This window comes from Micromonospora sp. CB01531, from assembly GCF_001905095.1.
In the GTDB taxonomy this organism is placed as follows: Bacteria; Actinomycetota; Actinomycetes; order Mycobacteriales; family Micromonosporaceae; genus Micromonospora.
Genome location: NZ_LWLS01000116.1, coordinates 1 through 57,671, shown reverse-complemented (window position 1 = coordinate 57,671; position 57,671 = coordinate 1). Strand labels below are relative to the sequence as shown.

The 57,671-nt window shown below is 72.4% G+C and carries 45 protein-coding genes, 1 tRNA gene and 3 pseudogenes (1 of these 49 running past the window's edge); 21 read left to right on the top strand and 28 right to left on the bottom strand.

Annotation, left to right across the window (positions count from 1 at the left end; all coding sequences use genetic code 11):
* The 7 genes from A6A27_RS35065 to A6A27_RS45365 form a co-directional block, all read right to left on the bottom strand.
* On the bottom strand, positions 1-1,326 hold the 5' portion of the coding sequence (locus A6A27_RS35065) for a UvrD-helicase domain-containing protein (RefSeq protein ID WP_073838950.1). It extends 393 nt beyond the left edge of the window; the window shows 1,326 of its 1,719 coding nt (coding positions 1-1,326); the start codon lies at positions 1,324-1,326; the stop codon falls past the left edge of the window.
* The gene (locus A6A27_RS35060) at positions 1,323-2,630 is read right to left on the bottom strand and encodes a hypothetical protein (RefSeq protein WP_073838949.1); all 1,308 of its coding nucleotides are present in this window, start codon (positions 2,628-2,630) and stop codon (positions 1,323-1,325) included. The genes A6A27_RS35065 and A6A27_RS35060 overlap by 4 nt, the downstream gene beginning before the upstream one ends.
* Positions 2,627-2,785, bottom strand: coding sequence for a hypothetical protein (locus tag A6A27_RS44605; RefSeq protein ID WP_158074119.1), 159 nt, complete (start codon positions 2,783-2,785; stop codon positions 2,627-2,629). Before A6A27_RS44605 ends, A6A27_RS35060 begins: the two co-directional genes overlap by 4 nt.
* A complete protein-coding gene (locus A6A27_RS35055; protein ID WP_073838948.1) occupies positions 2,782-3,057 on the bottom strand; it encodes a hypothetical protein in 276 nt (91 codons plus the stop codon). Before A6A27_RS35055 ends, A6A27_RS44605 begins: the two co-directional genes overlap by 4 nt.
* Entirely contained in the window at positions 3,054-3,371 is a 318-nt protein-coding gene (locus tag A6A27_RS35050; protein WP_073838947.1) for a hypothetical protein, read from the bottom strand. Before A6A27_RS35050 ends, A6A27_RS35055 begins: the two co-directional genes overlap by 4 nt.
* Positions 3,368-3,550, bottom strand: a complete 183-nt coding sequence (locus tag A6A27_RS35045) for a hypothetical protein (RefSeq protein ID WP_073838946.1) — start codon at positions 3,548-3,550, stop codon at positions 3,368-3,370. Before A6A27_RS35045 ends, A6A27_RS35050 begins: the two co-directional genes overlap by 4 nt.
* A gap of 131 nt (positions 3,551-3,681) precedes the next feature.
* Positions 3,682-3,966: a helix-turn-helix domain-containing protein gene (locus tag A6A27_RS45365; RefSeq protein WP_198940587.1), complete on the bottom strand. Its 285-nt coding sequence runs from the start codon at positions 3,964-3,966 to the stop codon at positions 3,682-3,684.
* A 219-nt stretch (positions 3,967-4,185) separates the two neighbouring features.
* Here A6A27_RS45365 and A6A27_RS35035 point away from each other — a divergent pair, with 219 nt between their 5' ends.
* Together A6A27_RS35035 and A6A27_RS46970 are read left to right on the top strand one after the other, a co-directional pair.
* Positions 4,186-4,599, top strand: coding sequence for a helix-turn-helix domain-containing protein (locus tag A6A27_RS35035; protein WP_073838944.1), 414 nt, complete (start codon positions 4,186-4,188; stop codon positions 4,597-4,599).
* A gap of 7 nt (positions 4,600-4,606) precedes the next feature.
* Positions 4,607-6,091 carry a tyrosine-type recombinase/integrase gene (locus A6A27_RS46970; protein ID WP_073838943.1) on the top strand — a complete coding sequence of 495 codons (1,485 nt, stop codon included), beginning with the start codon at positions 4,607-4,609 and terminating at the stop codon, positions 6,089-6,091.
* A 69-nt stretch (positions 6,092-6,160) separates the two neighbouring features.
* On the opposite strand, the gene A6A27_RS35025 is transcribed toward A6A27_RS46970, so the two are convergent.
* Positions 6,161-6,237: transfer RNA gene (locus tag A6A27_RS35025), tRNA-Thr, on the bottom strand.
* Positions 6,238-6,371: 134 nt separating this feature from the next.
* Between A6A27_RS35025 and A6A27_RS35020 the strand changes: the two genes are divergently transcribed.
* Complete coding sequence (locus A6A27_RS35020) at positions 6,372-8,108, top strand: metallophosphoesterase family protein (RefSeq protein WP_073838942.1); 1,737 nt, start codon at positions 6,372-6,374, stop codon at positions 8,106-8,108.
* Between the two features lie 98 nt (positions 8,109-8,206).
* Here A6A27_RS35020 and A6A27_RS35015 read toward each other — a convergent pair whose 3' ends face one another.
* From A6A27_RS35015 to tmk, 6 genes and pseudogenes are all read right to left on the bottom strand, one after another.
* Positions 8,207-9,046 (bottom strand): PSP1 domain-containing protein, encoded by an 840-nt coding sequence (locus A6A27_RS35015; RefSeq protein WP_073838941.1) that lies wholly within the window; start codon positions 9,044-9,046, stop codon positions 8,207-8,209.
* 454 nt (positions 9,047-9,500) lie between these two features.
* Positions 9,501-10,142: pseudogene (locus tag A6A27_RS35010) on the bottom strand (hypothetical protein); the annotation flags it as partial.
* Complete coding sequence (locus A6A27_RS35005; RefSeq protein ID WP_073838940.1) at positions 10,142-10,447, bottom strand: type VII secretion target; 306 nt, start codon at positions 10,445-10,447, stop codon at positions 10,142-10,144. The gene A6A27_RS35005 and the pseudogene A6A27_RS35010, both read right to left, overlap by 1 nt.
* Position 10,448: 1 nt before the next feature.
* Positions 10,449-10,778, bottom strand: a complete 330-nt coding sequence (locus A6A27_RS35000; protein WP_073838939.1) for a YbaB/EbfC family nucleoid-associated protein — start codon at positions 10,776-10,778, stop codon at positions 10,449-10,451.
* Between the two features lie 121 nt (positions 10,779-10,899).
* Positions 10,900-12,231 carry a DNA polymerase III subunit delta' gene (locus tag A6A27_RS34995; protein ID WP_073838938.1) on the bottom strand — a complete coding sequence of 444 codons (1,332 nt, stop codon included), beginning with the start codon at positions 12,229-12,231 and terminating at the stop codon, positions 10,900-10,902.
* Complete coding sequence (tmk, locus tag A6A27_RS34990; RefSeq protein WP_274534617.1) at positions 12,231-14,381, bottom strand: dTMP kinase; 2,151 nt, start codon at positions 14,379-14,381, stop codon at positions 12,231-12,233. The genes A6A27_RS34995 and tmk overlap by 1 nt, the downstream gene beginning before the upstream one ends.
* 218 nt (positions 14,382-14,599) lie before the next feature.
* Between tmk and A6A27_RS34985 the strand changes: the two genes are divergently transcribed.
* On the top strand, positions 14,600-15,808 hold the full coding sequence (locus A6A27_RS34985; RefSeq protein ID WP_073838937.1) for an amino acid deaminase/aldolase: 1,209 nt from the start codon (positions 14,600-14,602) through the stop codon (positions 15,806-15,808).
* Between the two features lie 226 nt (positions 15,809-16,034).
* On the opposite strand, the gene A6A27_RS34980 is transcribed toward A6A27_RS34985, so the two are convergent.
* Positions 16,035-16,610 carry a TetR family transcriptional regulator gene (locus A6A27_RS34980; RefSeq protein WP_073838936.1) on the bottom strand — a complete coding sequence of 192 codons (576 nt, stop codon included), beginning with the start codon at positions 16,608-16,610 and terminating at the stop codon, positions 16,035-16,037.
* Positions 16,611-16,835: 225 nt separating this feature from the next.
* Here A6A27_RS34980 and A6A27_RS34975 point away from each other — a divergent pair, with 225 nt between their 5' ends.
* Positions 16,836-18,146 (top strand): D-arabinono-1,4-lactone oxidase, encoded by a 1,311-nt coding sequence (locus A6A27_RS34975; protein WP_073838935.1) that lies wholly within the window; start codon positions 16,836-16,838, stop codon positions 18,144-18,146.
* A gap of 84 nt (positions 18,147-18,230) precedes the next feature.
* On the opposite strand, the gene topA is transcribed toward A6A27_RS34975, so the two are convergent.
* The 6 genes from topA to A6A27_RS34945 all read right to left on the bottom strand — a co-directional run bounded on the left by topA (position 18,231) and on the right by A6A27_RS34945 (position 26,143).
* The gene (gene topA, locus A6A27_RS34970) at positions 18,231-21,053 is read right to left on the bottom strand and encodes a type I DNA topoisomerase (protein WP_073838934.1); all 2,823 of its coding nucleotides are present in this window, start codon (positions 21,051-21,053) and stop codon (positions 18,231-18,233) included.
* Positions 21,054-21,379: 326 nt separating this feature from the next.
* Positions 21,380-21,991, bottom strand: coding sequence for a hypothetical protein (locus A6A27_RS34965; RefSeq protein WP_073838933.1), 612 nt, complete (start codon positions 21,989-21,991; stop codon positions 21,380-21,382).
* Positions 21,982-22,521: a hypothetical protein gene (locus tag A6A27_RS34960; protein WP_073838932.1), complete on the bottom strand. Its 540-nt coding sequence runs from the start codon at positions 22,519-22,521 to the stop codon at positions 21,982-21,984. The genes A6A27_RS34965 and A6A27_RS34960 overlap by 10 nt, the downstream gene beginning before the upstream one ends.
* A 124-nt stretch (positions 22,522-22,645) precedes the next feature.
* A complete protein-coding gene (locus A6A27_RS34955) occupies positions 22,646-25,030 on the bottom strand; it encodes a sodium-translocating pyrophosphatase (protein ID WP_073838931.1) in 2,385 nt (794 codons plus the stop codon).
* Positions 25,031-25,349: 319 nt separating this feature from the next.
* Positions 25,350-25,790 (bottom strand): ATP-binding protein, encoded by a 441-nt coding sequence (locus A6A27_RS34950; protein ID WP_198940586.1) that lies wholly within the window; start codon positions 25,788-25,790, stop codon positions 25,350-25,352.
* Complete coding sequence (locus A6A27_RS34945) at positions 25,787-26,143, bottom strand: STAS domain-containing protein (RefSeq protein WP_046565834.1); 357 nt, start codon at positions 26,141-26,143, stop codon at positions 25,787-25,789. The genes A6A27_RS34950 and A6A27_RS34945 overlap by 4 nt, the downstream gene beginning before the upstream one ends.
* 130 nt (positions 26,144-26,273) lie before the next feature.
* Here A6A27_RS34945 and A6A27_RS34940 point away from each other — a divergent pair, with 130 nt between their 5' ends.
* The 3 genes from A6A27_RS34940 to A6A27_RS34930 all read left to right on the top strand — a co-directional run bounded on the left by A6A27_RS34940 (position 26,274) and on the right by A6A27_RS34930 (position 31,130).
* Positions 26,274-28,829, top strand: coding sequence for a DEAD/DEAH box helicase (locus A6A27_RS34940; protein WP_443190027.1), 2,556 nt, complete (start codon positions 26,274-26,276; stop codon positions 28,827-28,829).
* Between the two features lie 127 nt (positions 28,830-28,956).
* Positions 28,957-29,535, top strand: coding sequence for a hypothetical protein (locus A6A27_RS34935; protein ID WP_143194324.1), 579 nt, complete (start codon positions 28,957-28,959; stop codon positions 29,533-29,535).
* Positions 29,536-30,323: 788 nt separating this feature from the next.
* Positions 30,324-31,130: an HAD family hydrolase gene (locus tag A6A27_RS34930; protein WP_073838929.1), complete on the top strand. Its 807-nt coding sequence runs from the start codon at positions 30,324-30,326 to the stop codon at positions 31,128-31,130.
* Between the two features lie 152 nt (positions 31,131-31,282).
* On the opposite strand, the gene A6A27_RS34925 is transcribed toward A6A27_RS34930, so the two are convergent.
* Positions 31,283-32,029: an oxidoreductase gene (locus A6A27_RS34925; protein ID WP_073838928.1), complete on the bottom strand. Its 747-nt coding sequence runs from the start codon at positions 32,027-32,029 to the stop codon at positions 31,283-31,285.
* 336 nt (positions 32,030-32,365) lie between these two features.
* Here A6A27_RS34925 and acs point away from each other — a divergent pair, with 336 nt between their 5' ends.
* The 7 genes from acs (at position 32,366) to A6A27_RS34890 (ending at position 46,527) form a co-directional block, all read left to right on the top strand.
* Positions 32,366-34,354, top strand: a complete 1,989-nt coding sequence (gene acs / locus A6A27_RS34920) for an acetate--CoA ligase (protein WP_073838927.1) — start codon at positions 32,366-32,368, stop codon at positions 34,352-34,354.
* A gap of 239 nt (positions 34,355-34,593) precedes the next feature.
* The gene (locus A6A27_RS34915; protein WP_073838926.1) at positions 34,594-37,383 is read left to right on the top strand and encodes an immune inhibitor A domain-containing protein; all 2,790 of its coding nucleotides are present in this window, start codon (positions 34,594-34,596) and stop codon (positions 37,381-37,383) included.
* 257 nt (positions 37,384-37,640) lie between these two features.
* Positions 37,641-38,558: a helix-turn-helix transcriptional regulator gene (locus A6A27_RS34910; RefSeq protein ID WP_073838925.1), complete on the top strand. Its 918-nt coding sequence runs from the start codon at positions 37,641-37,643 to the stop codon at positions 38,556-38,558.
* Between the two features lie 177 nt (positions 38,559-38,735).
* The gene (locus A6A27_RS34905) at positions 38,736-40,052 is read left to right on the top strand and encodes a vanadium-dependent haloperoxidase (protein ID WP_198940584.1); all 1,317 of its coding nucleotides are present in this window, start codon (positions 38,736-38,738) and stop codon (positions 40,050-40,052) included.
* Positions 40,053-40,403: 351 nt separating this feature from the next.
* The gene (locus tag A6A27_RS34900; protein ID WP_073838924.1) at positions 40,404-42,710 is read left to right on the top strand and encodes an immune inhibitor A domain-containing protein; all 2,307 of its coding nucleotides are present in this window, start codon (positions 40,404-40,406) and stop codon (positions 42,708-42,710) included.
* Between the two features lie 276 nt (positions 42,711-42,986).
* On the top strand, positions 42,987-45,428 hold the full coding sequence (locus tag A6A27_RS34895; RefSeq protein ID WP_073838923.1) for an immune inhibitor A domain-containing protein: 2,442 nt from the start codon (positions 42,987-42,989) through the stop codon (positions 45,426-45,428).
* A gap of 166 nt (positions 45,429-45,594) precedes the next feature.
* Positions 45,595-46,527 carry an alpha/beta fold hydrolase gene (locus A6A27_RS34890; protein ID WP_073839178.1) on the top strand — a complete coding sequence of 311 codons (933 nt, stop codon included), beginning with the start codon at positions 45,595-45,597 and terminating at the stop codon, positions 46,525-46,527.
* 1 nt (position 46,528) lies between these two features.
* Here A6A27_RS34890 and A6A27_RS34885 read toward each other — a convergent pair whose 3' ends face one another.
* Both A6A27_RS34885 and A6A27_RS34880 read right to left on the bottom strand, forming a co-directional pair.
* Positions 46,529-46,894, bottom strand: a complete 366-nt coding sequence (locus tag A6A27_RS34885) for a hypothetical protein (RefSeq protein WP_073838922.1) — start codon at positions 46,892-46,894, stop codon at positions 46,529-46,531.
* Complete coding sequence (locus A6A27_RS34880; protein ID WP_073839177.1) at positions 46,891-49,710, bottom strand: SseB family protein; 2,820 nt, start codon at positions 49,708-49,710, stop codon at positions 46,891-46,893. Before A6A27_RS34880 ends, A6A27_RS34885 begins: the two co-directional genes overlap by 4 nt.
* Positions 49,711-49,862: 152 nt before the next feature.
* Between A6A27_RS34880 and mycP the strand changes: the two genes are divergently transcribed.
* Entirely contained in the window at positions 49,863-51,197 is a 1,335-nt protein-coding gene (gene mycP, locus A6A27_RS34875) for a type VII secretion-associated serine protease mycosin (RefSeq protein WP_083673115.1), read from the top strand.
* Between the two features lie 122 nt (positions 51,198-51,319).
* Here the strand turns inward: mycP and A6A27_RS34870 are convergent, their stop codons facing one another.
* Both A6A27_RS34870 and A6A27_RS34865 read right to left on the bottom strand, forming a co-directional pair.
* A complete protein-coding gene (locus A6A27_RS34870) occupies positions 51,320-51,613 on the bottom strand; it encodes a WXG100 family type VII secretion target (RefSeq protein WP_073838921.1) in 294 nt (97 codons plus the stop codon).
* Positions 51,614-51,631: 18 nt separating this feature from the next.
* On the bottom strand, positions 51,632-51,949 hold the full coding sequence (locus A6A27_RS34865; protein ID WP_073839175.1) for a WXG100 family type VII secretion target: 318 nt from the start codon (positions 51,947-51,949) through the stop codon (positions 51,632-51,634).
* Positions 51,950-52,209: 260 nt separating this feature from the next.
* On the opposite strand from A6A27_RS34865, the pseudogene eccE reads away from it, so the two are divergent.
* The 4 genes and pseudogenes from eccE (at position 52,210) to rarD (ending at position 55,969) form a co-directional block, all read left to right on the top strand.
* A pseudogene (gene eccE / locus A6A27_RS47840) lies at positions 52,210-54,012 on the top strand (type VII secretion protein EccE).
* A 65-nt stretch (positions 54,013-54,077) separates the two neighbouring features.
* Positions 54,078-54,464 (top strand): phage holin family protein, encoded by a 387-nt coding sequence (locus A6A27_RS34855; protein ID WP_073838920.1) that lies wholly within the window; start codon positions 54,078-54,080, stop codon positions 54,462-54,464.
* Positions 54,465-54,557: 93 nt separating this feature from the next.
* Positions 54,558-55,046 (top strand): GNAT family N-acetyltransferase, encoded by a 489-nt coding sequence (locus A6A27_RS34850; protein ID WP_073838919.1) that lies wholly within the window; start codon positions 54,558-54,560, stop codon positions 55,044-55,046.
* Complete coding sequence (rarD, locus tag A6A27_RS34845) at positions 55,043-55,969, top strand: EamA family transporter RarD (protein ID WP_073838918.1); 927 nt, start codon at positions 55,043-55,045, stop codon at positions 55,967-55,969. The genes A6A27_RS34850 and rarD overlap by 4 nt, the downstream gene beginning before the upstream one ends.
* 7 nt (positions 55,970-55,976) lie before the next feature.
* Here rarD and A6A27_RS34840 read toward each other — a convergent pair whose 3' ends face one another.
* Positions 55,977-56,663, bottom strand: coding sequence for an anti-sigma factor family protein (locus tag A6A27_RS34840; protein ID WP_073838917.1), 687 nt, complete (start codon positions 56,661-56,663; stop codon positions 55,977-55,979).
* Positions 56,660-57,154, bottom strand: coding sequence for a sigma-70 family RNA polymerase sigma factor (locus A6A27_RS34835; RefSeq protein ID WP_241825615.1), 495 nt, complete (start codon positions 57,152-57,154; stop codon positions 56,660-56,662). Before A6A27_RS34835 ends, A6A27_RS34840 begins: the two co-directional genes overlap by 4 nt.
* 239 nt (positions 57,155-57,393) lie before the next feature.
* Here A6A27_RS34835 and A6A27_RS34830 point away from each other — a divergent pair.
* Positions 57,394-57,671, top strand: a pseudogene (locus A6A27_RS34830) (phosphatase); the annotation flags it as partial.

Genomic DNA, 57,671 nt, shown 5'->3' with positions numbered 1-57,671 from the left:
CGATCCGTCCTCCTTGACCTTCGGCTCCGGGAAGTCGTCCGCGATCAGCACCCGGCCCCACTCGCGGCCCTTTGCCTTGTGCGCTGTCGACACGATGGTGTCGGCGTACCGCTCGTCGACCAGGGCGTCGCACACCCGCATGACCTCGCGGGCGCCGTGCTTGTCGATGAGGCGGACGAACACGCGCAGGTCGGAGCCGCCCGCGTCCATCTCGACGTACTCCTGGACCTCCCGCCAGCTGGTGAAGGCGAACAGGTCGGGGTGGTCGGTGGGGATGCCGGCCTGGAGCCGCTCGGCGGCCTCGGCCATCCGCCGGATGTCGTTGCCGCCGCCGACCAGCGCGGCGCGGCGGCCCTGCCCGAGGGCGTCGATGACGCGGATGATGGCGCCGGCGTTGGACCGGCACAGCACGGCGTCCGGGGCGTCGAGGGGCTCCACGCGGGACTGGATCCGCTCGTAGCCGGTCAGCCGTAGGTCGGTGTTGTCGAGCAGCGACAGCCACTTGTTGGCCTCAGCCGCCACTGCCGGCCCGAAGCGGAAGGACTGGCTCAGCTGGAAGCGGCGGCCGTCGAAGCTGGCCATCGCGTCGGTGGCGCCGCGCCAGCCGTAGATGGCCTGGGCGCGGTCGCCGACGAGGATCCGCTGGGCGGGCTGACGGGAGACGAGCCCGGCGACCGCGGGGTTGGAGTCCTGCGCCTCGTCGAGGAGGACGTAGTCGGCGTGGATTACCGGGTCGGTGAGGATCCACTGCTTGAGGTAGCAGTCGTGCGTGTACCGGAGCTGCCCGTTGAGCTGGGTGAGGTCGTCGTCCCACGCCTTCTGGGCGATCGGGACGAGGTACTTGGCGAGCTCCGCCTGGCCGGCCTTGTCGAGGCCGTTGACCAGCGGCACGTTCATTCGCTGGATCTGCCGGTCGTCGCTGTAGCAGAACCGCTGGATGGTCTCGGCGACCAAGCGGGCGAGCTGCTGCGGCGCGAGCATCGTCTCGCCGACCTTCACCGGCTCGTTGAGGCCGAGGATGATGGCGGCCTGCCGTGCGGGCACCCGGGGCCCGTTGAGGCGATGCGCGTATTGGCGGCCGACCGCGCCGTAGGCAAAGGAGTGCGCGGTCTTGCAGACGACGGTGGAGGGGAACTCCTTGGCCGCGTCGGTGGCGATCGACTTGTTGTAGGCGAGGTACGCACCGCGCTTGCGGCCAGCGGCCCGGGCGAACAGCTTGAGGGTGCTGGTCTTGCCGGTACCGGCGCCGGCCTCGATGGTGATGTCGTCGCCGGTCAGGCCGCCCTCAACGATCGCGTCCTGCTCCGGGGTCGGGGTGTGGCTCATCCGGCCATCTCCATCTCGGTCTGGGCGGGCGGGGTGTTCTGCGCGATGCACGACTCGGTCCGCTCGATCACGCGGCTGACCTCGTCATCGGTCAGGTCGTTGGTGCTAGCGACCTCCCGGCCGGCGATGTCGCTGACGTAGGCGAGGCGCTCGTCCCGGTCCGTGATGTCGGCCTGGCCGAGCAGCGCGAACATCCGGCGGCGAGCCGGGTCGTTGGCCGGGTTCTTCGGCTGCGGCGGGAAGAGCTCGTCCTTGCGGGCCTTCCACTGGGTGCGGAAGTGCTCGAGTTCGGCCGGGCTGATCCGGCTGTCCTTGGCGGCGTCGCCGGCGGCCTTCCAGATCCGCCGGAGGCCGGTCTCGTCGGTGGCTTGCTTGAGGTCGTCGAGCAGGCCGGTGGCGGCGGCGGACAGCGCCGCGGGCGGGCCGGACACGGGACGGCTGGCCGGTGGGCCCGACACGGGCCGCTCGTCGGTATCGCGGCCGAACGAGTCGTCCGAGGTCGCCAGCGGCGTCAGGTCCCGCACGTGGGCCGTACCCGGGTCGCAGCGCAGCGCCTCGAAGATCAGCCACTCCAGCGACCAGTCCGCCGGCAGCTCCTGCGGCTCGTCGACGCCGGGTCGGATACCGGTGTGCACCGACCGGGCACCCACGACGATCGGCTTGGCATCGCGGGACAGCCGAACCCAGCAGCTCGCATCGAAGGCGAGAGTCTTCTGACCCTCGACCTTGTATTCCTTGGTCCGCTCGATCGGCCGCCCGTTGGCGTCGAGCGCCGCGGTCTCCTTGCCACGGGCGGTCATGACGACAATGCCCGGCATGGTCATCAGCAGCGTCATGAGCTTGCGGTGCCGGCCGTTGGCCTCGTTCCACAGGTCCATGGAGATCGTGGGCTCCACGTCGGCCGGGAGGCGCCGCTTCTTCTTCTCGAAGTAGCGTTCCCTGGCGGCGTGGTCGGCCAGGCTCTTGAGCAGCTCCCACTCAGCGGTCATCGAGTCGATGACCAGGACGACGGGGGGCTGTCCGGCGTCGGCGGCCTGCCGGGCGAGGTCGCGTACGGCCTCGACGGCACCAAAGATCTGCCCCCACGAGCCGTCGTGCTCGATGACCTCGTAGCGGCTGCCGGGGATGGCGCCGTACTCGTCAGCGGCTCCCTCGCCGAGATCCAGCCAGTAGGTCTGGCCGACCTTGGCAGAGGCGGACAGGACGGCGGCAGCCCAGCTCTTGCCGGCCTTCTCGCCGCCCTCGACGAGGATGAGCGGCCACGGCACGCGGCCGGTGGGGCGTCGGGTACGCAGGGCGGTCACTGCTCGGCTCCCTGGGTCGTGTCGGTGGTGTCGGTCTCCAGCCCGGCCGCGGGCTCACGGCCGAGGTCGGCGATCCACTGCTCGATCTCGTCGGGCTGCTCCGGCTGCTGGTCGCGGTGGAGCAGGTGGGTGAGTCGGTCTCGGACGGTGGTCATCGGGGGTCTCCCGGGTAGGTCAGCGGTAGGTCGGCGATGGTGGCGGTGACCGCCTCGGTGAGGGACGGCTCGCCGGCGGCCTGGGCGTCGAGCGCGTCGCGAAGCTCCGCGTTGCGCTCCCGGTAGTGGCGGACCTGCCGGTGGAGGGCGGCCTTGTCCTCGGTGAGCCGGGTGATGGCGCGGGCGTCGATCCGGCCGAGCGCGATCACGATCACGAGGGCGGCGAAGAGCACGAACGCGATGGCGAGGAGGTACGTCTCGGCGCGGCTCACGCGGCTGCCCCCCGGGTTGCGGCGTACCTGGCGCGGACCTGCTCCACGACCGCCTCCATGCCCTCCGGGGCGTCGTACTCGCCCAGGACGACGCCCCGCCAGTAGGCGCACTCGTCGTCGCACCAATGGCCGGGCAGGTGCCCGCAGAGGGGGTCGATGCCGAGGGTGATCAGCTGGGACTCCTGGAGGAGCTGCTCCGTGGTCGCCTCGGGGCCGAGGGCCGGGTCGCGGCGCACCGGGAAGGCGTCGCCGGTGGGCGGGAGCTGCGGGGTCAGCTCGGGGATGTCAGCGACGGCCGGCCAGGTCGGGGTCACTTCGGGCCGCCTTCGGCGAGCTGCGCCTCCAGCTCGGCGAGCCGGGCGCGCATCGCCGCCTTCTCCGGGTCCTCCGGCGCCGGGGCGTGGGTAAACGCCTCCACCTCCAGCGCCCCGATCCGGCAGCACGCCTCGTACTTGAAGCTGCCGCTCGTGACCTCCCGGGTCGCGGCGGCCACCGAAGGTGAAATGCCAGTCGCGCGGCTGCTCCGCGTCGGCCTGGACGGTAGGCTGCGTGTGCATCTGGACTCCTTGGTTAGGGCTGGGGTGTCCGGGTGGGAGCCCCCGTGTCAGCGGGGGCTTCGTTCGTTCAGGCAGCGGCCAGCACGCCGGCGTCGCTGTCCTGCCGAGCGGCCTCGGCCTTTGCCTTCTTCTTCTGCCGCTCGACGTACGCCTCGCAGGACAGGCGGCAGACCATGCGGGTGCCACCGATGTAGACCGCCTCCAGCTCGCCCTCACGGATCAGCCGAGCGACGGTCTGCCGATTGATGCCGCCGAGGAACTGGCCGGCGGCCGGGAGGCGCAGCACACGGGGTGGGGTCTGGATGACGAGTTGCGGTCTGGTGCCGCCCTCGGCTCCCTGATTGCCGTTCATGGCACTGAAGTTAGCAGGCATGTTGCGCTATTGCCAACTATGGCAACGCTAGTACTTTCGGACACTCTCTGGCGGCGCTCATAGCCCTACGCTGTGGCCATGACGGTCATAGACGAGCGTGTCTTCACCCCACAGACACGTGTCGCCCGCCGGAGCCGGGAATGGCAATCGAGCCACGCTCGGCAAACGGGTACCGAATCCGGCACCTATGGTGGGGGCGTGCCGCCGCCGCAGCCCAGCAACGACCCACGGGTCCGCCTATTCGCGCAGTTCATCCGGCGTGAGCTGGCAAGCGCCCGCGAGCGGGGGATGTCCATTGAGGACGTCGAGGCGGCCATCAAGGAAGCCGACCCGGACGCCAAGGTAGGCCGCTCCACCATCTACCGTTGGCGCCGCGCCGAGGTCGAGTCACCCCAGCGCCGGCAGGTCCAGGCGTTCTGCAGAGGCCTCGGCATCCCCGTGACCACCGCCGGGCAGATCCTCGGCTGGGACGACTCCCGGCAGCCGACCGCCCCGGACCCGACCGTCGACCCGGACATCCGCGCGATCATGCGGAAGCTCACTGACCCCAACGTGCCTACCGAGCAGAAGACGATCATCCGCGCGACGTTGAGGCACCTCGCCAAGGAGTGATGCGCCCATGCCCCGACAGCCCAACCGCCGGCCCGCGATCTACCTGGGCAGCGACGGGCTGTACCACTGCTGGGTGACCATCGGCACCAAGCCGAACGGCAAGCCGGACCGCAAGCACCGCAAGGGCCGGACCGCCACCGAGGTGGCCGCGAAGGTCGACGAACTCCTCGACCGGACGAAGCGCGGGCACGGCGTGCCGCAGAAGATCGAGACCGTCGAGCAGTGGATGACGCACTGGCTGGAGCATGTGATCAAGCCGCGTCGCGCCTACGGCACCTACACCGCCTACCGAGGGCTGATCAACAACTACGTCATCCCGCACATCGGCGGGTGGAAGCTCGACGGAACCCGCCGCCGCCTGGAGCCGGAACACCTCGAAGCGATGTACACGGCGATGGCCGCCACAAAGATCGTGCGCGGCAGCCGCGGCGCGGACCGGGCGCCGACGGTGTCGCAGGGCACGATCCACAAGACCCACCGGATGCTCAGCGTGGCCTTCAAAGCGGCCGTTCGGCGGGGCAAGGCGTCGAGGAACGTGGCTAGCCTGATCGAGCCGCCCAGCTACCGCCGGCGGAAGGTCGCCGCGCTGACCATCGCCGAGACGGAGGCCGTCATCAAGATGGCGCTGAACGACGACATGGCTGCGCGGTGGCTTCTCGGCCTGCTCGCCGGGCCGCGGCAGGGCGAGACGCTCGGGCTGCGGTGGCCCCGAGTACACCTCGACCCGCCAGCGGGCGAGGAACCGTACTTCGAGCTGGAGACCCAGCTCCAGCGGCGGGCGTGGCAGCACGGCTGCGACGACCCGGTGAAGTGCACCGAGGGGAAGCATCGGGTCGAGCCGTGCCGGCCGCCGTGGGTACACGGCTGCAAGGACCCGGCAGCGTGCCGCGCGCGGCCGCACCTCTGCCCCCACCGGCGCCCAGGGGACGGCTGCAACCGCCACACCCGGGCCTGCCCGCCGCTGTGCCCGCCCGGCTGCATCGAGCACGCCCGCCGGTGCCCTCAGCGCGTCGGTGGCGGGCTCCAGGAGGTGGACCTGAAGACCGAGGAATCCGTCCGCCCGGTCGCCCTGCCAGCCGTGCTCGTCGAGCTGCTCCGCAGGCGGCGGGAGAAGCAGCAGCAGGAGTTCGAGCTCCTCGGGCTGAAGTGGACGCCGAAGGAGCTCGTGTTCACCACGCCATGGGGGAGGCCGATCGACGCGGGGCAGGATCACAAGGCGTGGGAGGAGCTGCTCCGCCGCGCGGGCGTCGACGACGCGAAGCTCCACGCGGCCCGGCACACGGCCGGCACCATGCTCGTGGCGAGCGGCGCCGACATCAGCGTGGTCCAGGAGGTCCTCGGCCACACCGACATCAAGACCACTCGGATCTACGTCGACGTGGCGAAGAAGACGCAGCGGGAGGCCATGGACCGGGCCGTCTCCGCGCTGATGGACGGCAACCTGGCGGCGCTACTGCAACCCAAGAGCGCAACCCAACCGCCTCAGAGCTGATCTCCAACGGGCATGAAGAAGGCCCCGCGACCTTGGCGTTTCGCCTGGTCACGGGGCCTTCCCCGTTGGTGGAGCCGCCTGACGGAATCGAACCGTCGACCTACGCATTACGAGTGCGTCGCTCTAGCCGACTGAGCTAAGGCGGCAACGATCGTCAAGTGTACGGCACACCCCGACCCGGAGCCGAACGGGATCCCCTCTCTCGCCGAACCGGTCATCGAGGAGAAGTTCGGTCGTTCGCCGGACAGCGCTCGCACCCGGGCGGGACTACCCTGCGGCGGTGAGCGATGATCAGGTACCGCCGCAGCCGCCGCTCCCCGAAGCTCATCCCGGCGAGCGGGCGACCCGCCGCCCGCGCAGCCTCGACCCGCTGGAGCTGGGGTTCACCCCGCGCAAGCCCGTCCCGTGGCTGGCGCCGCTGCTGCTGATCAGCACCGGCCTGCGTACCCTGCTGGCGATGCTGTTCGGGGCGTACCTGGACAAGCGGGAGTTGCAGAACGCGTTCGACGACGGCACGTTCCGGCAGGTCGGGCCGGACGGCGGGCTCTGGCTGGATTACGTGGCCGACCTGGGTGACGGCTTCGACGCGACGTATTCGGTGGCGTACCTGCTCGCCCAGCCGGAGCTGGAGGTCGACGGGCACCGGCTGTCGCGGGCACAGACCCTGGTGATGGGGGGCGACCAAGTCTACCCGTCGGCGGCCTACGAGGCGTACGAGGACCGGTGCAAGGGGCCGTATCAGGCCGCCCTGCCGCTGGCGCCGCCCGAGCGGCCGACGCTCTTCGCGGTCCCCGGAAACCACGACTGGTACGACGGCCTGACCGCCTTCCTGCGGCTGTTCGTCCGGACCCGGGACCGGCACTTCGCCGGCTGGGGCACCGGTCAGTCCCGCTCGTACTTCGCCGTGGAGCTACCCGCCGACTGGTGGCTGCTCGGCATCGACGACCAGTCCGGGTCGTACCTGGACGACCCGCAGCTCACCTACTTCGACGAGGTCGCTCGGAAGCTCACCCCGCGGTCGAAGGTGATCCTGGCGGTCCCGGCGCCCACCTGGGTCAAGGCCGCGGACCATCCCACGGCGTACGACTCGATCGACTACTTCATCCGTACGATCATCGCCCCCACGGGGGCGCAGGTGCGGCTGCTGATCTCCGGCGACCTGCACCACTACGCCCGCTACACCGGCCCGGATCGGCAGCTCATCACCTGCGGGTCCGGCGGCGCCTACCTCTACCCCACGCACATGCTTCCCGAGCGGCTTGAGGTGCCGCCGCGGGACACGCTGTCCCGCCGCGCCAGCCGCACCCGCGAGTACGACCTGGCGGCCCGCTACCCGGAGAAGGCCCGCTCCCGGCGCTACGGCTGGGGCATCTTCGCCCGCCTGCCGTTCCGCAACCCGGGCTTTGCGACCCTGCTCGGTACGCTGCACACCCTGCTCATGCTGGCGATGGCCGGGGTGACGGCGAACCAGGTGGGCACGACCGAGCAGCGGCTGCTCAGCGTCCCGCTGGTGATCATGCTGGTGGTGACCATGCTCAGCGCGGCGTTCTTCGCGAAGCCACCGAGCGCCGGTGGGAAACGGCACGCCCGGCACTGGATCCTCGGCGTGAGCCACGGGCTCGCCCACGTCGCGCTGGCCGCCGGCGGCACCTGGCTCTGGCTGAAGCTGCCCTTCTACGACTGGCCGTGGCCGCTGCCGGTGGTCGCGGCGGCCGTCCTGTACGGGCCGGTGATCGGGCTGGTCGCCAGCCAGTTGGTGGCGCTCTACCTGCTGGTGGCCGGGTCGTTCGGGGTGAACGTCAACGAACTCTTCGCCGGCCAGGGCATCGAGGACTCGAAAGCGTTCCTCCGGTTCCGGATCGACCCGGACGGCACGCTGACCATCTACCCGATCGCCGTGGACAAGGTCTGCCACGCCTGGCAGCTGAACCCGGACCAGTCCGCCACCGCCTCCTGGCTGACCCCCCAGGCCCCGCTGCCCCCCCGCCTGGCCGAACCCCCCATCGTCCTCCGCTGACTACCCATCGCCCAGCGGCGTTGATCATGAGGTTGGCGGCGCTGAAAGAGATCGACTTCGCCGCTAACCTCATGATCAACAGGGGCCAGGCAGCAGGGTCAGGGGGTGTAGTGCTGGTCGTGGGCCTGGCGGGGGGCACAGACGGAGGCGCGGCTGCACGAGCAGCGGGAGCCGTCCGCGTCCAGGCGGACGGTGACCGAGTCCCGCGGGACGCTGTGGCCGACCACCTTGCCGTCCCCCTCCGGCGTGGAGACCCGGGTGCCGATCGACGGGGCGGACTCCTGGAACCGCTGGTAGAGCGGATGCTCGTACTTGAGGCAGCACATCAGCCGGCCGCACGCGCCGGAGATCCGCAGCGGGTTGAGCGGGAGATCCTGGTCCTTCGCCATCCGGATGGTCACCGGCTCGAAGTCGGTGAGGAAGGTGGCGCAGCACAGATCCCGACCGCAGGAGCCGATCCCGCCCTGGACGCGCGCCGAGTCGCGGGCGGAGAGCTGCCGCAGCTCGACCCGGCAGTGCAGCGTCGCCCCCAGGTCGCGCACCAGCGAACGGAAGTCGACCCGGTGCGGCGCGGTGAAGTAGACGGTGGTCCGGTCACTGCCGGTGTCCGGCGTACCGAACACGTGGTCGACGGCCACCACCTTCATCGGCAGCCCGTGCTCCCGGATGAGCCGCTTGGCGGCCACCTTGGCGTCCGCCTTGCGCCGGCGCAGCAGCTCGTCGCGGCGCAGGTCCTCGTCCTGGGCCAGCCCGGCCAGCTTGGGCGCACCGGCGGTGTCCTCGTCGACCCACTGCGCGGCCCAGACGCACTCGGCCACCTCGGGCCCCTCGTCGGTGGGCACCAGCACCTTGTCGCCCACCTGCGGGCGCAGCTCGCCCGGGTCAAGGTAATAGAGGCGCCCGTACCGGTTGAAACTGACCGCGCAGAGCATGCCCATGGCCACCACCCTACGACGCCGTGCGGTCTGCCGGCCGCCCAGCCGTCGCCGTCCGGTCACCCGGCGCAGCGATCCATTGTCGGCTCGACCGAGCCGGGGCCAACCCGCTGTGTGGTTGATCCTCGCCCGGACGGCTGAAAGATGAGGCCACCGGAGGACAAACGGCGACCGACCGCGTTGAGTGAAGACAGACCTGCGGGGGGTGCAGGGGAAGCCACGGCGTCGCCGCCGGAGCCCGGCCACGGCCGGTACGGCGCGCGGCGCCGTGGGCTTGCGCCGGGGGCTCATGCCAGCACTCCGCTCCGCCGAACGGCCCGAGCCCCGGCCGCGTCGGTCAGTGCGCACCATCGTACTGAGCCTGCTGATTCGCTCGCTTCGCTCGCTCAGTGGCCGATCCGGGCGGTGCGTCCGGGTGCAGCCGCTTGAGCCGGGTGGACAGCCCACCGATGCCGCCGTAGCGGGGCCCCCCGAACACCCGCTCCCGCCAGGTCGTCTCGGCCAGGCTCGGCGCCCACTGGCGCAGCAGCGTCTCCGCGCCGTCGTACGCCACCCCGAGCACACCCAGCACCCGAACCGCGATCTCCGCCGCCGCCAGTGCCCCGGTCGGCCCGCCGTCCGCACCCGGCCGCCCGGCGGCGTGCACGGTGACCGCCTCGGTGGAGCGCAGCACGTCGGCCAGGGCCCGGGCCAGGGCGAGTCGGCTCCCCTCCACCCAGTCGGCCAGCGCGTCGGCGTATCCGGCAGTCGACTCCAGCCGCCCGACCAGGCTCTCCGGCCCCTCGTCGAGGTGGCGGAGCAGGGCGCCGCGGGCCTCGTCGTACGCCGCGGCGGCCGGCCCGGACCAGGCGACCGGGTCGGCGAGCAGCGCGGAGGCGTCGTCGTATCCCCGGACGAGCCGGCGTACAGCGTGACCGGCGTCGGCCAACGGCGCCGGATGCAGCTCAAGGAACTCGCGCACGGCCGCGCCGGGGAGCACCTGCATGCGGCGCAGCAGCGGCCAGAGCGGGTGCCCCTCGGGTGCGCCGCCGGCGAGCAGCGCGTCGACCCGGGCCAGCAGATCGAGGCCCGGCTCGGCGAGACGGTCCAGGGCATCCATCACGCCTCCCGGCGGAGCCGGCACCCGGCGGACTCGTCGGTGGCCGCGTACCGGCCGGCGGCGCTGCGCAGCGCGGCCGCGGCGGCGGACAGCCGCGTCGCGGCGGCGCCCGCCTCGCGGGCCCGGTCGCCGGTGGCGCCGGTCCACTGCCGGTGCAGGGCCCGACCGATCTCGCCGGGCCGGCCCTCGGCGTGCGCGCCGAAGGCGGGGTGCGGCGGGTCGGTCGCGGTCACGGTGCGGGCCAGGGTGGCGAGGGTGGCGCTGGCCTCCTCCAGGCGGGCGGCCAGGGCGTGCAGGGTGTCCATGTCAGGCTCCCGCCAGCGGCCGGTACGCCGCGAAGGTCTCGTTGTGCAGCTTCTCCCGGGCCCACTGCGCGGCGTCGGCGGCGGTGGTGACCGCGGCCTGCACCGAGCCGGCGACGTCCCGGGGGTTGCGCTGGTGCAGCGGGCCGAGGAAGCGCACGCCGGTGATCCGTCCACCGGCGGTCACCACCACCTCGACCAGCCCGTCGGGCGAGCGGACGGTGACCTCGACCGTCGCCACCGCCTGGTCGAACTCGGCCTGGAGGGTCTCGATGCGCCGGTAGCGCCGGACCGCTTCCTCGATCCAGGCCTCGTCGACCTCGCCCCGTGGCATCGGTGGACTCCTCCCGGCTGGCCCTCACTGAGCGTGCCGCCACCGTCACCACGGCACACCGGACCGTACCGCACGTCAATCGCGCCTGTCGATGCCCTGTGGACAGCGCCGGAAAGCTCGCCTAGCCCTTCCAGAGGGCGAGCATCATCGCCTCCACCGCGATCCGCGGCTTGACGTTCGCCTCGATCGCCGCCCGGCACTCCAGCACGGCCTCCAGCCGGCGCAGCGCCCCCTCGGCGTCCCACTTCTGCGCGCCGGCCTCGGCCAGCGCGGCGGTGTCGGTGTGCACCGGGGCGACCGGTGCCCGCAGCGCCACGGCGAGTGCGTCGCGATAGAAGCCGGCCAGGTCCACCAGCGCCCGGTCGAGCGCGTCGCGCTGGGCCCGGGTGGCCCGCGACTTCTGCCGCTTCTCCAGGTCCTTGAGCTGGCCGGCGGCACCCCGCATGGCCCCCGCCGCGCCCCGGCCGGTGCCGCCCGCCCCGAGCGCGGTCTGCAGTGCGGCCCGTTCCGCCTCGTCGATCTCGGCGACCGCCGCCGCGGCCTCCGCCTCGGCCGCCTCGATCAGCGCGGACGCGGCGTCGAACGCCGCACCCACCCCGGTCAGCCGGCGCGGCACGGCGAGCACCGCGTCGCGGCGCTGCCGGGCCTCCGGGTCACGGGCCAGCCGCCGGGCCCGGCCCACGTGCCCCTGCGCGGCCGCCGCCGCCCACTCGGCCACGTCGGGCGCGATGCCGTCCCGGCGTACGAGGACCTCGGCCACCGCGCCGGCCGCCGGCTGGCGCAGCGGTACGACCCGGCACCGGGACCGGATGGTCACGGAGATGTCGTCCGGGTGGGTGGACGGGGCGCAGAGCAGGAACACGGTCCGTGGCGGCGGCTCCTCGACCGCCTTGAGCAGCGCGTTGCCGGCCGCCTCGGTGAGCCGGTCGGCATCCTCGATGATGACGATCTGCCACCGCCCGCCGGACGGCGTGCTGGCCGCCCGGAGCACCAGGGCGCGCATCTCGCCGACGCCGATGGACAGCCCCTCGGGCACCACCAGCCGGACGTCGGCATGGGTGCCGGCCAGCGTCGTGTGGCAGCCGGGACACTCGCCGCAGCCGGTGCCGTGCACGCACTGCAACGCGGCCGCGAAGGCGCGCGCGGCCACCGACCGGCCCGAGCCGGGCGGGCCGGTGAAGATCCAGGCGTGGGTCATCCCCGCACCGGGGTCGCCACCGGCCGCCTCGCCCGGTCCGCCCGCCGGACCGGCGATCGATTCGGCGTCGAACTCCTCGGCGAGCGCGTCGAGTTCGTCGTATGAGCCGCCCGGCCCGGCACCGGTCGCCGGCCCGGCCGGGCGGGCCGCCGGCACGGCGGCGGCCCGCAGCAGGGCGGCGGCCGAGGCGGCAGCGTGGCGCAGCGTCGCCACGGCCTCGTCCTGCCCGACCAGGTCGGCGAAGGCGTCCGCCATCAGGTGGGGCGCTCCATGGTCACCAGCTCCGCGTCGGATAACTCGGGCTGGACCGTGGTGTCCGGGCCCTGTGCCGGGCGGGGATGCACGATGCCGGCCGGATCGCCCAGGACCTCCTCCATCCGCCGGGCGACCGCCTCGGCGATCTCCTCGACCGGCCGCGCGGCGTCGAGCACCAGATAACGCTTGGGGTCGGCGGCGGCCAGGTCGAGGAACGCGTACCGGACCCGCTCGTGGAACGCGATCGACTCGGCCTCCAGCCGGTCGGCGCCCTGGTTACGGGAACCGACCCGGGACAGGCCGGTGTGCGGTTCGACGTCGAGCAGCACCACCAGGTCGGGCTTGAGCCCGCCGGTGGCCCACGAGGAGAGCCAGGAGACCTCCTGCGCCGGCAGCGTACGACCGGCGCCCTGGTAGGCGAGGGACGAGTCGACGTACCGGTCGCTGATCACCACGGCGCCCCTGGCCAGCGCCGGCCGGACCACGGTGGCGACGTGGTGCGCGCGGTCGGCGGCGTAGAGCAGCGCCTCGGCGCGCGGCGACGGGGCCTCGGCGCCGGCGGTCTCCAGCACCAGCGAGCGGATCCGCTCGCCGACGGCGGTCGCCCCCGGCTCCCGGGTGACCACGACGTCCCGCCCCTGGCCGCGCAGCCGTTCGGCGAGCGCGGCGAGCTGGGTGGACTTGCCGGCGCCCTCGCCACCCTCGAAGACCACGAAGAGACCGCTGGAGACGAAGGGCTCGGTGGGCATCAGCGGGCGGCCCCGGATCGAGCCCCACAGGTCGGCCAGGACCGGTACGCCCTTCTTGTCGTCCATCTGGCCGAATGCGCTGATCCCGGCGAAGATGCCGGCGGCACCCGCGACGAGCAGCAGCAGGCGGGTCGAGGAGACCGAGATGCCCAGGTCGGCGATGGCCAGCTGGCGCGAGCCGCCGACGCCGACCAGGAGGCTGCTCAGTGCGATGGCCAGGATCAGCACCAGCCGGGTGCCGATCTGCACCACCGCGAAGACCCGGCCGCGCAGCTCGTCGGCGACCTCGCCGCCGAGCAGGGTGGTGCCGGCCAGGAAGGCCATGCCGGCGCCCGCACCGACCAGGATCGCGCCGAGGATCGCCATGGACAGGTGAATGGCGAAGGCGAGCACCAGCACGGACGCGCTGGCCAGCACGATGCTCATGCCGAACCAGCGGCGCCGGGACATGTCCCGGACGATCATCGGGCCGGCCCCGATGCCGATCGCCAGACCGATGAAGATCGCGCCGAAGAGCAGGTAGAACGCGGCGTCACCGGCGCCCAGCGAGGCGGCGAAGAACTTGGCCGTGCCGACCACGATGCCGCCGCCGGCGAACGCGCCGAAGATGCCGAGCACCAGGCCGCGGACCAGCGGGGTCTGCCGGATGAACGTCCAGCCCTCGGCGAACTGCCGCACCATGCTCTGCTCGGTGGGCTCGCGCTCGCCGGTGCGGGTCCGGCTGATCTCTCTGATCCCGAAGGCGACGACCAGCGCGGTGGCGAGCCGGGAGAACGAGTTGACCCAGAGCGCGAGCTGCGCCGGCTCGGCCCAGTTCGGCAGCCCGCCCCCGACCAGCCCGCGCACGCTGCGGTCGAGCACCGCGGCGACGATGGCGGCTCCGATCGGGGTGATGCCGTACGTGGTGATCAGGGTGAGCTGGTTGGCGGTCTCCAGCCGGGCGCGCGGGATCAGGTTGGGGACCGCGGCCTCCTTGGCCGGGATCCACATCAGGGTGATCGTCTCGATCAGGAAGGTGGCGATCGCCGCCCAGGTGACCACCAGGGCGCCGCTGGCGCCGGTCAGCGCGTAGAGCGGGATCGAGGCGAAGAGCACGAAACGCAGGACGTCGCAGATGACCATGGTCCAGCGCCGGTCGAACCGGTCGGCGAAGACGCCGGCCACCGGGCCGAGCAGCAGGGCGGGCAGCAGCCGGATCGCGATCAGCGTGCCGAACGCCGCGCCCTTGGCGGTGTCGCCGGAGACCTGAGCGGCGGCGAAGACCGAGGTGGCGAGCAGGCCGAGCCAGTCGCCGAAGGAGGCGACGCCGAGCACGATCCAGAGCCGGCGGAACGGCCGGATACGCAGCACCGAGCGGGTGGCGGCCGCCGCGGACAGGTCAGCCTGCGCGGGCGACGACACGCCGGGCGACTCGCCGTTCTTCTGGCTTTTGATGGCCGTACCTCCACGTGCCGGCCCAGAGTTGGGCATCCCCGGTGCAACACTCTAGTCGCGGCGAGAAGCGCCCCCCTCCGCGACATTCGCCTGCTCGCCGAGCCTAGGCCGCCGGGGCCACCGCCCGCAGCCCGGACATACGCGAGGGTATTTCGCATTGACCTCCAGACAGTTAGCGTGCAGCCGTGGCCACCGACAGTGACAGACTTCGCGATCGCCTCGACCGGGCGACCGCCCACCTCGACCCGCCGTACGCGGTCGTCGACCTCGCCGCCTTCGACGCGAACGCAGACGCGCTCGCCCGCCGGGCCGCCGGCAAGCCGGTCCGGGTGGCCAGCAAGTCGGTCCGCGCCCGGGAACTGCTCAGCCGGGTGCTGGGGCGCCCCGGCTGGCGCGGCGTGATGGCGTTCACCCTGCCCGAGGCGCTCTGGCTGGCCCGCGCCGGGGTCAGCGACGACGTGCTGGTGGCGTACCCGACCGCCGACCGGGGCGCGCTCGCCGAGTTGGCCGCCGACCCGGCGCTCGCCGACGCGGTGACGCTGATGGTCGACGACGCCGGTCAGCTCGACCTGGTCGACGAGGTGTGCCCGCCCGGCCGCCGGCCACCGGTGCGGGTCTGCCTCGACCTGGACGCCTCCTGGCGACCGCTCGGCGGGCGGGTGCACGTCGGCGTCCGGCGGTCCCCGGTGCACAGCGCCCGGGCAGCCGGCGCGCTCGCCCGCGCCGTCGCCGGCCGGCCCGGCTTCCGGCTGGTCGGCCTGATGTCGTACGAGGCGCAGATCGCCGGCCTCGGCGACGCCCCGCCCGGGCAGGCGGTGCTGGGTACCGCGATCCGGGTCGCCCAGCGCGGCTCGTACCGGGAACTGCTGGCCCGCCGGGCGGCGGCGGTCGCCGCGGTACGCGAGCACGCCGACCTCGAGTTCGTCAACGGCGGCGGCACCGGCAGCGTGGCCGCCACCAGCGCCGACCCCGCGGTCACCGAGGTCACCGCGGGATCCGGCCTGTACGGGCCGACACTCTTCGACGCCTACCGGGCCTGGCGCCCCACCCCGGCGGCCTTCTTCGCCTGCGCGGTGGTCCGCCGGCCGGCGCCCGGGCTGGCCACCGTGCTCGGTGGCGGCTGGATCGCCTCCGGCCAAGCCGGCGAGAGCCGGCTCCCACGGCCGTGGTTGCCGGCCGGGCTGCGGCTGCTCGGCGCCGAAGGCGCGGGTGAGGTGCAGACTCCGGTGGCGGGCGCGGCCGCGACGGCCCTGCGGGTCGGGGACCGGGTCTGGTTCCGCCATGCCAAGGCCGGCGAGCTGTGCGAGCACGTCAACGAACTGCATCTCGTCGACGGCGACAGCGTGGTCACCACCGTGCCCACCTACCGGGGCGAAGGCCGGGCGTTCCTCTAGTCACGGGACGTGGCCTCGTGAAGCAGGACCTGGGCTCCTCGGCCGGGTGACGGCGGGCCCCGGCGCACCTCGGGCGCCCGCCGTACGTCGTGCCGCCCGGACGCACCCCGGGCGTCTTTCCCGTCCTGCCGCCCGGTCGCACCCCGGGCGGGTTCTCGTTGTGCCGCCCGGTCGCACCCCGGGCATCTTTCCCGTTGTGCCGCCAGCCAGGGCCGGCGGCGTCCGCTCAGCTCTGCTGGGCGGCCTCGGTCCGGGCGTCGACCTGCCGGTGCAGGTACTCCCGGATCAGCGCCTTCGCCTCGGAAAGCACCCGCTCGTCGCCCTCGGGCTTGCGCCGGAACGCCAGCTTGATCAAGGAGTCCGCGCCCTCGACCGCGATCTCCAGATGGAACCCAAGGTCGGGCACGTCGGCAAGACCGAAACGCTCGGCGAGCACGCGGGCGAGCTGATCGGCGATCACCCCGTTGTTGTCCCGCTGCTCATCGAGCAGGTGCAGGTCGACCACGTCGCCGAAGTGCAGGGTACGGAACCCCGGGATGGTGCGGTGCATCGTGATGTACTCGTCGATCGCCGCGTCGACGCCGTCCCACCAGTGGGTCAGGTCGTCGGAGGCGAACCGCTCGTCGAGCCGCTGGAGATAGGACTCCATCGTGCGCAGGGTCAACGCCTGCACGATCGCCCGCTTGTCCGGAAAGAACTGGTAGACCGACCCGATCGCCACCTCGGCGCGCTCGGCGAGGAGAGTCGTGGTCAACCCCTCGTACCCCACCTCGTCGACAAGCTCGGCACAGGCGTCCAGCATCCGCTGGACCCGCGCGACACTTCGACCCTGCACCGGCACCCGGCGCAGCGGCCCGGTCGTGGCGGCTGGTGTGGACACTCGGCGCCACCCCCCTTCGACGGAAGAACATATCTACAAGTCACGAGACTGTGACTACCGGTACAACGAGCGTGTCGCGTTTGCGGTATTTACCCGGCACAACGTTCCTGATATGAAGTCAGTTCATATTCATCTCGAGGAGCGTCCATGGTCGGTACGCCACCAGCAGCCTGGTCCAACTGGGCCGGCAACCAGCGCAGCACCGCCACCCTGGTGGCGCGTCCCCGGACCGTCGACGAGGTCGCCGCGGCGATCCACGCCGCCGCCGACGCCGGCCGGACGATCCGGACGGTGGGCAGCGGGCACTCGTTCACCGGGACGGCCCTCACCGACGGGCACCGGCTCGAACTGACCGAACTGGACACCGGCGTCACCGTCGACACCACCCGCCGACTGGTCACCGTACCGGCCGGGATGGCTCTGCACACGCTCAACGACCTACTCGGCACCCACGGACTGGCGCTGCCCAATCTCGGCGACATCGACGCGCAGACCGTGGCCGGGGCGCTCGCCACCGGCACCCACGGCACCGGCGCGAAACTCGGCTGCCTGTCCACCTTCGTCACCGGTCTGGCCCTGGTCACCGGCACCGGGGAGGTGCTGCGCTGCTCCGCCGACGAGCACCGCGACGTCTTCGCCGCCGCCCGGGTCGGGCTCGGCGCGGTCGGCGTGCTGGTCGAGGTCACCCTGCGCTGCGTCGACGCCTTCACGCTCCGCGCGCACGAGCGGCCGGCGGCACTGTCCGCGGTGCTGGCCGACCTGCCCGGGCTCGTCGAACAGCACGACCACGTCGAGTTCTACTGGTTCCCGTACACCGCGCGGGTGCAGGTCAAGACCAACGACCGGGTGCCCGCCGACGACCAGCCGCTGCCCCGCTGGCGGGGCTGGCTGGACGACGAGTTCCTGGCCAACACCGTCTTCGCCGGGGCCTGCCGGCTGGGCCGCGCCGTGCCGGCGCTGGCCCCCGGGATCAGCGCCGTCTCCGCCCGGGCGCTCACCGAACGCACCTACACCGGTCGCTCCGACCGGGTCTTCTGCACGCCGCGCCGGGTCCGCTTCGTGGAGATGGAGTACGGCCTGCCCCGCGCCGTCCTGCCGGCCGCGCTGGACGCCCTTCGGCGCATCGTGGACAACCTGCCGTTCAAGGTGCTCTTCCCGGTCGAGGTGCGGTTCACCGCCGCCGACGACATCTGGCTCTCCCACGGGTACGGGCGGGACTCGGCGTACCTCGCCATCCACCAGTACGTGGGCATGCCCTTCGAGCCCTACTTCCGGGCGTTCGAGGAGGTGGCCGCGGAACTGGGCGGACGGCCGCACTGGGGCAAGCTGCACTACCGGGACGCGGCGTCGCTCGCGCCCGCGTACCCGCGGTTCGCCGACTTCCTGGCCGTCCGCGACCGCCTCGACCCCGACCGCCGCTTCGCCAACCCCTACCTGAACCAGGTCCTCGGCGACTGAATCCGCTACCGACCTGATGACATCGGCGGATCACCAGCCGGGTGAGTCGTTCCCGACATCAGGTCCGTAGCCGGCGGAGACAGGTCACTCCGTGGAGGTGGACGCCTTCCGGGGGGCGGCCTTCTTTGCCGGGGCCTTCTTGGCCGTGGTGGCCTTGGCGGTCGTCGTCTTCTTCGCGGCGGTGGACTTGGCGGCGGCGGTCTTCTTCGCCGCCGTCTTCTTGGCCGGGGCCGCCTTCTTCGCCGCCGCCTTCTTCGGCGCCGGACCCTTCGCCCGCTTCTCGGCGAGCATCTCGGAGGCTTCCTCCAGGGTCAGCGCCTCCGGGGTCTGCCCGCGCCGCAGCGACGCGTTGGTCTCCCCGTCGGTGACGTACGGCCCGAACCGCCCATCCTTGATCACCAGCGGCTTCTCGGTGAGCGGGTCGGCGCCCATCTCCCGCAGCGGCGGCGCGGCGGCCCGGCGCTGGCGGGTCTTCGGGGCGGCCAGCAGCGCGAGCGCCTCGTCCAGCGTGACGGTGAACATCTTGTCTTCCGAGTCCAACGAGCGGAACTCGTCACCACGCTTGACGTACGGGCCGTAGCGGCCGTTGTTGGCGAACACCTCGACCCCGTCCGGGGCCACCCCCACGAGCCGGGGCAGGCTGAGCAGCTTCAGCGCCTCGTCGAAGGTGAGCGTCTCCGGCGACTGCGACCGCAGCAGCGAGGACTTCCGCTCGCCGCTGGCCACGTACGGGCCGAACCGGCCGGACTTCAGCACGATCGGCTCGCCGGTGGCCGGGTCGTCGCCGAGCTTTCGCTCGCCCGCGCCGCCGAGGAACAGCTCGTGCACCTTCTCCGGGGTCAGCTCGTCCGGCGCCAGCCCCTCAGGGATCGGCGCTCGGTCGCCCTGGGCGCCGCCCTCCTCGCCCTCACCGGTGGGTGCGGGCTGCTCGCCCGGCAGGGCCCGCTGGAGGTACGGCCCGTACCGGCCGACCCGGACGACGACCTCGCGCCCCTCCTCGTCGGTGAAGAGCGGGATCGAGTTGACGCTACGTGCGTCGATCTCGCTGAGGTTCTCCGTCACCAGCTTCTTGAGGCCACCGGCGTGGGCGATGTCCCGGTCGCCGGCGCCGTTGGCGCTGCCGAAGTAGAACGCGGTGAGAAAGTCGACCGCGGCGTGGTCGCCGCCGGCGATCTCGTCCAGCTCGTTCTCCATGCTGGCGGTGAAGTCGTAGTCGATCAGGCGCGGGTAGTGCCGCTCCATCAGCCCGATCACCGCGAACGCCAGGAACGACGGGATCATCGCTTGGCCGCGCTTGACGACGTACCCGCGGTCCTGGATGGTCTGCATGATCGACGCGTACGTCGACGGGCGGCCGATGCCCAGCTCCTCCAGCGCCTTGACCAGCGACGCCTCGGTGTAGCGGGCGGGCGGCTGGGTGTGGTGACCCTGCGCGGCCAACGCCTCGGCGGTCAGCGGCTGGTCCTTGACCAGGGTGGGCAGCCGCCGCTCGGCGTCCTCGGCCTCGGCGTTCTCGTCGTCGCTCGACTCCACGTAGGCGCGCAGGAAACCGGGGTCGGTGATGGTCTTGCCGGTCGCCCCGAAGTCGGCCTCCTCCTGCGCGGCGGAGACCGCGCGGATCCGCACCGAGACGCTGGAGCCGACCGCGTCGGTCATCTGCGAGGCGATGGTGCGCCGCCAGATCAGCTCGTAGAGCTTGAACTCCTCGGCGGACAGCTCCTTGGCCACCTCGCCCGGGGTGCGGAAGTTGTCCCCCGCCGGACGGATCGCCTCGTGCGCCTCCTGCGCGTTCTTCACCTTGCCGGTGTAGCGGCGCGGCTCCGGCGGCACGCTGCGCTCGCCGTACAGCTCGACGATCTGCCGGCGGGCCGCCGCGACGGCGGTCTCCGACAGGTTCACCGAGTCGGTACGCATATAGGTGATGTAGCCGTTCTCGTACAGCCGCTGCGCGGTGCGCATCGTCTGCTGGGACGAGAATCGCAGCTTGCGGGCCGCCTCCTGCTGCAGCGTGGAGGTGATGAACGGCGCGTACGGGCGGCGCCGGTAGGGCTTCTCCTCGACCCGGGTGACGGTGAACGGCCGCCCCTCCAGGCGGGCCGCCAGCCCCCTGGCCCCACCCTCGTCGAGGTGCACCACGCCCGCGCCGGCCCGGACCTGGCCGGTGGTCGGCTCGAAGTCCTTGCCGGTGGCGATCCGGTCGCCGTTCAGCGCGATCAGGGTGGCGTTGAACGCGCGTGGCCCCTCGCCGGCGTTCGCCACCGCGAGGGTGGCCAGGATGTCCCAGTATTCCGCGGTGCGGAAGGCCATCCGCTGCCGCTCCCGCTCGACCACGATCCGGGTCGCCACGGACTGCACCCGGCCCGCCGAGAGCTTCGGCATGACCTTCTTCCACAGCACCGGGGAGACCTCGTAGCCGTACAGCCGGTCCAGGATGCGCCGGGCCTCCTGCGCGTCGACCAGGTCGCGGTCGATCTCCCGCGGGTTGGCCACCGCGGCCTGGATGGCCGGCTTGGTGATCTCGTGGAAGACCATCCGCTTGACCGGCACCTTGGGCTTGAGCGTCTCCACCAGGTGCCAGGCGATCGCCTCGCCCTCGCGGTCCTCGTCCGTCGCCAGGAAGATCTCGTCGACCTCCTTGGCCAGCTTGGTCAGCTTGCTGATCTGCTGCTTGCGGTCCGGCGAGACCACGTAGAGCGCGTGGAAGCCGTTGTCGACGTCCACGCCGAGCCGCGCCCACGGCTCGCCCTTGTACTTGGCCGGCACGTCGGCGGCGTTGCGGGGCAGGTCCCGGACGTGGCCGAAGCTGGCCTCCACGACGTACCCCGGGCCGAGGTAGCCCGAGATCGTCTTGGCCTTCGCCGGTGACTCGACGATGACCAGACGGGTGGTTCCAGCGTTGCTCGGCACGTCTCTCTCCGACCTCACTCCTGCTCTATGCCCGTTTCGGGCCGCATTGCACCGCCCGGACGACCGGTGGTCCGGATGTCCAACGTAACGCGCCGTCCGCGGTCCGGGTTTCGTGGGCCGCAAACACTCAGTTCGGGCGACCCACCGGCCGGTTCGCGCGGCGGCACCCGCCGAACGGCGCCACCGTACACCGTGGGTAGGGCGCCGAGTGGGTCACTGTGACGATCACGCACCCACGGCGGAGGAGGCACCCTCCGTTTTCCTGTGCGAACGACCGCGCGGAGGTGTCCGGGATCGGACAGCCGGCGGGGTTGCGCGCCACCGGTTCAGCCGCCGGCGCCCGGCCATCCGGCCGCCGGCGCCGCCGGTGGACGATCACCCACCAGCTCGGCCAGCCGGGCCATCCGCCGCCGGCCGGCGATCCGGTACGCGGGTCCGCCGTCGGCCGGCTCCACGAACGCCGCCGGCAGCCCCACCGCGGCCAGCCCGGCGCGCACCGTGGGCCAGCACTCCTCGTCGGCCGGGCCGAGGCCGAGCTGGCAGCCGGCCGGGTCGACCGCCCCGGCGGCGGCGAGCCAGAGCCGCAGCCGGCGCCCGTTGAGGTGGAAGCCGGCCGGGACCTGCTTCGCGGTGCCGCGCAGCCAGGCCGTCGCGAGCGGGGCCAGCGTGGTCGCGTACGCGGTGCGCACCAGGTGCCGCCCGTCCTCGGTCGGCTCCCAGCTCGCCGGCACGCCCCGCGCCGCCAGCTCGGCCACCAGCGCGTGCACCCGCCAGGCGGCGTCCACCACCACCGAGACCCGGGCGGTGCCGCCCATCCGCACCACCTCTCCCGGTCCGGCGAGCAGACCGGCCAGGTCCGCCAGGGCCGGGTCCGCCGCCTCGGTGGAGAACAGCGAGGGCTGGCGGACCGGGTCGGGGGAAGGGTGCGTCAGCGACACTCCGGGACCTCGTCGAAGGCCTCTTTGAGCTCGGACGAGTTGAGCTTGCTGGTGTCCAGCGCGCTCGCGTCGTACTCCTTGTTGAGCGTGTCCACCGCGGCCCGCACGCCGTCGTAGAACGGCCCGGCCTGCGCGGTGTCCAGCCCGTCGATGGTGCCCCGGGCCCGGCCGTACGCGTCCCGCATCTTGCTCAGCGAGGCGCGGAACCCGGCGGAGATCTCCTCGCCATGGTCGGTCTCCGGCACGCCGGCCTGCTCGACCTTGTGTCGCGCGGTCTCGCTGGCCTGCTCGGCCCCGGCGAAGAGGCGGACCAGGTTCTCCTTGGCCTGCGCCGGGGTGGTCTGCGCGGTCATCTGCTGCTGGGTGCTGCTGGTCAGCTTGTTGATCTCTGCGCGCCACGGGGTGAGCGCCTGGCAGACCGACGCGGCCCAGGCCCGGGGGCTGGGACCGCCGCACCCGGCGACGACGAGGCTGAGCGTGGCCAGGACCACCGTGAGCTTTCCGGCGGTTGCCGCCCCGCGGGTACGCATGCGAAGCAGCGTACGGCCTCCCGGTGGAAGTGCCACCGGTCAGGTTTCCGGCCCGGGACCTCGGAACGGGCCGGTTCCCGGCCGGCGCGAGGCCGACCGGGAACCGGCACCAGTTCGTACCCGCTCAGGCGCGGACCGGCTCCGCCCGCTCCTCCGGGCTGCCCGCGGCGTCGCCGTCGCGGTCGGAGTCGTCCATGGCGACGCCCTTGCGCTTGCTGAACACCACGGCCGCCACGATGACCAGCGCGGCCACCACGGCGATCGTGATCCGCAGGCCGGTGTTCTTGTCCTCGCCCACGCTCCAGGCCACCACGGCCGGCGCGATCAGCAGCGAGACCAGGTTCATCACCTTGATCAGCGGGTTGATCGCCGGACCGGCGGTGTCCTTGAACGGGTCGCCGACGGTGTCGCCGATGACGGTGGCGGCGTGCGACTCGGAGCCCTTGCCGCCGTAGGCGCCGTCCTCCACCAGCTTCTTGCCGTTGTCCCAGGCGCCGCCGGAGTTGGCCAGGAAGACCGCCATGAGGGTGCCCGCCCCGATGGCACCGGCCAGATACGACGCCAGCGCGCCGGGACCGAGGCCGAAGCCGACCGCGATCGGCGCCATGATCGCCAGCAGGCCGGGGGTCATCAGCTCGCGCTGCGCGTCCCGGGTGCAGATGTCAACGACCTTGCCGTACTCGGGGCGCTGGGTGCGGTCCATGATCCCGGGCAGCTCGCGGAACTGCCGGCGTACCTCCATCACCACGGCGCCGGCCGAGCGGGAGACCGCGTTGATGGCCAGGCCGGAGAAGAGGAAGACCACCGCCGCGCCGACGATCAGGCCGACCAGGTTGCGCGGGTTGGCCACGTTCAGCAGGTTGGTGATGGCGTTCTCGACATTCTCCACCTTCGCGTCGCCGAACGCGGTCTTCAGCGTGTCGGTGTATGAGCCGAACAGCGCGGTCGCGGCCAGGACCGCGGTGGCGATGGCGATGCCCTTGGTGATCGCCTTGGTGGTGTTGCCGACCGCGTCCAGCTCGGTCAGCGTCCGCGCGCCGTGCTCGTCGATGTCGCCGGACATCTCGGCCACGCCCTGGGCGTTGTCGGAGATCGGGCCGAAGGTGTCCATGGCGACGATCACGCCGACGGTGGTGAGCAGGCCGGTGCCGGCCAGCGCGACGGCGAACAGGGACAGCGTGATGGAGCTGCCGCCGAGGAGGAACGCGCCGAACACGCCGGCACCGATCAGCAGCGCCGAGTAGACCGCCGACTCCAGGCCGATGCTGATGCCGGCGAGGATGACGGTGGCCGCGCCGGTCTGCGAGCTCTTGCCGATGTCCTGCACCGGGCGCCGGTTGGTCTCGGTGAAGTAGCCGGTGAGCGCCTGGATCGCGGCGGCCAGCACGATGCCGATCACCACCGCGCCGATGGCCAGCCCGCGGGGGCCGAACGGCGGCTCGCCGTCGGTGACGTTGAGCGTCGCGCGCCAGTTGTCGCCGAGCAGTTCCGCCCAGGTCGGCTTCAGGTAGCCGACCGTGGCAATCGCCACCAGCACCGCGGAGACCAGGGCGGACAGGTAGAAGGCCCGGTTGATCGCAGTCAGGCCGTTGCGGTCGGAGGCGCGCAGCCGGGTGATGAAGACGCCGACGATCGCGACCAGCACGCCGATCGTCGAGATGATCAGCGGCAGGACCAGACCCTCGTTGCCGAACGCGGCCCGGCCCAGGATCAGCGCGGCGACCAGGGTGACCGCGTACGACTCGAACAGGTCGGCGGCCATGCCGGCGCAGTCGCCCACGTTGTCGCCCACGTTGTCGGCGATGGTCGCGGCGTTGCGCGGGTCGTCCTCGGGGATGCCCTGCTCGACCTTGCCGACCAGGTCGGCGCCGACGTCGGCGGCCTTGGTGAAGATGCCGCCGCCGACCCGCATGAACATGGCGAGCAGCGCGGCACCGAAGCCGAAGCCCTCCAGCACGGTCGGGGCGTCGCCCTTGTAGAGCAGGACGACCAGCGCCGCACCGAACAGGCCGAGGCCGACGGTGAGGAAGCCGACCACGCCGCCGGTGCGGAAGGCGATCTTCATGGCGCTCTCGCGCCCGCCTTCGCGCTCCCGCGCGGCCGCGGCGACCCGCAGGTTGGCCCGGGTGGCCAGCCACATGCCGGCGCCGCCGATGAACGCGCTGAACAGGGCGCCCACCACGAAGAACGCCGACCGGCCGATCTTCACCAGGGTCTGGTTGCCGTCGGTGTCGTGCACCGGCAGCAGGAACAGCAGCACGACGGCGATCACCACGAAGATCGCCAAGGTGCGGAACTGCCGCAGCAGGTACGCGGACGCGCCCTCCTGGACCGCCCCGGAGATCTCCTGCATGTTGGTGGTTCCCGTACCGGCTGCCAGCACCGCCCTGGTCAGGGCGGCCGCGAAGACGAGCGCCACCAGCGCGATGACCGCGGCGATGACGACGTACGTCACGTTGGCTCCGGTAAGGGACAGTGCGCCGCCGTCGGCGGCCAAGGTCCCGGACATCTATGTCCTCCTGTACCGAACAACTCGCGCCGATCCGTGGAGACGCGCGGACCGACGCCTGGATGCGGACTCGCAAGCGCGCGCCAACCCACCCCGGGCGGACCAGCGATGAACACCCATTCCCGCTGGCTGCGGGACGGATCACTTGCTGACAACCCGGGTACTGTAGCCCTCCGACGTGTTGCGGCTCACACCGAGGGGGCACCCTTTCGCGATGATCTTCGTCGCTGTGCTATGCGAAGAAATCTGATATATGGGGCGGCCAGCACGACGAGGCCGCGTTCCCTGGGCGGGAACGCGGCCTGCGGGGGTGGGAGCGTCAGGAGCGGCCGACCGGCCAGACCATCCGGACCTCGGTGCCGACGCCCTCCTCGACCGGGCGTACCTGCAGGTCCTCCACGAAGCCGGCGAGCAGGGCGAAACCGACACCAGTGGTCAGCGCGTCCTCGCTGAGCGACTCCTTGGCCAGCTCGTCCGGGGGCAGCGCGGCGAGACCGATGCCCGCCTCGATCGGAGCCCGATCCACCACCCGGACCGAGTACGCCCCGTTGTCGGACATCTCCACCAGCACCGGATCGGCCAGCCCGTACTGCCGGTGCAGGGCCACCGCCCGGGTGCACGCCTCGCCGATCGCCAGGCGCACCTCGTCGAGCAGGTCCTCCCGTACGCCGGCCCGGCGGGCCACCGCGACGCCGACCAGGCGGGCGGTGCGCACGTGCACCGGGGCGGGCGAGAAGGAGAGCTTGACGGTCGCCATCATGCGCCGGCGCCGGTCGGATCGGCGCTGATCGCCGCGTCGACCGTGGGATGCAGCGGGAAGACCTGGTCCAGCGCGGTGATCCGGAAAATCTTGAGCAGCGGCTCCTTGTCGCAGACCAGGGCGAAGGAGCCGCCCGCCGAGCGGAGCCGCTTCAGGGCGCCGACCAGCACGCCGAGCCCGGTCGAGTCGAGGAAGTCCACCCGGCCCAGGTCCACCACGACCCGGCGGGCCCCGCCGTCGATCAGTTCGAGGAGCCGTTCCCGCAGGCGAGGCGCCGTGTAGACGTCCACCTCACCGCCGACCTCGAGCACCGTGTGCTCCCCCACGGCGCGGGTCGCCAGCGACAGCTCCATCGGTCCCTCCTCGGTAAGCTCTCCACGGCATCTAACCATCCCCGCCCGAACGCCCCGGTGGGTCACCGGCCGAGGCTCAACCCCCCTTACCCAGGCCACCCGCGTTTCATTTCCCGATCGTGTTCGGAAGGTGCAGGCCGTGACCTACGACAGCTTCGGCTCGGCGCGTCTACCGCCGCGCCACGACCAGAAGCCGTCGGCAGCCACCGTGCCCGCGAGCAGCGGCCCCGGGCGACCGCCCGCCGAGCTGCTGCACCGGCTGCGCACCCGGCACTCCGCCGACCCGGTCACCCACGTCGAGCGGGTGCCGGCCCGGGCCGGGGAGCCGGCGCCGTGGCCGACGTGGGCCCCCCAGGAGTTGCGGGCGGCGTTCGCCCGGCGCGGCGTCACCGCCCCGTGGCGGCATCAGGCCGAGGCCGCCGAGCTGGCGTACGCCGGGACGCACGTGGTGGTGGCCACCGGCACGGCGTCCGGCAAGTCGCTGGCGTACCAGCTTCCGGCGCTGGGCACGCTGCTCGCCGACCCCCGTGCCACCGTGCTCTACCTGGCTCCGACCAAGGCACTCGCCGCCGACCAGTTGCGTGCCGTCGCCGGCCTCGAGCTGGAGGGGGTACGCCCCGCCTGCTACGACGGGGACACCCCGCGCGCCGAACGGGAGTGGATCCGGCGGCACTCCCGGTTCGTGCTGACCAATCCGGACATGCTGCACCACGGCATCCTGCCCGGGCACGCGAACTGGTCCGGGTTCCTGCGCCGGCTCGCGTACGTGGTGGTCGACGAGTGCCACACCTACCGGGGCGTGTTCGGCTCGCACGTGGCGCACGTGCTGCGCCGGCTACGCCGACAGTGCGCCCGCTTCGGTAACACTCCCGTGTTCGTTCTGGCCTCGGCGACGTCGGGCGACCCGGCGACGACGGCCGGGCGGCTCACCGGGCTGCCGGTCGCGGCCGTCACCGAGGACACCTCGCCACGCGGCGGGGTGACCTTCGCGCTGTGGGAGCCGCCGCTGCTCCCCTCGGATTCGTCCTCCGATGTCGCCGACCTCGCCCCGGTCCGCCGCTCCGCGCTGCGGGAGACCGCCGACCTGCTCGCCGACAGCATCGTCGAGGGGGTCCGCACCCTCGCCTTCGTCCGGTCCCGGCGCGGTGCCGAGGTGGTCGCCGCCAACGCCCGACGTGCACTGGACGAGGCGGTGCCCGGGCTCGGCGACCGGGTGGCCGCCTACCGGGCCGGTTACCTGCGCGAGGAACGGCGCGAGCTGGAACGCGCCCTGCTGCACGGCGACCTGCTCGGGCTCGCCTCCACCAACGCCCTCGAACTCGGCGTCGACCTGGTCGGCCTGGACGCGGTGCTGATCTGCGGCTGGCCGGGCACCCGGGCGTCACTCTGGCAGCAGGCCGGCCGGGCCGGACGCTCCGGCGGCGAGGCACTCGCGGTGCTGGTGGCCCGGGACGACCCGCTCGACACCTATCTGGTGCACCACCCCGAGGCGCTGTTCGGGCGGCCCGTCGAGGCGACCGTGCTCGACCCGGCCAACCCGTACGTGCTCGCCCCGCAGCTCGCCTGCGCCGCCTTCGAAGCCCCGCTCACCCCGGCCGACCTGGAACTCTTCGGGGAGGGCGCGAAGGCGGCGGTCGAGGACCTGGTGGCCGCTGGGGCGCTGCGACAGCGGCCGACCGGCTGGTACTGGCGGCACCGGGAGCGGCCCGAGGTGGACCTGCGCGGCGAGGACGGGGCACCGGTCTGCGTGGTGGAGGAGTCCACCGGGCGGCTGCTCGGCACGGTCGACGGCGGCTCCGCACACTTCCTCCTCCATTCCGGGGCGGTCTACCTGCACCAGGGCGTCTCGTACGTGGTCGACGCGCTCGACCTGGCGGACGGGTGCGCGCTCGTGCACGCCGAGGAGCCGGACTGGTCCACCCACGCCCGGGACGTCACCTCGCTGTCCGTGGTGTCGGTCCGGTCGTACGTGGACGCCGGGCCGGTCGGGCTCTTCCTCGGCGAGGTCGACGTGACCAGCCAGGTGGTGTCGTACCAGCGACGGCGGATCGCCACCGGCGAGGTGATCGACACCCGACCGCTGGACCTGCCGGCCCGGGAACTACGCACCGTCGCCGTCTGGTTCACCCTGTCCCCCGAGTCGCTGGCGGCGGCGGGGATCGAGGCCGCCGACGTCCCGGGCGCGCTGCACGCCGCCGAGCACGCCGCGATCGGCCTGCTGCCGCTCATGGCTACCTGCGACCGCTGGGACATCGGCGGCCTGTCCACCGCCGTCCACCCGGACACCGAGGCCCCCACCGTCTTCGTCTACGACGGCCACCCGGGCGGCGCGGGCTTCGCCGAGCGGGCGTACGGGACGGCGACGGCCTGGCTGCGCGCCACCCGGGACGCGATCGCCGAATGTGGCTGCGAGGCGGGGTGCCCGTCCTGCGTCCAGTCCCCGAAGTGCGGCAACGGCAACAACCCGCTCTCCAAGCCGGACGCCGTCAAGGTTCTCGACGTGGTGCTCGTCAACCTGGCGGCGGCCGCTGGATCCTCTGATGAGGTGGCGGCCGGTGCCTCACCTGCCGTAGCGGCCGAGTCGTGTGCCGAGGCGGTGCCGGAGGCGGCGGCCGGCGGGAGCCGGGGCGGCGTCGGGGTCGGCCTTCCTCGGCAGGACGAGCGGTCGGCGGCTGGTCAGCGGTAACCGCCGGCCCGGGCCTCCTCGTGGGGGCCGACCGCAGCCGGTCGGGCGCCAGGGGTGGAGACGCCGAGGGCGGACGCCGAGGGCCGAGCTGTGCGAGACTCCGGCGTTGCTTATTGAAGGAGATCACGTGCAGCTCGACCGCTTGCAGACCCAGCACCAGTTCATCGTCCGGCAGCGGATCCGGATGATGGTCAACCAGTACGAGGTCCACGCCGTGGCGCCGGACGGCTCGGAGGGCGAGCTGCTCGCTTTCGCGCAGCAGAAGCGGCTCGCGTTCAAGGAGCAGGTGACCATCTACACCGACGACTCCAAGCAGCACCCCCTGCTCGGCTTCAAGGCCCGCCAGCGGCTCGACCTCGGCGCCACGTACGACGTGACGGACCACGCCGGCACCCCGATCGGCCTGTTCCGCAAGGACTTCGCCCAGTCGCTGCTGCGGTCCACCTGGCACGTCGAGCAGCCCGGCCTGCCGCCGATCACCGGGCAGGAGCGCAGCATGCCGGTGGCGCTGCTGCGCCGGTTCGTCGACTCGCTCTCCTGGCTGCCGTACCACTTCGACTTCGTCGCCGGCGGCCAGCCGGTGTTCTCGGTCGACAAGAAGTGGGGCCTGCGCGACCGGTACGTCGTCGACATCCAGCACCCGCAGATCGACCGGCGGCTCGTCATCGCCATGGCGGTCGGCCTGGACGCCCTGCAGTCCCGCTGACGCCGCCTCGCCGGCTGTCGGGCGACGTCGGGCTGGGCGGCCCGGGTGCTCCCGTACCGCCCAGCCCAGCCGCGACTCTGGGGCAGCAGGCCCGCTCGGGACGTCGCGGTGGCGGCGCGGGTGAGCCACGGTCCGGACGGGCCGGTCGGAAGCCTGCCGGGGCGGGACGGGCCATGATGCGCACCAGCGTCCCCAGTGGACGGCGAGGGCAGCTGTGGTTGGCCCACGCCGGGCGAGTCGATCTGCTATGGGCGCCGCGAGCAGCGCAACCCGGCCGCCGAACGCGCGGCGGTAAGCGAGGGTCTGACAGATGGTCCCGGTGGTCACCCAGTTCGCCCGGCCGGCACCTGGCTGCACCCGCGGCAGGACGGGTTCCGCCCGACTCCGCCGGCCCGACGGTCAAGCCGGCAGTCGGTCACCCGGACGACGGCGAGGGGGGCCTGTGACCTGTGGTGGAGCAGCGCTCCCAGAATGGGACGACCCCCGTCGGGGGGAGACGGGGGTCGTCGTGAGGTTCGGCTCCGGGGGGGTCGAGCCGAACCCGCTCAGCGGTCACGGGGGGTGCAACCGCCGAGGGCTTTCCAGACGATGAGACGTGAACTCTCGTCGCGAGCACAAGCATGCCGCAGCGGACCGGTATACGTCGAGTGGTGTCGGCTCCACACACCGCTAATTCGCATTCGCAGAGTGTGACGGCCGTCACTCATGGCAGCGCTCCGCGGGCCGGGCTCTCGCCGGCGACCCCGGGGCCGCGCTGGCCGTCACCCCTCGGGCTAGACTTTCGCGCCGTGGGCCGAAGCGCCGCTTTCTTCGATCTCGACAAGACCGTCATCGCCAAGTCGAGCGCACTGGCGTTCGGTCGGCCGTTCTACCGGGACGGGCTGATCACCCGCCGTGACGTGGTCAAGTCGGCGTACGCGCAGCTGATGTTCCGGCTGGGCGGCACCGACGAGCAGACCATGGCCCGGACCCGGGACTATCTCGCCACGCTCTGCAAGGGCTGGCAGGTGGAACAGGTCCGCCAGATCGTCGCAGAGACGCTGCACGAGCTGATCAACCCCTACGTGTACGCCGAGGCCGCCGCCCTCATCGAGGAGCACCAGGCCGCCGGGCGGGACGTGGTGCTGGTCTCCGCCTCCGGCGAGGAGATGGTCCGGCCGATCGGCGAGCTGCTCGGCGTCACCGACGTGATCGCCACCCGGATGGCGGTCGAGAACGGCCGCTACAGCGGTGAGGTCGAGTTCTACGCGGCCGGCCCCAGCAAGGTCGACGCGGTCGGCGAGTTGGCCGTCGAGCGCGACTACGACCTGGCGGACTCGTACGCCTACTCCGACTCGTACAGCGACCGGCCGCTGTTGGAGTGCGTGGGGCACCCGACCGCGGTGAATCCGGACCGGGCCCTCCGCAAGCTGGCGGTGGAGAACTCGTGGCCGGTGCTGGAGTTCCGGCACCCGGTCCCGCTGGGGCGGCGGCTGCGCGAGCGCCCCGCCGTGCCGGTCGCCGCGGCGGCCCTCGGCGTCGGCGTCGGGGTGGCCATCGGCATTGCCTGGTACGGCCGGCACCGCCGCACCCGCGCCACCACCCCCACCACCTGACCTCCCCTCCCCACCCCGCGCCCACCGGTTCGACCGCGCACTTTCGGGGAAAGTGCGGCCTCCCGGCGTCAGATAGCACCACTTTCGGTGAAGATGCGCGGATTCTGGCCTGCGCGGAGTGCACACGCGGAGCACAGCGCGCGCGGGGCCGGTCAGGAGGCGGCGAGGATTTCGTCGCCGATGAGGGCGATCTGGTCCGCGCCGACCTCGACGGCGGCCATGTAGTGCCGGAGCCAGGAGCGCAGCCCGTCCGCGGTGCCGGTGGCGAAGGCGCCGGCCGCGCCGACGTACTCGGGTTCCCGCTCCCGGTGGCCGACATCGACGGCGACCAGCCCACGCGGGTCGAAACCGGTGGAGATGAGCACCAGCCGGGCGGCGGCCCGGGCCACCACCCCGGACGGGCCGGCGAACGGGCGCAGGTTCAGCAGTTCGCCGTGGACCACGGCGGCCAGCACCAGCGGCGGTACCCGGGTGCCGCCGGCGACCAGCCCGGCCAGCCCGTCGAGGCGTGCCGCGACCACCGGGTCGGACACCGGCCGACCCAGCTCGGACTCGGCCACGACGTCCCGGGCGGCGAGGACGTGCAACCTCGCGAGGGCCTGCCGGGGAGCCTTCGGCCAGAGTTCGCTCAGCCCGGGCAGGGCCCCGGCCACCCGCAGCGCCCCCTGCAGCACCGGGTCGGTGACCGTGCCGGCGCGTACCTCCTCACGGTCCTGCACCCGGCCCTCCAGCGCGGCGCTGGCCACGGCGGAGCGGAGGCTGACCTCGGCGGCGACCTGACCACCGTGGCGGCGCAGCGCGCGGTGCCGGTGCGCCTGGTCGACCCGGTCGCGGGCCTGCTCGACGGCGGGCGCGATGTCAGCGAGCGCGAGCAGCGGGGCGAGCGGATCGGTGGTCATCCCGCCACGCTATCCACCCCGCCACCCTGGTCGGGCATCGCCCGCCCGGATGGCGATCCGGCCAATCGACACCCGTTGCGGTGACCCGCGCCCTCAGCTACCCCTGACACGCCGACATGCCGCATCTGGCGCCGGCCATGCCGAGCCCCGCCGGCCCAGGCCCGCCCCGCCACACCGGGCCCGCGCCGCACGAGACGGGCAGGACCGAGCGCGCCACCGGGCGCGCGTCGAGGGCCGCTGGGCGCGCGGGGCCGGGCCAGGCTGTCGCGGGGCGGCCAGCGCGCGACTAACCTCAGCGGCGTACGAGACGCAGGTCACGCGACGAAGGAGCACCGCATGAGCGAGGCACTGGCCAACTTGCTGAACGAGACGCGGCAGTTCCCGCCGCCGGCCGAACTCGCCGCGAACGCCAACGTCAAGGCCGACGCGTACGCCGAGGCCGAGGGCGACCGGCTCGGGTTCTGGGAGCGCCAGGCCGGCCGGTTGACCTGGGCGAAGCAGTGGGACCAGGTGCTCGACTGGTCGAACGCGCCGTTCGCGAAGTGGTTCGTGGGCGGCCAGCTCAACGTGGCGTACAACTGCCTGGACCGGCACCTGGCGGCCGGCCGGGGCGACAAGGTGGCGATCCACTGGAAGGGCGAGCCGGGTGACACCCGCACCCTCACCTACGCCGACCTGCACCAGCTGACCTGCCAGGCGGCCAACACGCTGACCGACCTGGGCGTCACCGCCGGCGACCGGGTGGCGATCTACCTGCCGATGATCCCGGAGGCAGCGGCCGCCATGCTGGCCTGCGCCCGGATCGGCGCCACGCACAGCGTGGTCTTCGGTGGCTTCTCCGCGGACGCGCTGACCAACCGGATCCAGGACGCCAGCGCCAAGGTCGTGATCACCGCCGACGGCGGCTACCGGCGGGGCAAGCCGTCGGCGCTGAAGCCGACCGTCGACGAGGCGGTGGCGAAGTGCCCGTCGGTGCAGCACGTGCTGGTGGTCCGCCGCACCGGCGAGGACGTCGCCTGGTCGGAGAAGGACCACTGGTGGCACGAGACGGTGGAGACCGCCTCGCCGGAGCACGTCGCGCAGCCGTTCGACGCCGAGCACCCGCTCTTCATCCTCTACACCAGCGGCACCACCGCCCGGCCGAAGGGCATCCTGCACACCACCGGCGGCTACCTGACCCAGACGTCGTACACCACGCACGCGGTGTTCGACCTCAAGCCGGAGACCGACGTCTACTGGTGCACCGCCGACATCGGCTGGGTGACCGGCCACTCCTACATCGTCTACGGCCCGCTCTCCAACGGCGCCACCCAGGTGATGTACGAGGGCACCCCGGACACCCCGCACAAGGGCCGGTTCTGGGAGATCGTCGACAAGTACAAGGTCACCATCCTCTACACCGCACCGACCCTGATCCGCACCATGATGAAGTGGGGCGAGGACATCCCGGCCGGCTACGACCTGTCCTCGCTGCGGCTGCTCGGCAGCGTCGGCGAGCCGATCAACCCGGAGGCGTGGATCTGGTACCGCCAGCACGTCGGCCGGGGTCAACTGCCGGTCGTCGACACCTGGTGGCAGACCGAGACCGGCTCGATCATGATCTCGCCGCTGCCGGGCGTCACCGAGGCCAAGCCGGGCTCGGCGATGACCGCGCTGCCCGGCATCGTCGCCGACGTGGTGGACGACCAGGGCCAGTCGGTGCCGAACGGCGGCGGTGGCTACCTGGTGCTCACCGAGCCGTGGCCGTCGATGCTGCGCACCATCTGGGGCGACGACAACCGGTTCATCGAGACCTACTGGTCGCGGTTCGGGGCCGGCGCCAACGCCGGCGACGAGTGGGTCTACTTCGCCGGTGACGGGGCGAAGAAGGACGACGACGGGCACATCTGGCTGCTCGGCCGGGTCGACGACGTGATGCTGGTGTCCGGACACAACATCTCCACCACCGAGGTGGAGTCGGCGCTGGTCAGCCACCCGTCGGTGGCCGAGGCGGCGGTGGTCGGCGCGACCGACCCGACCACCGGCCAGGCGATCGTCGCGTTCGCCATCCCGCGGGGCACCGCGGAGACCTCCGGCGCGGCCGGCGAGCAGCTCATCGCCGAGCTGCGCAACCACGTCGCGAAGACGCTCGGCCCGATCGCCAAGCCGCGGCAGATCATGCTGGTGCCCGAGCTGCCGAAGACCCGCTCCGGCAAGATCATGCGCCGGCTGCTGCGCGACGTCGCGGAGCACCGCTCGCTCGGCGACGTGACCACGCTGCAGGACTCCTCGGTGATGGAGCTGATCGCCTCCGGCATGGGTGGCGGCAAGTCCGACGAGGACTGACGACTGGCGTACCCCGAGATGGGTGACGGTCCGCACGGACCGTCACCCATCATCATTTTCCGTGCGTACGGGTCGGCGGTTCGGTGGAGGCACGGCGGGCTGAACGGGTAGAGCGGCAACTTGACCTCTGTCGGTGGGGGTGCTTTCTCCTTTAGGTTCAGCCACATCGGACCGGTTCGACGGGCATCACTGCCGGGCACCGGCCGATTTCTTGTCCCATGCCCCACGAATGGAGCGGAATGAGTACCTCTCCGCAATCCGGGTCACGCCGGCGCATACTCGTCGCGCTGCCCGCCATCGCCCTCGCCGCCGCGTCACTGACCGTGACGGGCAGCGCGGCCGCCCAGACGGCCGGTCCGGCTCCGGCCACGATCGGGGCGGACGAGTTCTACATCAACTACGCCGAGCCCGAGGTGCAGCCGGACACCGGCGGCAAGGAGGTCAAGGGCAAGGACGGCATCTACACCTCGCCCGCGAACGAGGCCAAGGCCTACGACCGGAAGTTCGCCGGGGGCAACCCGGTGACCGCGCGGGAGCTGGCCAAGCTTGAGGCCAAGGCGATCAAGACGGGCAAGAGCCCGCGCCAGATCAAGCAGGCCAAGAGCACCCAGACGGCCAAGCTGCTGACCCTGCTGGTGGAGTTCAACGACCAGGCCAACGACGACTTCACCAACGTCATGGTCCCCAAGACGGTCTTCGACGACCGGACCTGCGTCCCCGGCACCGTCCAGAACGGCCCGACGCACAACAACATCGCCGACCCGGCCACCCTGCCCCACAAGGACAACAACTCGATGTGGGTGCCGGACTTCTCGCCGGCGCACTACGACAAGATGCTCTACACCAAGGAGGGCATCACCGAGCGGGTCCGCAAGGATCTGACCGGCCCGGACGGCAAGCCGGGCATCAGCCTGGCCGGCCGGACCATGCACAACATGTACCTAGAGATGTCCAAGGGCGCGTACACGGTCGACGGGCAGGCCAGCCCGTGGATCAAGGTGCCGCACTCGGAGGCCTGGTACGCCGCCTCCCGCTGCACGCGGGACGCGAACGGCAACTGGGTCGCCGGACGGCAGCAGTCGATGAACGGCCACCCGGACAACCCGCTGGGCGCCGGCCGGCTCGCCACGGACGCGATCGACGCCCTGGCCAAGATGGACCCGAACTTCCCCTGGGCCGACTACGACATCGAGGACCAGGGCGACCGGGACGGGGACGGCAACTACAACGAGCCGGACGGCGTCATCGACCACCTGGTGCTGGTGCACGCCGGCAAGGGCAAGTCCAGCGGCGGCGGCGACCAGGGCGTCTACGCGGTCTGGGCGCACTCCTCGGCGGTGGCCGGTGGCTACACCGTTCCCGGCACCAACCTGAGGGTGTCGAACTACATCGTGCAGCCGGAGGATGCCGGCCTCGGCGTGTTCGCCCACGAGTTCGGGCACGACCTCGGCCTGCCGGACCTCTACGACACCTCGGGCAACAACAGCGACTCGGACGTCGACTTCTGGGACCTGATGGCCTCGGGATCGCACTCCGGGGAGATCTTCCAGGCGCTGCCCACCCACATGGGCATCTGGGACAAGTGGGTGCTCGGCTGGGCCGACCCGCTGAACGTCAACCCGGGTGACGACCCACGCGCGGTGCAGCTCGGGCAGACCTCGCGCACCCCGGTGGGCACCAAGGACGGCATCAAGATCAACCTGCCGAACAAGGTGATCACCCTGGCCGAGCCGCACGGCGGCGCCAACATGTGGTACAGCGGCGCCGACCAGGACTGGGCCGACGTCAAGCTGAGCCGTACGGTGACCGTCCCGAACGCCGCCGACGCGAAGTTCTGGATGTGGAACAACTACGTCATCGAGGCCGACTGGGACATGGGCTTCGTCGAGGTCTCCACCGACGGTGGCGCCACCTGGACCGAGCAGAAGGTCTACGACGCCGCCGGCAAGCTGGTCACGACCAACGACGGCTACGGCGACCCCAACGGGCGGATGGCCGACTACGGCAACAAGAAGTACGGCCTGACCGGTGACACCCACGGCTGGCGGCACGACTACGTCGACCTGTCGGCGTACGCCGGAAAGACGGTGCAGGTGCGGCTGCGCTACTGCACGGACGCGGCGTTCGTGGAGCGCGGCTGGTTCGCCGACGACTTCTCGGTCACCGGCGGCGGGGCCACCACCTGGAGCGACGACGCCGAGAACGGCGCCAACGGCTGGACCCTCACCGGTGGCACCTTCACCGACACCACTGGGGCGGGCTGGCACTTCGATGCCGGCACCCAGGTCAAGGCGCAGTACTACCTGGCCGAGTGGCGCAACTTCGACGGCTACGACGCCGGCCTGCAGTACGCCTACGACACGGTCTACTCGCGCGAGGCGTGGAAGGTCGACAAGGTCTCGTACAACGCCCCGGGCATGCTGGTCTGGTACCGGGACACCGTGCTCGGCGACGTCAACCACGTCACCGCACAGCTGACCTCCCTGCCGAGCTACGGCGCCAAGGGCGGCCTGCTGATCGTCGACTCGCACAACGAGCCGCTGCGCCGGCAGGGTGAGGCGGCCGTCAAGGACCCGTCGGTGCTGGACAACCTGCCCAGCCGCCCGCAGTCCTCGAACGCGGCCTTCTCCCTGAACCCGACGTACCCGTTCAAGGAGTGCCTGGAGGCGGCGGACGAGCCATACAGCGAGTACTGCACCCAGTTCCCCGCGCAGGCGGCGGTGTCCGGCTTCAGCGACGCCAAGGGCTGGTACCCGGGCATCGAGGTCCGCGGCGGGGCACTCTACGCTCGGGACAGCGACGCCTCCGTCGTCGTCCCGTCGCGCGACAACGCGCCGTACACCACCCGGGTGACCAACCCGGATGGCAGCCCGGCGACGGCGCTGTACGGCACCGACCTCGGATTCACCGTCCTCGGCACCGGCAACCCCGGTGACGCGGGCGTCGCGTACGGCGTCTCGATCATCATCAAGCGGGCCGCCCAGGACAACTCGTACGCCACGGTGTACGTGACCCCGGCGACGAACTGAACCGACCCGACGAACGCAACGAGGGCCCGTCGGGAGCTTTTGCTCCCGGCGGGCCCTCGCCCTGTCCCGACGACACGGCTGGGGCCAGTCAGCGGACCAGGTGCGTCTCATATTGACATCCGCCGAACTCCGCTGTGACCATCTGAGTGCTGTCGTCACAGTGCCGCACCGGAGACGTACGGAGCGTCACGCCGACCGGGCACCGGCTGCGGCAGCGCGACGCCGCCACCGGCGGCCGCGGGGGACGGGGGACGAGGATGTTTGCTGGGCTGCTCTCCGATGATGCGCGTCAGCTGTACGAGGCTCTGCTGGCGGACGCCTCGGCACCGTTCGTCCCACCGGAGGCACCGGAGACACCGGCGCTCGCCGAACTGCTCCGGCACGCACTGGTGTTCCAGACCCCGGCCGGGAGCCTGCGCGCGGTGTCGCCGGCCGCGGCACTGCGTCGGCTGTTGTTGGCCCGGCAGCGGGAGCTGGCCGACGCGAACCGGGAGCTGGCCGACCGGTACGCCGAGCTGGAGCGGCTGGAACGAGAGCCGCCCCGGGCCGCCTGGGGCACCGGCACCCAGCTGGAACTGCTGAGCGGCAGCGACGAGCTCGCCGCCCGGCTCCACGAACTGGTGACCACGGCCCGGCATCACTGCCACCACCTGCGCACACACCGGCCGGGCGACGATCCGCACGGCTGGCCCGCGCCGGCGCCGGAGGCCGGCGTCCGGTTTCGGGCAATCCACACTCCCGAGACAGTGGCGCAGTCGACCGGGCCGGCGGCCGGGCAGGACCGGACGGGCAGCGTCCGCCTCCTGCCCGGGCTACCGGTGCAACTGACCATCGCGGATCGGGTGGCGCTCGTCGGCATCCCATCGACGGATGGTGGCGCGCTGCTGGTCCGGGTCCCGGCCCTCGTCGACGCGCTGCTGGACTGGTTCGAGCTGTTGTGGCGGCGGGCGGTGCCACTGGACCCTCCGGCGTCCGCGGCTGCCGGTGGCCCCAGCAGCGCGCAGCTCCAGGTGCTCCGGCTCGCCGCCGCCGGTTTCAAGGACGAAGCCATTGCGCGCAGCCTCGGCCGAAGCACCCGCTGGGTTCGACGTCAGATGGAATCGCTGGAGGAGCGGCTGGGGGCCACCAACCGCCTCACCCTCGGCATCGCGGCAGCCCGGAGCGGACTGGTCTGACCGCTGCCGCAGTTTGCACAGTGCAGCTTGCGGCCAGGCTGGCCGCTTTGCCCTCCCGGCCCGGCCGCCCGGCCGCCACAGTGGAGCCACTTCGGCCCAGGGCACCGCCTCCACGCCGGAGCAGGGAGCGACCGACATGGGAGGGCCGGGTTGAAGACGCTGTCCAGAATTCGGAAATTGGGGATCGCCGCGCTCGCCGCGCTCACGCTGACCGTCCCGGTGGCCGCCGCGCCGGCTCCGGCGGTCGCGGCGCCCACCAGCTTCGACCACATCCTCTTCTGGAACGACGTGCTGCTGAAGGCGTACCGGCAGACGGGGGGCCCGCCGACCGGGCTGGCCCGGGCCGGCGCGATGCTGCACATCGCGCTCTACGACACCTATACCGCGCTCAGCCCGATCGGTACGCCGTATCTCGGCGGCAACGTGAACCGGGAGCCGGGGGCAAGCTACGACCTCAAGGCCAACCTGGACGTCGCCGCCTACAACCTGTTGCAGCTGGCGCTCTTCCCGAGCCTGGACTTCTCGGCGGACTACCAGCGGGCGCGGCTGGACGTGCCGCTCGGCGAGCCCGGTCCGGGCGGCTGGAGCACCAGCATCGCCGAGTCGGTGGTCGACCAGATGCGGGCGAACCGAACGAACGATGGGTCGACCGACAACACCCCCTACACGCCGGAGCTGGTACCGGGCCAGTGGCGGCCGACCGACGGGGCCGACGCCGCCTCGCCGAACTGGGGTCTGGTGAAGCCGTTCGCGCTCACCTCCGGCTCGCAGTTCCGTCCGGGGCCGCCCGGCGGCTACAACACCCCGGCCAGCCTGCTGGCCAGTCCCGAGTACGCGGCGCAGGTCGCCGATGTGCAGTCCCTGGGCGCGGCGAACTCGACCACCCGCACGGCAGAGCAGACCACGATCGCCTACTTCTGGGCCAATGACCTGGACGGCACCTACAAGCCGCCCGGCCAGCTGTTCAAGCTGACCCAGACCGTCGCCAAGCAGCGCGGCCTGAGCCAGGGCGCGAACGCGAAGCTCTTCGCCCTGGTCGGCATGGCGATGGCGGACGCCGCGATCACCGCCTGGGACGCGAAGTACCAGACCGCCATCGACCTGTGGCGACCGGTCACCGCGATCCGCGAGGCCGGCACGGACGGCAACGCGGCGACGACCGAGGACCGGAACTGGCAACCGCTCTCCAACAAGGCCGGGGTGCCCTTTTCGCCGAACTTCCCGGCGTACGTCTCCGGCCACGCCACCTTCGGCGGGGCGTGGGCCGGCATCATGAAGCGCTACTTCGGCACCGACAACGTCACCTACACCGCGACGACCGAGGACCCGCACGCGATGGGCGTCACCCGCACCTTCAGCACCTTCACCGCCGCTGCGGTGGAGAACGCCCGCAGCCGGATCTACCTCGGCGTCCACTACCAGTGGGACGGGGACAACGGCGTGGCGGCCGGTGACGCGGTCGCCGGCCACGTGTACGCCAACTATCTACGCTAACCCGACACGGGCGGGGCCCGTCCGGAGCTGTTGCTCCGGACAGGCCCCGCTCTCGTTACACGGGGGCAGATTCTTTCCAGCCGCCGCGTGACATTTCGGTGGATGCCAGCGCTCCTTTTCGGGGACCTCGTAATCACGCTCACGCAGCGTGATCGTGCCCAAAACGTAATGCGAATCGCAGTCAGATCCTTGCACCTTTTGATCCGGATTTGCCCGAGAAAGGTGGGCACCCACGACGGTGATTGACCCGTGACAACGATGCGGACCTCTGCCAAGGTGGTGACGCACTACATGACAGTGATGGTTTTGGCTGCCCCTGTCATGTAACAGATCCACAAAGGAGGAGGACCTTTGAGGAGACGAGTCACAGCAGGCCTGGCCTCGGCCGCGGCCGCGCTGCTGGCAGCCGGTGTCGTCACGGCGCCGGCGTCCGCCGCCCCGGCGGCGGAGCCCACCCCCGGCGTCGACAAGGTGAAGCAGGGCAAGGACAACCTCCCGGATCCGAAGGCGGATCAGCACCGGGAGGTCCGGAAGCAGGCCATCGCCGACCTGCTGACGGGCAAGGCCAAGCTTCAGACGCGCAACGGCTCGAAGGTCATCCAGGTAAAGGACGACCTGTTCGTCGAGTACCAGCAGGCGCCGAAGATCGACCCCATCTTCACGATGCTGGTCAACTTCGGCGACAAGACCGACCCGCGTACCGGGGGCACCCCCGGCCCGGTGGTCAACCAGATCCCAGAGCCGGACCGCAACTGGGACGGCAGCTCGACCGACAACAACAGCACCCTGTGGCGCCCGGACTTCCACCGGGAGCACTACACGGACATGTTCTACGGTTCGGGCGAGTCGATGCGGGACTTCTACCTGCAGCAGTCCGGCGGTCGGTACACGGTCGGCGGCGACGTCAGCGACTGGATCTCCGTGCCGTACAACGAGGCGCGGTACGGCAGCAACAAGATCTCCGACGCCGACGGCTCCTGGAACTTCGTCAAGGACAGCGCCACGTCCTGGTATGACGCCCAGGTCAAGGCCGGCAAGACGCCGCAGCAGATCAAGGACTACCTGGCCCAGTTCGACGTCTGGGACCGGTACGACTACGACGGCGACGGCAACTTCAACGAGCCCGACGGCTACATCGACCACTTCCAGGCGGTGCACGCCGGCGAGGGCGAGGAGGCCGGCGGCGGCGCCCAGGGCGAGGACGCCATCTGGTCGCACCGCTGGGCCGCGTTCCCCAACCTTGAGGGCAAGGCTGGCCCGGCCGGCAACCTGGCCGGTGGTGTCCAGATCGGCAACTCCGGCTTCTGGATCCGGGACTACACCACGGAGCCGGAGAACGGCGGCCTGGGCGTGTTCGCCCACGAGTACGGCCACGACCTCGGCCTGCCGGACCTGTACGACACCGCGGGCGGCGACAACGGCGTCGGCTTCTGGAGCCTGATGGCGTCGGGTTCGTGGCTGAGCCACGGCACCGACGACATCGGTTCGACCCCGGGCTACATGGACCCGTGGTCGAAGCTCTACCTGGGCTGGCTGAACCACTCGACCGTCGACTACGGCAAGGGCACCACCCAGGTGACCCTGGGCCCGGCGGGCGACAGCGACGGGCCGAAGGCCCAGGCCGTCGTGGTCAACCTGCCCTCGACCACCCAGACCACGAACTACAACACGCCGTTCGGCGGGTCGTACGAGTGGTGGGGCGGCAGCGCGGACGACCTGAACACCACGCTGACTCGCACCCTGGACCTGACCGGCTCGACCTCCGCGTCGATCACCGCGAAGGCCCAGTGGGACATCGAGGAGGACTACGACTACCTCTACGCCGAGGTGTCCACCGACGGTGGCGCCACCTGGCACGCCCTGAGCAACTCGCTCATCGACCAGGGTGAGACCGGGGTCGACGGCTCCACCAGCGGCGCGTGGGTCGACCTGACCTACGACCTGTCGGCGTACGCCGGCCAGACCGTGACGTTCCGCTACCGCTACGCCACCGACGGCGGCGTGCACCTGGCGGGTCCGTTCCTGGACAACATCGCGCTGACCAAGAACGGCACCGTCGCGTGGACCGACGACGCGGAGACCCTGGCCGCCGAGTGGACGGCCAAGGGCTGGACCCGGATGGGCGGCTCCGTGACCGACACCTACCCGCGCTTCTACATCGCCGAGAACCGGACCTACTTCGGTTACGACGACGCGCTGCGCACCGGTGGGTACAACTTCGGCTGGGCCAACAGCCGGCCGGACTTCGTGGAGCGGTTCTCGAACCACCCCGGCATGCTGGTGTGGTACGTGAACTACGCGTACGGCGACAACAACACGTCGCAGCACCCGGGCTACGGCCTCAACCTCCCGGTCGACGTCCGTTCGCAGAAGATCAACATCGGCGGCCAGGGCACGATCACCAACCGGCGCGGTGGCTACGACGCGACGTTCAGCCTCTACGCCAAGCCGGCCCAGACCTTCCACAAGAACGGCGTGGCGGTCACGGTCCCGGCGCTCGAGCCGCACCCGATCTTCGACGACAGCGGTATCGGGACGTACTGGAACTCGGGCAACGCGTGGAACTCGGTGAAGGTCGCCGGCACCGGCACCAAGATCGAGATCCTGCAGCAGGGCACCACCCCGACCAGCGACATGGTCGTCAAGGTCACCAACTGATCGGGTAGCACCAACGGAGGGGCCGGTGGCGGCGACGCCACCGGCCCCTTTCGCGTACCCGGACGCTCGCCCTGCTCGATCTGTCCGATCGACCGATGCGGATGTGACGGTGAAGAGCCGTCCCGTCAAGCAGTTGCTACAAATCGACGTGCCTGTCTTCCCACCCGTCACGGGAGTGTCTATCTTCACCAGTGGTCCCACTAGTGGGACGTCTCACCGGCCCGACCCCGTGGGCCGGTTCCCTCACACCGGAGGTACCACGTGCGCAAAGTCGCAGTGGGTCTACTCGGGCTTTCGCTGACAGCGACGGGACTGGTGGCGGGCACGGCCGCCAGCGCCGCGCCGCAGCCGAAGTTGCCGGCCACCGCTTCGTCGGTGGCCGAGCCCGTGCAGGCTGAGCATGATCTGCCGGACAAGTTCGAAGAGAAGCGCCGCGCGCTTCGTCAGGAGGGCCTCAGCGAGGTCCTGTCCGGCAAGACCACGCCGCAGAAGATCAACGGCAGCACCGTCGTCAAGGTCGGCGAGACCGCCGGCGGCGCGGCGACGGCGGCCGGCGCCCGGAGCGCGGCCCCGGGCAAGGGCGGCAAGAAGAACCAGTACGTCGAGTTGGCCCGGGAGCGGACCGACAAGATCTTCGTGATCCTGGCCGAGTTCGGCGACGAGCGGGACCCGGCCTACCCGGACAAGGACATGAACCCGGACATCCCGGGTCCGACCCGGTTCGACGGGCCGCGGCACAACGAGATCCCGGCACCGAACCGTGCGGTCGACAACTCCACCGTCTGGCAGGCCAACTACAGCCCGGAGCACTTCCGCCAGCTGTACTTCGGCACGAAGCCGGGCGACGAGTCGCTCAAGCAGTACTACGAGGCCCAGTCGTCCGGGCGGTACACCGTGGACGGCATGGTCACCGACTGGGTGAAGGTCAAGTACAACGCCGCGCGGTACGGCCGCTCGGACGACCCGATCGCGGACGACGACGTCGAGAACCCTGCCAACGACCCGGCGGTCTGCGACAGCAACGTCTGCCAGAACACCTGGGACCTGATCCGGGACGCCGCCAACCAGTGGGTCGCCGACCAGAAGGCCAAGGGGCGCACCGACGCCCAGATCAAGGCCGACATGCAGTCGTTCGACCAGTGGGACCGGTACGACTACGACGGCGACGGCAACTTCAACGAGCCGGACGGCTACATCGACCACTTCCAGATCGTTCACTCTGGCGGCGACCAGGCGGACGGCGACCCGCACCAGGGCGAGGACGCGATCTGGAGCCACCGCTGGGCGGCATACAACACCTCGCAGACCGGTCCGGCGAACTTCCCGATCGGCGGCACCGAGATCGGCGACACCGGCGTCTGGATCCGCGACTACACCATTCAGCCGGAGAACGGTGGCCGCAGCGTCTTCTACCACGAGTACGGCCACGACCTCGGCCTGCCGGACGACTACAACGTCCTGAACGGCGGCGACAACAACAACGAGCACTGGACCCTGATGGCCCAGAGCCGGCTCGGCGACAAGAACGACCGCGGCATCGGCGAGCGCGGTGGCGACCTGGGCGCGTGGAACAAGCTCCAGCTCGGTTGGCTCGACTACGAGGTGGTCAAGGCCGGCCAGAAGCGCACCCTGGAACTCGGGCCGCAGGAGTACAACTCCAAGAAGCCCCAGGCCGCGGTCGTGGTGCTTCCGCCACGGACGTACACCTTCAACAACGGCAAGCCGTTCGACGGTGCCAAGCAGTACTTCTCGGGTAACGACGACGACCTGGACAACACCATGACCAGGACGATCGACCTCACCGGGAAGTCGACGGCCGCCCTGTCGATGAAGGGCCGCTACTCCATCGAGTCCGGCTTCGACTACCTCTTCTTCGAGGCGTCGACCGACGGCGGCAAGACCTGGTCGGCGCTGCCCGGCACGGTCAACGGCAAGGCACTCCCGCCCGTCTCGGGCAGCGACCCCCGTCCTGCCCTCAGCGGCAGCAGCGGCGGCAAGTGGGTGGACATCAACATCCCGCTGGACGCGGCGGCCGGCAAGGTGGCCCAGTTCCGGTTCCACTACGTCACGGACGGCGGGCTTTCCGCGGGCGGCTTCTTCGGTGACGCGATCACCGTGACCACAGACGGGCAGACCCTGCTCAGCGACGGCGCCGAGAACGGCACCGGGGACTGGGCGCTCAAGGGCTGGAGCATCGCCGAGGAGACCTACACCCGGGACTTCGCCAACTACTACATCGCCGGCAATCGGTCGTACGTCTCGTACGACAAGTACCTGAAGACCGGCCCGTACTACTTCGGCTACCTGAACAGCCGGCCCGACTGGGTGGACCACTACGCGTACCAGCAGGGTCTGCTGATCTCCTACTGGAACCTCCGGTGGGCCGACAACGACACCTTCGCCCACCCGGGTGAGGGTCGGAACATGATCATCGACGCGCACCCGCGGCCGATCTACAACCTGACCGGCAACCCCTGGCGGGCCCGGGTCCAGGTCTACGACGCGCCGTTCAGTCTGAAGAAGGCGGACTCGTTCACGCTGCACATCAACAGCCAGCCGCAGTACATCCGTGGCCAAGACGCGCAGCCGCTGTTCGACGACACCAAGCAGTACTGGTTCCCGGAGCTGCCGAACCACGGCGTCAAGCTCCCGGCCACCGGCACCAAGATCAAGGTTCTGAAGCAGAACGGCACCTCGATCAAGGTCCAGTTCTCCTGAGCCGCTGATCACCGCACGACGCGATGCCCGGGCAGGCCACCTGCCCGGGCATCGCCCGTTGATCCGTCGGCAGCGACGCAGGTCGCCCCGGGACGGCGGCGGCCGTGCGGAGCGCCGGCCCGACGGCGCGCGGCGGCCGCACGCGCGCAGCGCCTACGCTGGGCACATGACCGACCAGCGCGGCGGACCTGTCGACGAGTCCTGCGTCCTCCCCGACGGGCCGTGGGCGCACCGGTTCGTCGGCGCCAACGGCAGCCGCTTCCACGTCGTCGAGGCCGGCACCGGCCCGATGGTGCTCTTCCTGCACGGGTTCCCCGAGTACTGGTACGCCTGGAAGGACCTGCTGCCGGCGGTCGCGGACGCGGGATTCCGGGCCGTCGCGGTCGACCTGCGCGGGTACGGCGCGAGCGACAAGCCACCGCGGGGGTACGACGGCTACACCCTCGCCGCCGACGTCGCCGGGCTGATCCGGGCGCTCGGCGAGCGGTCGGCGACCCTGGTCGGCTCCGGGGCCGGCGGCCTCATCGGGTGGACCGCCGCCTCGTTCCACCCCAGCCTGGTCCGGCGGCTGGTGGTGCTCGGGGCGCCGCACCCGCTCCGGCTGCGGGCCGCCATCTTCGCGGACCCGCGCGGCCAGTTCACCGCCTCCACGCCCACGCTGAAGTTCCAGCTACCCCGCTACGAGCACGTGCTGACCCGGGACGACGCCGCCGAGGTGGAGGCGATCCTGCGCCGCTGGGGCGGACCCCGCTGGGTCGAAGGCCCGGACTTCGCGGCGTACGCCCGGTGCTGCCGGGAGGCGATGCAGATTCCGCAGGCCGCCTTCTGCGCCATGGAGGGCTACCGGTGGGCGTTCCGTTCGGTGCTGCGGCTGCACGGCTACCGGTTCGTCAAACTGATGCAGAAACCGCTGGTCACGCCGACCCTGCAGCTGCACGGCGCGCTGGACCAGGCGTCCCTGCCACGTACCGCCCAGGGTTCCGGCCGCTACGTCATCGCGCCGTACGAGTGGCGGCTGCTCGACGGGGTCGGCCACTTCCCGCACGCGGAGGCCCACGACGTGGTGCTCGGCGAGATCCTGCGCTGGACGAAATCCTGACTCAGACCCGCTTCTCGCGCCGGTCGGAGACCTCGTGCGCCGGCGCCCAGCCCTGGTAGACGCCGAACTCGAACGCCTCCAGACCCATCGCGCGGGCCACCGGCCAGCGGCCGCCGGTGTACTCCACCCGCAGCCAGCCCTCGTGCTCGGCCAGCACGATGAACGGCTGCCCCTGCCACGTGCAGGTGGTCCGCACGTACGCCAGGTCGTCGACCTCGGCGACCGGCAACACCCGGACGTGGCGGCCGGGGCGTACCTCCTCGAAGCCCTCGCCCGGTTCGGGCTGGTAGAGGCGGACGTCGTCGCCGTCCGGGCTGGCCTGGTACTCCCGGCCCCGCCAGCGGGCCACGTAGCCGTCGCGGCTCACGACTCGTCACCGGCCGGGCGCCAGCGCAGCGCGTCGGTGTCGAGCACCGCCACCATCCGTTCGCTCCCGTCCGCGCCGATCCGCCACAGCTGCGCGCCGTGCGGCAGCCGGGCACTGTCCACCTTGAACTCGGCCACCACGTCGCTGCTCTCACCCGGTGCGAAGCCGTTGCCGCGGAACGGGGGCCGCTCGATCACCCAGCCCTCCATCGCCCGCATGGCGGCCTCGTTCTGTCCGCCGTACGGGATGCGGTAGAGGCTGGGCCGGTACGCCGGCCAGCGCAGCACGTAGATCTCCTCGGCGTCGCGGGCGAACGGCGAGTCGGGATGGCCGAGGCCGAGCGCGTCGTACAGCCCGGCCGGGGTGCTCAGGTGGGCCAGCTCGCCGGCCCGGTGCACGAAGCCGGACACCCGGTCGTAGCCACGCTCCAGGTAGTACGCGAGCTGGCTCGGGGCGACCGCCTTCTGCATGGTGACCGGCCGGCTCGGGTCCACCGGGGGCACCGCGGGTCGGGCCGGGGCCGCCGGCTCCGGCGCGGGCGGCTCCGGCTCGCCCTCCGGGTCGTCGCCGAGGCCCACCTCGGCGGCCCAGTTGGCCAACGCCAGGACCTGCTCGCCGGGGTACTTCGCGCCGACCGGGGTGCCCGGGTTCACCGCGAACGACCAGTTCTCGTCCGGCCAGCGCCGGATGAGCTGGACGAACTTGACGCGTACCGTCTCGACCGGTCCGTCGACCCGGTCCGCGAGCCGCTCCGGCGAGGTGTAGACCACCACGTACGTCTCGCCGTCGAGCTCCTCGGTCCGCCAGACGAACGCGGAATCGCCGGGTCGGGCGCCCGGCGCGGAGTCGGCCGCGACCGGCAGCAGCACCCGGGCCAGCAGGAGGGTGGAGAGGAAACCGTCGGTGCTGCCGCTACCCACGGCGCCGACGAGTTCCTCCTCCACCTCGTTGGCGGGCACGAAGTTGGCCGGCACGGGTGCCGGGGGTGGTGGACCGGCGGGGGCGTCCGTGCCCGCGGTCTCCCGGGTGCGGTCGCTCGTCGGCACGGTCGGGGCGGCCACCTCGTCCGGTGCCGTCGGTACGCTCACCCGCGCCGTAGGCTCCTCCGCCATCCTGGGCGGCTCGGCCGGCGATGCGGCACGCTGCTCCGGCGGGCCGGCGGGCTGGAACAGCGACCCGGTGCCCGGTTCCGGGGAGGCGCTCCGGCCGAACAGCGGCACGGTCTGCTCGGCGGACGACGCGACCGGCTCGAAGAGCGACGCGGTCCGGTCGTCGATCCCGGCCTGATCGATCCGCTCGGCGGCGGGGGCGGCGGCGGCCCGGTCGGCCGGGAACGCCGGCGGGACGGCCTCCCCGGCGGCGGGCGGCGGGGGCGGGTCGACCGTGATCGGCACGGTGGGATCGGCGGGACCGGCCCAGGGCGCGGGTGCGTCGTCGCCGTCGGCCCGGTACGCCGTCGGCACCGTCGCGGTCGCCATCGCGGAGGCGGCGGCAGGGACGGTCGGTACGGCGTACGGCTCCGACACCACCGGCGGTGGACCGGCGGCCGGGGCCGCCCCCGGCTCCTCCGGCGCGGTCAGGTCCCGGGCCTCGATGACGGTGCCCTCGATGACGATCGGCGAGAAGCCCCGGCGGGGCGCGGGCGGGCCGGAAACCGGTTCGGCGATCGACGGAGGCAGCTCTTCCGCGTCCGCTGGCCCGGAGAGGGTCCGGTCAGCGGCGCCGCCCGGGTGGGCGCGAGCGGGAATCGGCTGGGTCGCTTCCTCCGCACCCGGCCCGGGGCGGGGATGCCGGCGGGGCAGCGCCTGGGCGGCCTCCTCGGCGGCGATCGGGGCGGCCGGCCGGGACGGTCGGGGCGGCTCCGCCGGACGGATCGCCTGGGTGGCCTCGGCGGCGTCCAACCGGAACGCCTGGGTGGGGTCCGCCGGCACCGGTTCGCTCAGCGGGCGGCGACGCGGGAACGGCTGGCTGCCGCTGGCGAACCGGGACGGCGGCACGGCCCGTGGCACCGCATCCGGCGGCGGGCGGCGGGACGCCCGGCCCGAGGCGGGCTCGAAGAACGACCGGGCGGGCTGCGGTGGGGCGGCCTCGCCGGACCGGCCGGGACGGGCGAGCGGACCCTGCTCGTCGGGGCGCCGATGCCGGTCGGTGAGCCAACCGGACCGGCCGTCGGCGCCAGGCTCGGCGGCGGACCGATCGCCGACGCGGGCGGAGCCGGCGGTCGACCCGCCGGGCCACCCGTCGCGAGCCGGCCGGTCGTCCTCGGCCGACCGGCCGAGCGGCGTCGGGGGGCTCGGGGCGCGGTGGCCGTTCGCCGGATCCGGCTGGCGGGCGGCCGGCGGGCCGGGCGGTTCGGGCGAGCCCGCGGCCCGGACCCGGGTGGCCTCCACCCGATCCAGTCGGGCGCGGGCGCCCATGGTCCGGCCCGGCAGCCGGACGTCGCCCCGCGCGAGCTGGGCGACGAACCAGGCCGGCAGGTAGCCCTCGATGGGCAGGCCAGGGTTGACCGCCAGCCACCACTCGTGGTTGGGCCAGGCAGCGGCCAGATCGGCGTACCGGACGCGGCGGGTGGCACCGGGGTTCTCACCCAGGCAGGCCCGCAACGCGGTGGCGGAGGTGAAGGCGAGGACGTGGGTCCGGCCACCGGTGGTCCAGGTGCCCCAACCCAGCTGGGCCTGCCCCGCCAGCCCCTCGGCGGCGACCGGCAGCAGCAGGTCGACCCGGGTCAGGATGCGGAAGTAGAGCTGCTGGTCCTGGGCCCGCAACGCGTCCCGCATCGCCACCTCGGCCTCGGCGGCCGGCTCCCATCCGGTCACGGCCACCTCTCCTCCCGCGAACAGGCCATAGGCATCGCCTACAACCTACAAGGTGGTAACAAGATCACAATGGCTGGCCGTCGGCGGTCCGCCGGACCACGAGCGAGGCGCTAACATCCCGTTCCGGAGCCGACACGATACGGAGGCGGTCGATGTCCCGGCCCGTCACGCGCCCGCCCCTGGCCGCCCTTGCGGCCCTTCTCGCCGCCGTGCCGCCGGCCGTCTTCGGCACCGCGCCACCACCCGCCTCCGCGGCTGCGCCGCCGGCCTTTTCCGCCACCGCACCGCTACCCGCCGTCGCCGCCGCCGCACCGACCGTTCCCGTCACCGCGCGGCGACCCGCGTTCGCCGCCGGGCCCGTGGCGCGCGCGCCACAGGGCTGCGCCACGCCGCCCGCGCCGGCCCGCCCGGTGGCCGACCAGCCGTGGCCGCAACAGCGGTACGCGCCGGACCGCTTCGAGCCGCTCGCGACCGGCGCCGGGGTGCTCGTCGCGGTGGTCGACTCTGGAGTGGACCGGACCCACCCGCAGCTCGCCGGACGGGTGCTCGCCGGCACCGACTTTTTGGACCCCGGCGGCGACGGCAGGCGGGACTGCGCCGGGCACGGCACCGGCGTGGCGAGCATCATTGCCGCGGCGCCCCGCCCGGGCGTGGCGTTCCGGGGACTCGCGCCGGGCGCGCGCATCCTGCCGGTACGGGTCAGCGAACAGCAGGTCGTCGAGGGTCGGGAGTCGGGGCGTACGGTCGGCGGGGCCGAGTTCGCCCGGGCCATCCGCTGGGCGGTCGACCACGACGCCGACGTGCTTAACCTCTCCGTCGTGCTGTACGCGGACCATCCCGCCGTCCGCTCCGCGATCGCCTACGCGGTGCGCCGCGACGTCGTCGTGGTGGCCGCCGCCGGCAACCTGCACGAGGGCGGCGACCCGCGGCCGTACCCGGCCGCGTACGACGGGGTGCTCGGGGTGGGCGCGATCGGGGCGGACGGAAGCCAGGCGCCCTTCTCCCAGACCGGCCCGTACGTGGACCTCGTCGCACCCGGCGGTGACGTGCTGATGGCGGCGCCCGGTCAGGGGCACCACCGGGCGGAGGGAACCAGCTACGCCACGCCGTTCGTGGCCGCGACGGCGGCACTGCTGCGGCAGTACCGCCCGGAACTGAGCGCGGTGGACGTGGCCCGGCGGCTGGTGGCGACCGCCGACCCGGCCCCGGGGCGCGGAGACGGCTACGGTGCTGGGGTGCTCAACCCGTACCGGGCGGTCACCGAGTCACCCGGGCCGGTGGCGGCCCGCCCGGCTCGGGGCGCGGCGCTGGCGGTCGACCGGCCGGACCCGGCCGCGGCGGCACAGCGGGCCCGCCGGGCGACGGCCCGACAGCGGGCGCTGCTGGTGGCCGGCGCGATCGGAGCGGCGGCGACGGCAGTGGTGTTGCTCGCCGTGGTGGTGCCCCGGGGCGCCCGGCGCCGCTGGCGCCCCGCCGACCCGAGCTGACCCACCCGGTCGCCGCACGCCAGCCGCCAAGACCCGCACAACTTCAGGGAAGCTGCGACCGGCTGAGCACGGGCACACCATCCGGGAGGTTGTGCGGATCTTGGCGGCGCGGACGGCGACGACTACTGGAACAGGTTGACGTTCCGCTTCTCGGTGTCGAGGTAGTCGGTCGCGGATTCCTCCACCGCCAGCTTGATGTCGCGCAGCATGGCCTGGAGATCCTGCGAGGCGGCCCGCCACCGCGCCTGCCGCTGCTCGTACGCCTGGCGGGCCTCACCGGTCCAGCTCGCCACCAGCGGCGCGGCATCCCGTTCGAGCTGGCCGAGCTGGCTGTCGAGGGTGTTCAGCGCCTTCTGGATGTCCCCGCTCGCCTGCTGCAACGCGGCGAAGTTGACGACCAGCACACCGTGATCCATGAGATCGGTCCTTCCTCGTCAGAGCGGCAGCTGGATGCCGCGGTGGGTGCCGGCCACCCGACCGGCGGCCTCGGTGTCGGAGACGTCGTACTGCTGGCCGGCGGTGCGGATCGCGATCGCGGTCTCCCGCAGGGCCCGCTGCAGCGCCGCCTGGTCCTGCGCCCACTGCTGCTTGACCTGCTCGAAGGAACGCCCACCGGCGCCCCGCCAGGCCTGCTGCAACACCTCCAGCTCGGCCATCAGGCCGCTCAGCATGGTCTGCAACGACTGGTCCACCTGCTCGAACGTCGCGGCGGTCTGCTGCATCACCGCGGCTTCTGCCTGGGTCTGGGACACCCCGAACGTCACCTCGTTTCCTCGGTCGTGGCTGGCCGCTGGAACGACCACCGTGGACTCGCCGGAGCGCGAGAGCCGGAGTGGTGGGGCGGGAGACGGCGCGCGCTCGGCGGAACTCGTCACAGACGGTAGCCGCCCGACTGCGGTTCTGCTACCCCGTCGGGCTCCCCTGTGAACAACGCTGCCCTTACGATGAGCCACGCCACCGTCACCCGGCGACCAGGCGGAGGGGAACCGTGAGCGCGAGGAGTGAGCCGAATCTGAGAGCCCCGCGAACCAGGCGGCCCGGTGACGGCGGCCTCCACCGGACGGCCGCGCCCGTGACCGCCAGTGCGGCACAGTGGACGGTGCCGGCCGTACGGGCCGGGCAGGTGGTGGCGGCACTGATCGCGGTGGCGGCGCTGGTCGCGGCCGTCGGCCGGGGGATGGCGGTGACCGCTGCCGCCCTGCTGCTGGCCACGCTGCTGCTCCCCGCCGCATGGGTGCGGTTCCGTGGCCGGCGGCTCTACGAGTGGCTGCTGGCGGGTCTGGGGCACCTGACCCGGCGGCGCGCCCTGCCGGCGGCGGCCGGTCCGGCGGCGCTGGTGGAGCTCGTCGCGCCCGGTACGACGGTACGCGCGACCGAACTGGCCTGCGGCCCGGCCGCCGTGCTGGACGACGCCGCCGGGGATGACCGCGCTGCTGGAGATCGGCGACCCCGGTGACCTGCTCGGCGACGGCCCGCAAGCCCTCCCCGCGCCGCTGTCCCTGCTGCCCCCATCGGCCCGGAGGGCCCGCCGGTCCGGATCCAGCTCCTGCTCGCCGCGTCACCCGCCCCGGCCCCGGCCGCCGGGGCCGGCACAGCCGGGACGTCGTACCGGCAGCTCACCGACGGGCGGCTGGCGGGCCGGACCCGGGCGGTGCTCGCCGTCCGGGTGCTGCGCGTCGACGGCTGGTCGGACGAGGAACTGCGGCGCACCCTGTCCGGCACGGTCCGCCGGATCGTCCGCCGCCTCGGCCCACTGACCGGCCGCCCGCTGGGCGGGCCGGCGGCGCTCCGGGTGGTCGCCGAACTGGCCCACCACGTCGGGGCGCCGGTCCGGGAAAGCTGGCCAACGGTGACGGCAGGCGGGCTGGCGCAGGCCACCTGGCGGCTGCGGCGCTGGCCGGACCCGCAAACCGACGCGGCCCGCGGCCTGGTGTCGCGGCTGCTGGCGCTGCCGGCCACGGCCACCACCGTGTCGCTCTGCGTCGGGCCGCGAACCGACTCCGCACCGGTGCCGGCGGGGCTAACCGTACGGCTGGCCGCCTGGAGCGCCGCGGAACTGTCGGCCGCCGAGCGGGCGCTGCGCCGGCTGGCCGGGGATCTCGGCGCGGACGTCCGGCGGCTCGACGGCGAGCACCTGGTCGGACTGGCCGCCACCCTGCCGTTCGGGGCGGCCCCGGCCAGCACCGCCCCGGCCCCGGCCGGCCTGGAACTCTCCCTCGGCGAGTCGGGACTGATGGTGGGCACCAACCGGCGCGGCGGGGCGGTGACGGTGCGCCTGTTCCGGCCCGGAGCGACCCGGCTGCTGCTGGTCGGCGGGGTACGCGCCGCACAGCTCATCGCGCTGCGCGCGCTGGCGCTGGGCGCCAGGGTGGTGGTGCAGACCGCCCACCCCCGGGTGTGGGAGCCGTTCGTGCGGGGCGTGGGCGGGGCGGTGCCGCTGATCCCGCCCAGACGGCCGGTGGGCGGCGCGCCGGGTTCGCCGTTGCAACCGTTGTTGCTGGTGGTCGACGCCGCGCCGGTGTCGCCCGAGGCCGGGCCGGAGGCGCCCTGGCGGTCCGTCCTGGTGGTCCGGGACGAACTCACCCCGGCGGACTCGGCGGCATTGGCCCGCGCCGACCTGGCGATCCTGCAACCGCTCGACCCGGCGGAGGCGGCGCTGGCCGGCACGGCCCTCGGCCTGGGCGGCTCGGCGGAGTGGCTGACCCGGATCCACGACGACATGGTCGCTGTGGTGAACCGACGGGCGTTGCGCTGGGCGCTGCTCTCGCCCACGCCGATCGAGTCGCAACTGGTCGGTCGTCCGGTATGCCGCTGAGCCGGCCGCGATTCGTCGATCTTCCCGGGTTCCCCAGGTGGACGGACCGTGGCACGATCCCGGCCATGGATTTTCTGAAGGGTCTTCTGATCCGGCTGGCCACCACGGCGGTCGCCTTCTGGCTGGCCGCGCTACTCATCCCGGGCATCACGCTGAACACCGAGTCGGTCACCGACAAGGTGATCACGCTGGTGCTGGTCGCGGCGATCTTCGGGGTGGTCAATGCCGTGCTCCAGCCGATCATCAAGACCGTCGGTTGCGGCTTCTACCTGCTGACCCTCGGCCTGATCGCGCTGGTGGTGAACGGCCTGCTCTTCCTGCTCACGAGCTGGATCGCCGGTCAGGCCGGGCTGCCCTTCCACGTGGACGGCTTCTGGCCGGCCGCGGTGCTGGGCGCGCTCTTCGTCGGCATCGTGACCTGGATCCTCGGCGCCATCCTCGACCGCGACTGATCCTCCGCACCCGTCGGTTCCCGCCCACCGGCCAGGCCAGTGGGCGGGAATTGGCTGGTGAGAGGCGGATGGACAGGGCCTAGCGTGGCAGGCGTGTTCGCCCTGACCCGCCCTGACGGCTACCACCTCAGCACCGATCCGACCCGGCTCGACCTCGACCGGGTGCACCACTGGCTCTCCACCGACGCGTACTGGGCGCTCGGGCGCGAGCGGGACACGGTCGAGCGGGCCTTCGCCGGCTCGCTCGGTTTCGGTGTCTACCGCCCCGGCGACGGGCAGCAGGTGGCCGTGGCCCGGGTGGTCACCGACCGGGCCACCTTCGCCTGGCTCTGCGACGTCTACGTGGACCCGGCCGAGCGCGGCCGGGGGCTGGGCACCTGGCTGGCCGGGGCGGTCCGCGACCACCTGACCGAGCTGGGCGTACGCCGGATCGTGCTGGCCACCGCGGACGCGCACGGGGTTTACGCGAAGATCGGCTTCGTCCCGGTCGAGCCCGACCTCTGGATGAAGTGGGCACCGCCGGTGAGCCAGGTCACCGGAAAGGACCAAGGCACGGCTTCACCACTTACGGTGGAGGCGTGAACCAGACCCGCCTCGGCTACCTGTTCGGCTTCGGCGCGTACCTGATCTGGGGCTTCTTCCCGATCTACCTGAAGCTGCTCCGGCCGGCTGGTCCGATGGAGATCCTCGCGCATCGGATCGTCTGGTCGGTGGTCTTCGTGGCCCTGCTGCTGGCCGCGCTGCGCAACATCGGCTTCCTGCGGGCGCTGGCCCGCCGGCCCCGGGCACTCGCCGGCATCGGCACCGCCGCCGCGCTGATCGCGGTCAACTGGGGCACCTTCATCTACGGGGTGAACTCCGACCGGGTGGTGGAGACCGCCCTCGGCTACTTCATCAACCCGCTGGTCATCGTGCTTATCGGGGTCTTCCTGCTGCGCGAGCGGCTGCGCCCGGCACAGTGGGTCGCGCTCGGGGTGGGCGGCCTCGCGGTGGCGGTGCTCACCGTCGACTACGGCCGGCTGCCCTACCTGGCGCTCGTCCTGGCCTTCAGCTTCGCCGGGTACGGCCTGGTCAAGAAGCGGCTGGCGCTGCCCGCCGCGGAGGGACTCTTCGTCGAGTCGGCGGTGCTGGCGCTGCCCGCGCTGGCGTACCTGGGCTGGCTGATCCACCGTGGCGCGGCGACGTTCGGGCACGTGTCGGCCGCGCACACCCTGCTGCTGGTGCTGGCCGGCGCGGCCACCGCGATCCCGCTGCTGCTCTTCGCCGGGGCGGCGAACCGGCTGCCGCTGTCCACCCTCGGCATGCTGCAGTACGTCGGCCCGATCCTCCAGCTCGGCTGCGGGGTGCTGATCTACCACGAGCCGATGCCGCCGGCCCGGCTGGCCGGCTTCGCCCTGGTCTGGCTCGCCCTGATCATCTTCACCACGGACGCCTACCACAACGCCCGCCGAACCCGGGCCGAGGCCCGCGCCGCCGCCACCCCGGTTCCGGCCGTGACCCGCTGACCGCTCCTCAGCGGAAGTCGTAGGCGAGGACGGGGGTGCCGTCGGCGCGCAGCAGTTCGAGGCGGACCAATTCGCCGTGGGTGAAGTGGGTGGCGCCGACCATGCGGAGGTCGTCCCCGGGAGCGGCCAGCCAGGTGGCAACCTGCTCCGTCGCGCCGTCCGGGCCGTGCGCCACCAGCCGGAAGGTGTACGCCTCCCGGTGACCCGTCCGCTGGTCGTACCCGCAGCGCAGGGTGACCTCGGTGCCCCACTTCTTGTCGGTCAGCCCGACCTCGGCGTGCAGCGGGACCGGGCCGGCGACCGGCCGCATCGCGGCGAGGGCCACCTGCGGCGCCGGCGGGGTGGCCGGGCGGACCAGGCTCACCCCGACGCCCGCCAGCACGGCCAGCACGGCCGCGGCGAGCCCGCTCAGCGCGTACCGCCGGCGCGCCCGGGACCGTTCGCGGCGCCGCTGTTCCCAGGCGGCGTCGAGCAGCGCGGGCAGTCGGGAGGTCTCCGACGCCGACGGCAGGAACTGCTCCAGCCCGGCCGGGTCGAGCCGCCCCAGCAGGCCGGGTAGCACCGCGATCTCGGCCACCGCCTCCCGGCAGGCCGCGCAGCCGGCCAGGTGCCGCTCGTAGGCGGCCCGCTCCGCGGGGGCGAGGGCCCCCAGTACGTACGCGCCGTCGTCGTACGCGAACTCGCAGCGGCTCATCGGGTCACCCCCATCTCGGCCAGGACCAACCGGAGTGAGCGCAGCGCGTAGTGCGTACGCGACTTGACCGTGCCCGGCGGCACGCCCAGCCGGGCGGCCGCCTCCGCCACCGACCGCCCCTGGTAGAAGCACTCCACCAGGACTTCACGATGAGTGGGGCTCAGCCGGTTCAGCGCTTCCGCCACGGTCCACGCCTCCACCGCGCGCTCGGTTTCGTCCGCCGTGTCAACCGGCTCGGGCAGCTCGTCGGTGTAGACCTCACCGACCCGGGTGGAGCGGCGCCGCCAAGCGTCGATGGCCAGGTTCCGGGCGGTGGTGAACAGCCAGGCGCGCACCGACCCCCGGGTTGGGTCCAGCGACTCCGGGTGCCGCCAGGCCCGCAGCAGCGTCTCCTGCACCAGGTCCTCGGCGCGCGACCGGTCGCCGTTCACCAGCCGGAGGGCGTGCGCGAAGAGCGCGTCGGCATGCTCGTCGTGCAAGGCGCGCAGCAGTTGGGCGTCGTGGTCGCTGATGGCGGTCTCCTCGCTCCCGTACGACGAGTCCGGTGGTGCGTTCATTCCTGGATACGTGTGGTGACGCCGTTCGGTTCAGCCGAGCTCACGCCGCAGGTGTTCACGAGTGGTTCACATTACGGCCGACACCCGCTCACCGCGCCCTGGCAGCGTCCGGCCGGTACGCGCGCGGATGATCCCGGGCGCGCCAGCCACGTCTTCCCAGGAGGCACCTTCCGATGAGCGACCGTCCCCGGCTGCTCCCGCTGCTGGGCGCCACCCGGCACGGCTCCCGTGATGCGATGACCTGTCTGTACCGCTGCGGCAACGCCTGCGACCACCCGGTACCGAACGCTTCCGACAACCCGTACTTCGGGGACCTGGTTGACGCCGAGGTGTCCCGGCGCGGCGTGGTCCGGGCCGGCGCCGTCGGCGCCCTGGTGCTCGGTTTCGGTGGCAGCGTCGCCGGTGCGCTGGCCGGCGCCGCCCCGGCCGCCGCCGCGCCGGCAGCGCCGGC

Coding starts and splice junctions, on each gene's coding strand:
- A6A27_RS34975 (WP_073838935.1), top strand. CDS start 16,836: ATGGTCGGTACGCCACCAGCAGCCTGGTCCAACTGGGCCGGCAACCAG.
- A6A27_RS35015 (WP_073838941.1), bottom strand. CDS start 9,046: ATGGGCATGCTCTGCGCGGTCAGTTTCAACCGGTACGGGCGCCTCTAT.
- A6A27_RS44605 (WP_158074119.1), bottom strand. CDS start 2,785: ATGACCACCGTCCGAGACCGACTCACCCACCTGCTCCACCGCGACCAG.
- A6A27_RS34925 (WP_073838928.1), bottom strand. CDS start 32,029: ATGACCACCGATCCGCTCGCCCCGCTGCTCGCGCTCGCTGACATCGCG.
- A6A27_RS34915 (WP_073838926.1), top strand. CDS start 34,594: ATGAGTACCTCTCCGCAATCCGGGTCACGCCGGCGCATACTCGTCGCG.
- A6A27_RS34950 (WP_198940586.1), bottom strand. CDS start 25,790: ATGATGGCGACCGTCAAGCTCTCCTTCTCGCCCGCCCCGGTGCACGTG.
- A6A27_RS46970 (WP_073838943.1), top strand. CDS start 4,607: ATGCCCCGACAGCCCAACCGCCGGCCCGCGATCTACCTGGGCAGCGAC.
- acs (WP_073838927.1), top strand. CDS start 32,366: ATGAGCGAGGCACTGGCCAACTTGCTGAACGAGACGCGGCAGTTCCCG.
- A6A27_RS35000 (WP_073838939.1), bottom strand. CDS start 10,778: ATGCCACGGGGCGAGGTCGACGAGGCCTGGATCGAGGAAGCGGTCCGG.
- mycP (WP_083673115.1), top strand. CDS start 49,863: ATGTCCCGGCCCGTCACGCGCCCGCCCCTGGCCGCCCTTGCGGCCCTT.
- A6A27_RS34945 (WP_046565834.1), bottom strand. CDS start 26,143: ATGGAGCTGTCGCTGGCGACCCGCGCCGTGGGGGAGCACACGGTGCTC.
- A6A27_RS34840 (WP_073838917.1), bottom strand. CDS start 56,663: ATGAGCCGCTGCGAGTTCGCGTACGACGACGGCGCGTACGTACTGGGG.
- A6A27_RS34955 (WP_073838931.1), bottom strand. CDS start 25,030: ATGTCCGGGACCTTGGCCGCCGACGGCGGCGCACTGTCCCTTACCGGA.
- A6A27_RS45365 (WP_198940587.1), bottom strand. CDS start 3,966: ATGAACGGCAATCAGGGAGCCGAGGGCGGCACCAGACCGCAACTCGTC.
- A6A27_RS34960 (WP_073838932.1), bottom strand. CDS start 22,521: ATGCGTACCCGCGGGGCGGCAACCGCCGGAAAGCTCACGGTGGTCCTG.
- A6A27_RS34980 (WP_073838936.1), bottom strand. CDS start 16,610: ATGCTGGACGCCTGTGCCGAGCTTGTCGACGAGGTGGGGTACGAGGGG.
- A6A27_RS34855 (WP_073838920.1), top strand. CDS start 54,078: ATGGATTTTCTGAAGGGTCTTCTGATCCGGCTGGCCACCACGGCGGTC.
- A6A27_RS34870 (WP_073838921.1), bottom strand. CDS start 51,613: ATGGATCACGGTGTGCTGGTCGTCAACTTCGCCGCGTTGCAGCAGGCG.
- A6A27_RS34910 (WP_073838925.1), top strand. CDS start 37,641: ATGTTTGCTGGGCTGCTCTCCGATGATGCGCGTCAGCTGTACGAGGCT.
- A6A27_RS34995 (WP_073838938.1), bottom strand. CDS start 12,231: ATGGCGGACGCCTTCGCCGACCTGGTCGGGCAGGACGAGGCCGTGGCG.
- A6A27_RS34890 (WP_073839178.1), top strand. CDS start 45,595: ATGACCGACCAGCGCGGCGGACCTGTCGACGAGTCCTGCGTCCTCCCC.
- A6A27_RS35005 (WP_073838940.1), bottom strand. CDS start 10,447: ATGGACACCCTGCACGCCCTGGCCGCCCGCCTGGAGGAGGCCAGCGCC.